This is a genomic window from Binatus soli (SeqCode) (assembly GCF_050015535.1).
Lineage (GTDB): Bacteria > Desulfobacterota > Binatia > Binatales > Binataceae > Binatus > Binatus soli.
In genome coordinates this window covers 113,145-166,349 of sequence record NZ_JBEKBF010000008.1, presented here as the reverse complement: position 1 = coordinate 166,349, position 53,205 = coordinate 113,145, and the positions used below count along the sequence as shown (strand labels likewise).

Sequence of the window (53,205 nt, the reverse complement as noted above, 5' to 3'; positions counted from 1 at the left end):
ACCTTCGAGACCTACCACGAGCTGCCCAGGAAGAGCCGCCAGCCCGAGGAGGTCATGCGCGAGTTGCGCAGCATCGCGCGCCAGGAAAACACGCGCTGGCAGACCGGCCAGATCTCGGGCACCTACTTCCATGGCGGGATGGAGCACTTTGCCTACCTCAACCGCGTGTTCGCGCTGTTCTCGCACGTCAACCTGCTGCACCGCGACATGTGCCCGAGCGGCACCAAATTCGAGGGCGAGATAATCTCGATGACCGCGCGGATGCTGGGCGCGGCGCTCGCGCGCGAGAGCGATCCGCAGGCCGACGTTTGCGGAGCGATCACTTCGGGCGGCACCGAGAGCGTCATGCTGCCGATGCTGGCGTATCGGGAGAAAGGGCGTGCCGAGCGCGCAATCACGGCGCCCGAGATGGTGGCGCCGGATACGATTCATCCGGCGTTTTCCAAGGGCGCGCACTTTTTCGGCATCAAGCTGATTCGCGTGCCGGTCGGAGCCGATTACCTGGCCGACGTGGACGCGATGCGGCGCGCCATCGGGCCCAACACCATCGCGATCGCGGGCTCGGCGGCGAATTTCCCGCACGGGCTGATCGATCCGATCGAGAAGTTGTCCGAGCTCGCGCTTGAAGCCGGCGTCGGTCTGCACGTCGATAGCTGCTTCGGCGGCTTCATTCTGCCGTGGATCGCAAAGCTCGGCTATGACGTTCCGGCGTTCGACTTCCGCCTGCCGGGCGTCACCTCGATGTCCTGCGACACGCACAAATGGGGCTATGGGCTGAAGGGCGCGTCGGTGGTGCTCTATCGCAATCGCGCGTTGCGACGGCACATGTACTTCGCGATGACCGACTGGCCGGGCGGCTTGTATGCGTCGCCCACGGTGGCGGGCACCCGCTCGGAGGGAATCAGCGCATCGACATGGGCGGCGATGGTCACGCTCGGCGAGGAGGGCTACCTGAAGGCGACCCGCCGCATCATGAAGGCGGCGGACACGATCAAGTCGGGAATCGCAAAAATCCCGGAGCTCAAGATTATCGGCAAGCCGACCTACTGCATCGGGATTACGTCGGACAAGGTGGACATCTACCACGTCAACGATTTTCTCGTGGGGCGTGGATGGCGGCTTAACGGGCTGCAGCGGCCGGCGGGCTTTCATATGTGCGTCACCTTGCTCCAGACACTTCCCGGAGTGGCGGCGCGTTTCGTCAAAGACATCGCGGCCGGCGTCGAATACGCGAAGAATCCGCCCGCGACGCCCGCGCGCAGCGGCGCGATGTACGGCGGCGGCGCGGCCTCGTTCGATCCATCGATGGTAAATGAACTGATACTGGCGTATCTCGACGCGAGCACCGACGTCCCGTAACCGGGCCGGCGCCGCTCTGGAAAGGCCGTGGAGCAAAACCTGGCTGAAGCCTTGCCGAGGGAGACCGTTTGGTCTACAAGGCGATTAGAAGCGAAGAGGAAAACGGAAATCCCGGATGAACTACCAATTCGATTAATCCCACAAACGTTGGGCTCTGTCGAAAGGAGCGTTTGATGAAAACGCTGAAGCGTCAAGGCTGGTCGTCGCTGCTCAGTTGCTGTCTCGTGGCGGTCTTATGCGCAAGCGGCCCTTCGCTCCCGGTGGCCTGGGCGCAAGCAGGTCCGGGAGAGGCGCCGGCTCCGCTTTCAAGTGACGAACTCGACCAGTTGGTAGCGCCGATTGCACTGTATCCGGACGCACTGGTCGCACAAATCCTGGCGGGCTCGACTTATCCAATCGAGGTCGTCCAAGCGGCCCGCTGGCAGAGCGCAAACGCCGGATTGAGCGGGGCCAGCCTGGCCGCGGCCGTTGACAGCCAGGATTGGGATCCCAGCATCAAGGCGCTGACCCAGTTTCCATCGGTATTGGCGAATATGAACACCAACCTGTCGTGGACCTCCGCGCTCGGCCAGGCCTACTACTCTCAGCCCCAGGATGTGCTCAACGCCGTTCAGGTGATGCGCCAAAGAGCGCTCGCCGCGGGGACCCTGGCGAACACACCTCAACAAACAGTCGTCAACCAAAATGGCATGGTCATGATCGAACCGGCCAATCCCGATTTGGTTTATGTTCCGACGTATAATCCTTTTGCGGTATATGGCGCGCCAGTCCCAGTATATCCCGGATACTCGATGGGAGAGCTGATTGGCGTCGGAGCATTGGGGTTCCTGGCCGGAGTGGCGGTCGGTCTGTTCGCAGACCAGCCTTGGGGATGGAATTACTGGAACACCGACTGGCACCACCATTATGTGATTTATCAAAATAATGTGTACGTCTCGAATACCAGCAGCTTTGGCTCTGTCGGCGGCTATGGGGGCGGGTATCGCGGAGGTAGAGGTAACTTCAATCGCGGGGCTGGAGGCTACACCGGCGCTCAGCGGGGAGGCGCCAAGGCAGGCTACGGAGGAGCCGGCACGTCGGCGAGTCGTCCGGCCAATGCGAATCGCGAGACGGTAAGCCGCGAGCCAGGCCAGATGGGCGCCGCCGCCGAAGCCCGTCCGGGGGCCGGCGCCAAACCATCATACAGGTCCAACGCGCCAGCTACGCGAAATATCTCCAGGCCGCAGGCCAATCCCTTGCGAGGCTTCGCCAAGGCTCCGGAAACCGGTCTCAACAGAAGCGCATTCGCCCGGATCGCACCAGGTCGCGAGGCTGTGGCCGCCAGCGCCCGCGGTCGGACCAGCTTCGGCCGGGCACCGGCCCGCGCGGCGCCATCGGCTCATTCCGCCGCGGGACGTGCAGCGCCTGCCGGTCATAAGCGTTGAGCGGAGAAGGCTTGGAGGATAGGCCACGCAAAGCGCCCTGTGGACACGAGGGCTTACCACCTAAGGAAAGAGCAATGCTTCAAGCAAGAGACGATAATCGAGGAAGCGGCATCAGCCGGCTAATCCTAAAGGTCTTACTCATCGGCTTGCTAGCTACCGGACTAGGTACCTCGCAACCGAGCTCCGCCCAGGAGCCAGGCCAGAAGGCCTTCAGTTCGCCCGCCGCCGCGGCCGATGCGCTGGCCGCGGCTACAGAGAAACACGATAAGCAGGGAATGTTGGCGATTTTCGGTCCCTCCGCCGAGGACCTGGTCTCCTCCGGCGACCGGGTTGCTGACAAGGAAAACAATGATCGCTTCGTCGAGAAATATCATGAGATGCATCGGTTCGTTGCCACCGGCTCGGGACGAGTATTGCTATACATAGGCGCGGAGAACTACCCGCTCGCGATCCCGCTGCAAAAAAAGGGCGGCCAATGGTATTTCGACACGGCTTACGGCGAGCAGGAGGTTCTATATCGCCGGATTGGCTTCAACGAACTGAATGTAATCAAGGTCTGTGGGGAAATAGTCAAAGCCGAGCAGGAATACCGCGCCGCTCTTCATGACGGCGACCCGGCGCATCAATACGCTCAGAAGTTCAGAAGCACCCCCGAGAAGCAGGACGGTCTGTACTGGGAGGTCAAGTCAGGCGAGCAGCCGGAAAGTCCCCTAGGTCCACTGGTAGCCGAAGCCGCCAGTGAAGGCTACGGACCTCGCCTTCATCGTGTCGCGGGCCAACCTCGTCCTTTCCACGGCTACATTTACCGGCTGTTGACCCGTCAAGGGGCCGCTGCGCAGGGCGGCGCCAAAGATTATATCGTCGATGGCAAGATGACGGGTGGGTTCGCGCTGGTCGCTTATCCGGTTCGCTATCGGGACTCGGGAGTGATGACCTTCGTGGTCAATCAAGACGGCCAGATCTATCAAAAGGACCTGGGTCCGCAGACCGCCCAGATCGCTTCCGAGATGGTAGAGTACAATCCGGACAAGACTTGGCAAGCGGTCGACGAAACCGGGAACACGAACATCTCTGAGCTCAAAGCTCCGACCACCATCAGAAAGCTATCGCTGAAGCGGTCTGCCAAAGCTTGACCTCGGGGCGCAACGTTACTCCAGCAAGTTATGGATTTGGTCCAAAGGTTAGTTGATAAGCGAAATATCCCTGAAGTTGGTTCGGTCCTCCGAAAGCGGGACCGGCCGAGAACATGATGTGCTGAGTGCCGCTAAGGTCCCACACCATCCCGAGATTAAACCCGGTCTCCTCCGGCTGACCTGTCTGTTGCGAGGTGCCGTGAAAGATCTCTATGCCCGGCGTGAGGTTTGGCAAAACCTCACGCTGTATGACCAACCCGGTGAACCACCAATTGCGGTTGTTCGCGCCGGGATTGATCCAATAACCGCCTCCTCCATAAGCGGTCCACTTGCCCATGCTCTTCTGGAGCCATATCGGCAAGAACGTCTGCAGGCGCCCGCTTCCAAGATTCCGAGCGTGAGAGCCGGTCGGCACTTCTAACAGCGGAAACGTTCCGACCTGCGGGACCCAGTCGCCTTCCTGAATGAAGCGAAACTTGACACCAAGCTCAGTATCGCCATAGCCATATCTGTTGCTCCCCTCACTGGGCGCATAGAAGACCAGCGGCGCGATCACGTGCAGCTGAATGTTTGGAAGCGGCCCGCAATTCACTTCCAGGTGGGGAGATGTGCTGGTCCAGGCACCCGGCTGTTTGGTGAATAGCGATGCCAAGTAAACCTCCCAGTGCTGATATTCGACGGGTTCGGGATCATCCGTGATATATGGAGGTCCTGCGAATGCAATCACTGGAAAGCTCAGGATAAAAACGACAACCGCTAACAGGCTGATCGTCGCTGCCCCACGGAGACCGGCCTTCATCCTCCGAACCATCGCGTTGCGGCAAAGCCAACGAGCCCGGCTGCGAAGATCAGCCAGGCGGAGTTCATCCGAGAGTAAATCAACAGCAGGGCGCTGATTGCGGCCACAACTGCGGTCGTAACGTCGACGAGCGCGGCTCGGCTGACCTGCAACGTGACAGCGGCCATCAAAGCGAGGGCGCCAACATTCACTCCGTCAAGCAACGGGCCTGCGATGGGCGAGCGCCGGATGCGCGGAATCAACGGACGGCTGGCAGCGACGAAAATAAACGACGGGACGAAAATCCCAATCGTTGCAACGATCGCTCCGGTCGTACCGCCCAGCAGGTAGCCGATGAACGTAGCGGTGGTGAATACCGGTCCCGGAGTGACTTGGCCGACTGCGACTGCGTCGAGTAATTGCGACTGGGTCATCCAGTGCAAGCGATCTACAAGGTCCGCCTGAAGGAAGGCGAGCAACACATAGCCGCTCCCATAAAGCACTGCGCCGACCTTGAGAAAGAAGAGAAAAAGTCCTACGAGGCTGAAGGGTGCGATCGCTGCCGTTGCACTTACGCTCTTGAGCACTGGCAGAATACCCGGCCATCTGATCGTTGGGATCGCGGCAAAGGGCTCCGTGAAGCGGCGTTGATTGATCCACGCCGCGCCCGCTGTGACAACACCGGCGCCGAAGAGAACGAGCAGCGTGTTGACGCCAAGCAGCGCACTCGCGGTAGCGATGAGGCCAATTATAGCGAGAAATCTGCTCTTAACTGCGCTGGGAGCGAGCCTCCACAACGCCTGCAGCACAATGGCAATGATGACGGGTTTGATCCCATACATGATTCCCTGAACCTGAGGCAGCGATCCGAACCGAACGTACGCCCACGCGATGGCCATCACGATGAGCACGGCGGGGACAATGAAACAGACCCCGCCTACGACCAGCCCTTTCCAGCCCGCTTTCTGATGGCCGATGTGAATCGCCATCTCCGTGGAGTTCGGCCCCGGAATCAGATTGGTCGCGCCGAGCATGTCGAGGAATTCTTCGTGCGAAAGCCATTCTCGCCGCCGGACGAATTCTTCTTCCATCATCGCGATGTGAGCCGCTGGTCCGCCGAAGGCGGTCGTGCCAAGCCGCAAGAACGAAACGGCGATTTCTTTCAGCATCCGTGGGTCGGTAACGATGTGCCGCGAAAGTGGTGGGCCGTCCTGCTTGGCAGTCTCACGGTGATCCCCGCTTCTTGGCGATGCTTGCTCATCCATCTTCGAAGAGTTCTGCGAAGAGCTCGTGGACTTTGGTCTTCGCCTTTTGCAATGCCTTGCGGCCCACGGGAGTCGCTCGGTAGAGACGCCGGCTATGTCGACCGTTTCTTTTCTCGAACGAGCGCAGATATCCTTCGCGTTCGAGGCCGTGAAGGAGCGGGTAGAGGGTTCCAGCGCTCAACCTGTAGCCGTGCCGCCCGAGTTCCTCGATGATTCCCAACCCGAAAATCGCCTCCTTCGACGCGTGGTGGAGAATGTGGAGGCGGATAAGTCCGGAATAGATTGCATTGGATGCGGCCATCAATTATCGTATCTCGATATCGAAGTTAGATAGCATCCGGGATAAGCGAGCGCAATCATTCAGCGGCGTGGCTTTCTAAATCTGATCAACCTGTTCACCTCCAAATGCGGGCACGGCCATTAGAGGAATTGAGATCAACAGACTTCTCGCTCCCGCCTGGAACGCGAGAAGCATTGTCTTCATTCGACTGGCCGTCGGCTTGATCTTCTTCACGCAGGGAATTCTCAAATACATCGACCCGTCCATGGGAATTCTCCGATTCGCGAAGATCGGATTCCCATACCCCGCTTTTACGGCGCATTTTGTAGGAACCTTCGAGATCGCCTGTGGCTTTCTGGTCTTGATCGGCCTTTTCGCCAGGTTCGCGAGCATACCGCTCTTGATCGTAATCCTGACCGCGATCTCGACCACCAAGATCCCCGAGTTGTTGCACCCGAATCAGGGCTTTTGGTTCATGATGAGCGACGCGAGGACTGATTTTGCGATGACGATGGCTTTGCTGTTCCTAATCAACGTCGGAGCCGGGGCATGGTCTTTCGACGCTTGGTTTTGGGATGGAAATCTGCGCGCGCAAGTTTGACCAACGACTTCGAACAAGCGCAGACCCCGTACGATTGATTGAATCACGACCCGGGAGTCATTGATGCTTTTGTCTCCGATGCCGAGTTCAGTCGATGCCATCATCACTCAAATGAGGATGTGCCTTCTAATGGTTACAGCAGGATTCCCTTCTTCAGCGCACGCTCCTTCATGATCGCGAAGAACACGTGCACTTCCCCTCGTCGGACAATTCCACTGGCCTGAGCGCCGTGAGGTTCGTTTCACCCAATCCGGAACTAGCTAAATCCTGCCGAAGTCGACCTGCAGACGTGGCGCTCGCATCCGGGACCAGCACGCGCGCAAGACCATCTTCCTGCTTCAGAGGGCAACCGTTCGCAATCTGAGTGCGTTGGCGATTATTGACACGGAGCTCAGGCTCATCGCGGCGCTCGCGATTATTGGACTCAGCAGCAGGCCGAATACGGGGTAGAGAACGCCGGCGGCGATCGGTATTCCGAGCACGTTGTAGAAAAACGCAAAGAATAGATTCTGCCGGATGTTGCTCATGGTCGCGCGGCTTAAGCGCCGCGCCTTCGCGATGCCGCGCAGATCGCCCTTGACCAGAGTGACGCCCGCGCTCTCCATCGCGACGTCGGTGCCGGTGCCCATCGCGATGCCGACCTGCGCCTGCGCCAGCGCGGGCGCGTCGTTGATACCGTCGCCCGCCATCGCGACGATGCGCCCTTCCGACTGCAATCGCTTCACCACCGTAGCTTTCTGATCGGGCAGCACCTCTGCCTCGACCTGATCGATGCCAAGCTTTTTCGCGACCGCCGCCGCGGTGATTCGATTGTCGCCGGTCAAAACGACGATCTTGACGCCGTCATCCTGCAGCATCTTGAGTGCTTCCGCGGTCGATGCCTTGATTGGATCGGCAACACCGATGAGTCCGGCAGGGCGGCCGTCGATCGCGAGGTACATCACGGTGTGGCCATCTTTCCGCTGAGCGTCGGCATCGGCGGAAACAGTTTCGATGGCAACGCCGAGCTCGCGGATCATGTGCTGATTTCCAAGCGCTACAGCGCGCCCTTCGATGCGGCCGGTCACGCCTTGGCCGGTCACCGACTTGAAGTCCTCGGAGGGCACGAGACTCAGCCCGCGCGCTTGAGCGCCTGCCACAATGGCCGCCGCCAGCGGATGTTCACTGCCACGCTCGAGGCTGGCGGCGAGCCGCAAAACGTCGGCGTCGGTGAAACCGTCGAGCGCAGTGACTGAGACCAGTCGCGGTTTTCCTTCGGTCAGAGTCCCGGTCTTGTCGACGACGAGTGTATTCACCTTCTCGAGAATCTCGAGCGCTTCGGCGTTCTTGATCAGCACGCCCGCGGTCGCGCCACGCCCGGTGCCAACCATGATCGACATGGGAGTTGCGAGGCCGAGCGCGCATGGACACGCGATGATCAGAACCGCGACCGCGTTCACGAGCGCATAGGCCATGCGCGGCTGCGGGCCGACAATCGCCCAGACGATGAAGGTGATCACGGCCGAAAGTATGACGGCCGGGACGAAATACGAAGCAACCACATCGACGAGCCGCTGAATCGGAGCGCGGCTGCGTTGGGCGTCACTCACCATGCGGACGATCTGCGCGAGCAGAGTATCGCTGCCAACTCGCTCGGCACGCATGATAAATCCACCGGTTCCATTGATGGTCGCGCCAATCAGGCGGTCACCCGGTTTCTTTTCAACGGGAATTGGCTCGCCGGTAACCATCGATTCGTCAACCGAGCTGGTCCCCTCCACTACGACGCCATCGACGGGGACTTTCTCGCCCGGCCGCACGCGCAACCGATCTCCCGGGACGACGCGGTCAAGCGCGATATCTTCCTCGCGGGCGTCGGGCCTGATCACGCGTGCCGTCTTCGGCGCCAATCCCAGCAGCGCTCTGATCGCGCTGCTGGTATTGCTTCGAGCCCGAAGCTCAAGGACCTGGCCGAGCAGCACCAGCGCCGTGATCGCGGCTGCGGCCTCGAAGTAAACCGGTACGGAACCATCGGCGCCCCGGAATGAGTCGGGAAATAAATTCGGGAACACGGCTGCGAACAGGCTGTAACCGTATGCGACGCCGACACCCATCCCGATCAAGGTGAACATGTTGAGGCTGCGGTTGACGATCGATTGCCAGCCGCGAACGAAAAGCGGCCAGCCCGCCCACAGCACGGCTGGAGTTGCGAGCGCCAATTCAATCCAGGTTCGGACCGACGCGGGCATCACGCGCTGAAAGGGCTGGCCCGGAAGCATGTCCGACATTTCGATCAAGATCAGGGGCAGTGCGAGCGCGACGCTTATCCAGAAGCGCCGCGTCATATCGGCCAGTTCCGGTGACGCCTCATCGCCGGCGCTTACGACGCGCGGCTCCAAGGTCATTCCGCAGATTGGACAATTGCCCGGCTCAGAACGGACGATCTGTGGATGCATCGGGCAGACGTATTCGGTTTTCGAAACCGGCTGGATTGGCGCGACAGATTCAAGCGCCATGCCGCATTTCGGACACGACCCCGGATGGTTCTGCCGAATCTCGGGATGCATCGGGCACGTGTACAAAGGAGCACCCGCCGCAACTGGCAAGGGGGCGCTGCCTTTCGCCGGTGCCATCTTCGGTGCCGCGCGAGTTACATAGGTGTCAGGAGCGCTTTTGAATTTCTCAAGGCAGCGGATGCCACAGAAATGGTACATCGCGCCCTTGTATTCAAACGATCCGGCGCTCTTGGCCGAATCAACCTGCATCCCGCACACCGGGTCGATGACTTGACTGCTCAACGTCTCTCCAGGTGGCTGGCGGCCGGGCTGGCCATCAAGCCGCTCGTTGTCTTGCCGATATCACGTTGTAGAGTGGCACCCAGATCAGCGTGAAGTACCACCCCCACGCGTAGCTTTCGACTATACCCAGGAAAAAGCTTCCCCAGCTAATCCATTCGAAGGCCGGCAACAAGCGCTGCCACGCCGTATGCATCTCGTGCGCCGGCATAACGAAGTCCCCCGCGACACAAAGGACGAAAGAGATCGCCAGGAACAGGCTGGTTGCATGACCGACGCCACTGAATGAGACACTCCGGTTCATACGATCCTCCTACGCGCGCGCGAATTGCTGAGGGTTGGTGTCGAACTGGTCCAGGCATTTGCGAGAACAGAACCGGTACTCGCGACTTTGGTATTTCTCCGAGTAGCCGGCATCCGGGGCAACCTCCATGCCGCATACCGGATCTTTAGACGATTTTCCGGCGCCGGGTCCTGTCCCTTGCGGCCCTTCGTGATGATGGCCATGAACCATGTGCGCGCCGCAGCCAAACCGCATTATGAAGTAGAAGAATGCCGCGAACAGGAGAAGTGAGATTATTCTATCCATCGTTGCTGCCTCCCATACCTTTGCTATTCGGTTAACCGGCACCCAACACTCGGAGTTCGATTGCGCTACTTTCGGGGCAGGGCGGCGGTTGCCGCCCCGCCCGTCGTGGACTTACTGTCGAGTCGGTGCGGCGGCCTTTTTGGCCATTTCGTGATGCTCCTTTGCGAGCTTTTCTGTGTCTGCCGCGATCTGGTCCCACATCGCTGCCACGTTGTCGCACATCTTGCCCATGCCAGGCATGCCGACTGGCCTCGAAAAAAGACCCGACTTTCGATAAGTCTCCGCCGAGCGCCGATGGAGGTCCGCTTTTTTCTTCGTGTCGGCAGCCTCTTGCTCGTAGAACGCAGCGATGGCCTCATGGTTGGCAGGGGTTTTCGCGTTAGCGATCGCCTGGTCGAGATTGTCGTCCGTCACAGCCGCTTGTTGAGCAATCGCTCGAGTGGCTGGCAGCGTGGCTGCAGACAACATCAAAAGCACCGTCGCGAGAAATATGCTTAGTCGCTTCATCGTCGTTTTCTCCTTCCTTTCGGATTTTTCGTAGTTTTCTACTTCTCTTGAATATTTCCCAAATATTGCACCAACGACTGGATACGCTTGTGAACGCTCCTCTCTGGCACGTAGAAGCGCAACCCCGATCGGCATTTCACGAGGCCCGTGAGCAGCAACTGCGTCGCGACTGTCGATAAGGTTGGCCACCTGCTCCTCAGTGCGGGCTCTTTTTCTTGATTTCCCGCTCCTTCATGATCGCGAAGAACACCGGCACCAGTATCAGGACGTGAATGGTCGACGTGATCATTCCGCCGACGATTGGCGCGGCGATGGGCTTCATCACGTCGGAGCCGATCCCGCTCTCCCATAGAATCGGCGCGAGACTGAGCATCACGACTGCAACGGTCATCAGCTTGGGTCGAAGCCGCTGGACTGCGCCCTCGATCACCGCCAACTCGATGTCCCCATACGCGAGATCGCCGGCGGCGACGCGACGATTGAGAGCTTCGTGAAGATAAATCACCATGACGACGCCGGTCTCGACAGCGATGCCGAACAACGCGATGTACCCGACCCACACGGCAACGCTGAAGTTGAAGCCCATCATGTACTGAAGCAGCAGCCCGCCCGTCATCGCGTACACGGTCGGAAGGATCAGCACGATCGCTTCAGTCGCTGACTGGAAGAGCATGTAAAGCAGGACGAAGATCAGACCGAAAACGATGGGCAGGATCACTGTGAGGCGCTTTCGCGCGCGCAACTGGAACTCATACTCTCCCGACCATTTCACAGTGTATCCGGCAGGCAGATGCAGCTGCCGATCGAGCACGCGCTGCGCGCTGTCAATGTAGCTGCCATAGTCGGACGTCGCGAGGTCAACATAGACGTAGCCGGTCAGCAGCCCGTCTTCATCCCGTATCATCGACGGTCCCGGGCCCAAGCTGATACGCGCGACTTCGCCGAGCGGGATCTGCGCTCCCGTCGGCGTCATGATCAATATTCGACGAAGCGCGTTCAGATCGCTGCGGTAATCCGCGAGATAGCGAACGTTGATCGAGTAGCGCTCGCGTCCCTGGACGGTGGTCGCGATATTCTCGCCGCCCATCCCGGAGCTGACCGCCCGCTGAACGTCTCCGACCGTCAGGCCATACCTCGCGGCGACGGCGCGATCGACATCAACGTTAATGTAGAATCCTTGAGAAACTCGTTCGGCGAAAATTCCCCGCGTGCCAGCGACGGGACCGAGTATTTCTTCGATCTGAGAACCTATCTGCTGAATCCGGTCGACGTCGGGACCCTGAATTTTGAGTCCGACCGGAGTTTTGATCCCGGTCAGTTCCATGTCGAGCCGGTTCTCGACCGGCATTGTCCAGGAGTTCGACAGGCCGGGAAAATGCAGCCGGTCGTCCATCTCGGCAACGAGCTGATCGTAGGTCATGCCCTTTCGCCATTGGTCGCGCGGCTTGAGCATGATCGTCGTGTCGTACATGTCCAGCGGTGCGTTGTCGGTCGCGCTATCGGATCGACCGACGGTGCCGAATACACTCTCGACCTCGGGAAACGCGCGGATGATCTGATCCTGCTTCTGCATCAGATTTACCGCCGACGTGATCGAAATCCCGGGCAGCGCGGTAGGCATGTAGAGACTTGACCCTTCATACAGCGGCGGCATGAACTGACTGCCGATCTTGAAAAGCAGCGGAATCGTGAGCAGCAGGAAAATAACGTTGGCGGCAATCGTCAGCGCGCGATGATGCAGGCACCATCGGATCACTGGCAGATAAATGGCCTGGAAGCAGCACGAGATGGGATTGTTCTCCTCGGGGCGCAGCCGTTTGCCGCGTATGAAGAAGACCATCAGCACCGGGACCACCGTGATCGCGAGAACTGAGGAGAACGCAATCGCGAAAGACTTGGTGTAGGCCAGCGGCCGGAACATCCGTCCCTCCTGCGATTCGAGCAGGAACACCGGCAGGAACGAGACGACGATGATGATCAGCGAGAAGAAAATCGGGCGGCCGACTTGCTTCGCAGCCGATAGCAGAATCCGCTGCCGTTCGGGTTCGGATACTGACTCGCCTTTCTGCGACGCCTCGTGCTGTGCCTCCGACAAGTGCCGGTACCCGTTTTCGACCATTACGATCGAAGCGTCGACGAGCACGCCTATAGCCAGCGCCAACCCGCCCAAGGACATGATGTTGGAGCTGATCTGCAGATAGTACATGGGGATAAACGTCGCGATGACCGCGATCGGCAGCGCGAGAATCGGGATCAGCGCCGAACGCAGATGAAAGAGAAAAACGATGATCACGAGGCTGACGATGATGGCTTCTTCGAGCAGATCGCGTTTCAGTGTGTTGATGGATTCCTGAATTAGTCCCGATCGGTCGTAGCCGGCGACGATTTCGACTCCCGCCGGCAGAGTCTTTCGAATCTGAGCAAGCTTTTGCTTGACCCCGCCGATGACGGTGAGGGCATTCTGCCCGTAGCGCATCACTACAATGCCGCCGACCGTCTCTCCGTCGCCGTTCCATTCAGCGGCGCCCTCGCGAAGATTGGGGCCCAGACTGACAACGCCCAGGTCCCTTATCAGCACCGGTGTGCCGTTGTTGGTCGCAACGGAAATTTCTTCCAGGTCTGCCACCGAATGAACGTAACCGAGGCCGCGGATCATGTAATCCGCTCCTGACATCTCGAGAACCCGTCCGCCGACTTCGCCGTTGCTGTCGCGGATTTTGTCGATCACCGTCTCCAGCGGGACCTTGAGCGCCAGCAACCGATTCGGATCGAGCTTGACCTGGTACTGCTTAACGAAGCCGCCGATAGTGGCGACTTCTGAAACCCCCGGCACGGTTTCGAGCGCGTAGCGCACGTTCCAATCCTGCAAACTGCGCAGCTCGGCGAGACTGTGAAGATGACTCTTATCGACCAGAGCGTATTCGTACACCCAGCCCGCGCCGGTTGCGTCGGGGCCGATCGCGGGATTCACGCCAGCCGGCAACTTGCCGGCTATCTGTTGGAGGTATTCCAGGACGCGACTGCGCGCCCAATAGATGTCGGTGCCGTCTTCGAACACGACGAACACGTACGAATCGCTGGGCATCGTCTGCGCCCGGACTGCTTTCACATGCGGCGCAGCAAGCATCGCGGTGACGATCGGATAGGTCACCTGATCCTCGATCAGATTGGGTGGCTGGCCCATCCATTCGGTGTGGATGATCACCTGAACATCGGAGATGTCCGGCAGCGCATCGAGCGGGATCCGATCGAGCGACCAAACGCCCGCGATTACCAGCGCCAGCACACCGGCGAACAGGATGAAGCGGTTCGCATTACACCAGTCGATAGTTCTCTCGATCATCGTTCTTCCCTCACATCGCCATGGAGCCGCTTGCTGATACGTCCATTTGCCTGGTCGCGATCGGATGGCCACCCTTCGACGCGACGATCGTCAGGCTCCAGGTGCCACCGCTAAGCAGTTCGATATTTGCGGCGTAGATGCCGTTGCCCTGATCATCTGCGATGGCTTGCGCGCGCATCGCGGCCATTCCCATCGCCGGCATTGCAGCCATGTAGAAAGACACCTCTACTTTCGCGCCCGACATTGGCGCGCCGCTGGAATCGTGGAGCGTCACGATCACCTTGTTGTGGCCGCGCACGAGAGGATTGGGGTCGCTCGTGAACGCAATGCTTGCCTGGGGAACAGGCTGTGCCGCTGGTGCAGCCGCATTCGCGCCTACGACCGGCGCAGCCGGCGCGAACGCGCCGGCGGCGGCCTGGAGCTGGCTTTCCGAGTCGATCAAAAAATTGGCGGAACTGACGATCTGCTGACCGGGCGAGAGTCCCTTGAGCACGATGAACTCATCGCCGACGTGCGCTCCCAGCTCGAGCTGGGCGGGAGTGAGATAACCGTCGCCGCGATCGATAAACGCGACATTGTGCGTGCCCGTGCGTAGAACCGCAGTGTCCGGAATGACAGTCTGCTCGCCCATCGGCAGATCCAGCGCAACCTGCGCGAACATCCCCGGAAGCAGCCGGCCGTTGGGGTTATTGAACTCGCATCGCACTTTGGCGGTGCGGGTGATCGGATCGATCTGCGGCCAGATGAAATCGACGCGCCCATCGAAGTTCGTACCCGGATAAGCGTCGACCGTAACGGTTGCGGGGTCGCCGGGACGGACCTTGCCGATCTCGTCCTGAAACACCGCCGCATAGATCCACACTTTCGACAGATCGGTGATCGTGAACAGGCGCGTGTCCGGTTGCACGTACATGTTGGGCAGCGCGTTGCGCTCGACGATGTACCCACTCATGGGCGAATCGATCTCGACGGCGCGGCGTACAGTGCGCTCGCGTTCCAACCGTGCGATCTCGCGCGGCGACACTCCCCACAGGCTTAGACGTTGCGCGGCGGAATCGACCAGCGATGCGGCGTCGGTGGTCACATCGGCGACCGAGCTGTCTTCGACGCGCTTGCGGGCATCGACGGCGAGCAGATATTCGTTCTCGGTACTGACCAGGTCCGGGCTGTAGATCGTGAACAAGGGCTGGCCTCGGCGGACGTACTGATAAGTCGAATTCGCGAACACCTGTTCGATCCATCCGGCGAAACGCGTTTGCACGTAGCCTTGCAGCCGTTCGTCAGTCTCTATGTTGCCGGTGGTCTCGAGGCGATCGCTTACGTCCTTTCGCACCACGGTCGCGAACTTGAGACCGATCAATTGCCGGCGCTCCGGCGCGATCCGGATTGGCGCCAGCGAAGAATCGGCTGCGTATGCGATTGGCGCCGCGAGGAAGAGAAGGGATCCCAGGATCAAAATGACTGTCCTGAGCCGTAATTGTAATGAGTTGTAATTCATCTCTGGTCACCGATTACCTGCTGGATTTTGGCGATCGCGATTTCGTGGTCGGCCAGGCTGCGGTAGTACTCCTGCCGGAGGTTCTGTAAATCGAGAACCGACGAGAGCAGCGTCTGGAAATCGACTTTGCCGACTCGATACGCAGCCATCGCCGAGGCCTCCGACGTTTGAGCCTGCGGAATCAGGCCGTCGCGATAGATCGACATCGTTCGCTCCGCGGTGCGCATCGCGACCAGGCTGCTTTCTGCAAAGGACGAAACCTGCAGTTGAGTTGCACGGGTCTGCGCGCGCGCCGACTCGGCTTCAAGCGCGGCTTGCTCGATCGCGGGCGTTTGCTTGCGCCAGAAATAGAGCGGAACCTTCGCGCCCAGATTCAGCATGTAGTAATCGCGAAATCCGGGGCCGGTTTTTTGGTACGAGTAGCCCACGGTGAAGTCCGGCCAGTACCCCTGATGCGCCAGCTTCAATGCTTCCGCGCTGCGCGTTTCCATCGCACGATCCGCTGCGAGGTCCGGGGAACCGCTATCGGCTAGCTGCGCAAGCTGCGATGGGTCGAGCTGCAGGTGCGTCGCTGCGACCCCGCCGATGTCGATATTCGGCGAGTCGGGATCGCGCCCGAGGATCTGCTTGAGCTCGAGCTGTGCCTGGTCCTCCTCCTGATGGTGCATCGCGTGCTCCTTAAGGAACTCGGTGGATTGGAGCTGCGCCTTGATCAGGTCCTGCTGCAGTCGCTGTCCCAGCCGATACCTGGTTTCTATGATCTGCTGAATCTGTCTCAGCTCCGCCTGATTGCGATTGAGAATCTCGAGCGTCTTCGCGTGATAGAAAAGCTCGAAGTAGGTCTCCTTGACCTTTTCCTCGACCTCACGCTCCGCAGCTTCATAGCGACGCCTGGCGTACTCGGCGTCTTTTTCGGCCTCGGATTTTTGCAAGCGAAGCTTGCCCGGACCCGGGATGTCCTGCGAGACACCGAAGCCGGTGTAGTAAAAGTCGCTGCTCTCGTAACCCGAGAATGGTTGGGGACTGCCGACCGTGAAATGCTGGAGCGACACCTGTGGATCGGGGATCGTCGCCGCCTGGATCGGAACCTTCGTTTGAGCCTGCCAGTGGCTCCGCGCCGCGAGCACGATCGGGCTACGGGAAAGGGCCTCGTCGATCAGCGACCGCAGTCGATCTGAACTGGTGGACGTCTCAGTGCCACCGCCAGGTTTAGCGACATCCTGCTGTGCCGCCGGAGCGGCGCTGTCCTGTGCGTGTCCTGAGGACGGAATGCCGATCAGAATTGTGATCGCGATCAGGGTTGCTAATAAATTTCGCGCCGCTATGCGGCGAATGCTTGCGTATAGCATTTCACAAAAATCCAACCTTCCAACCGCGATCAATCGCGGCGCTGCTGCGTATCCGCAGGTTTTTTTGAAAACCCGCGTCTTTATCTGCCGATCGTATCGGCAAATGTCTTTCCCAATTGTCGCGAGCGAGCAGCACGCGAGCGTCGGCGGCGGATGCGAAGCATCCGCGCTTCCAACTCACGCGCTTACGGAAGGCTCAGATCTGACGTGAACAGAGAAGTGCTAACGAAAGGAGACGACCGGGCGGCGAGCAGCCACGGGTGATGACGCTATTTTGAACGTATGAAATCGCGGTTATCACCGCGGTGGCAGGCAGACTCCCGACCGAGTCGAAATGATCCGCGGCTCGCGCCTGGCTGGTCGCTCTATCTGGTGCCGCCGGCGCCTTGCAGCAGTTCGGCTGATTCATAGGAGCGCTCTTCGAGCGATTCGCGCAACCCGTCATAGTGGGACACGCCATCGCAGACGGCACGCTCGGGCTGAGCGGAAGCAGCAGGACGATCAGGATTACAGCGAAGAAGCGCACGCGGTCACGTTACTCCTGCCCTCGAAAACAGGCAACGACTCTCGTGATCCATGATGGCACCCGGACGGCCAGGCGTGAATCGCGAGATTCGTGAGTTGATCCGGGCGATGCCTTTCCGTGGGACGAAGCCCGGACGCTGAACCGCGGGCGCCGGGTCCCAGTGCGGCGCAGCACCGCGATTTGGTGGCGCAAGGCCAGGATTTCGAAGCCCGGCTCGTTGCGCTCGCTGAGTCTGGCGCGTGCCCTGGAAGCCGCGAACTCGATTGCTGAATCGTGGCCAGATGTAGGGATCATTTGCGGGGGAAGGATTTGAACCTTCGACCTCCGGGTTATGAGCCCGGCGAGCTACCAGACTGCTCCACCCCGCCCCGGCAGTGTATCTGCCGGCTGGTCAGCCGGTCAACATCGAACGCTTTAAAATGCGCGCGGGCGTGCGGAAGCGACGATCCCGGCATCGAGCCGGCGATCGCGTCGGTGGACTCGAATCCGATCTAAAACTAGCCGCCGAGAATCCGGATGTTGCAGTTGCGATGCTTAATTCCGAACTCGATGATCTCTTTTTCGATCGGGGTCGCGCCCGGTTTTGCGTCGGTCAGCATCAACTGCTTCGCGACTGCGTTGTCGATTCCGTCGGCCTCGACGTCAAGGTTATGGTCGTCACAGATGATAAATGCCATTTCGTTAAAAGCACCTCGAACAAACAAAGCTATAAGATTTTTTCACCGATTTGAACCGCGCGGCGGCGGGCTCGCAAGACGCAATTTGTGGTAATCGTGATCGAGATGCGCGCACGCGCGAACTGGGAAACGCAAACGCGGGAGGTCGATGCGAATTGAGCCTTAAGGGAAAAGCAGCGGCGATTGGAATTGGCGAACTCAAACCGGTCAAGGAACCCGGCGACCTGACCGCGCTCGGCCTGATGGCGCGGGTGGCGGCCGAGGCGATCGCGGACGCGGGGCTGGAGAAGAAAGACATCGACGGCTTTCTGGTCGGCGTGCCGTTTTCGGACCCGGGGATGATTTACCCGGCGAGCGCGGCCGAGGTGCTGGGGCTGAACGTGCGGATGCTGAACCAGGTCGATATCGGAGGCGCGAGTCCGGCCGGGATGATCTGGCGCGCGGCGGCGGCGATCGACGCGGGAATGTGCAGCGCAGTGCTGTGCATCGTCGCGGATTTGAACAAGGTCGGCGACCAGCGCCCGCCGGTGATATCGGTGCAGCGCGAGTTCGAGGCGCCGTACGGAAATATCGGCGCCAATTGCGGCTACGCGATGATCGCGCATCGCCATATGCATGAATACGGCACCACGGCGCGGCAGATGGCGAAGGTCGCGGTCGATCAGCGGACCAGCGCGCTCAAGAATCCGCTGGCGACGTTCAATGACAAGGCGCTTACGATCGACGACGTGCTGAACTCGCGGATGATCGTAGATCCGCTTCATCTATATGAAATCGTAAGCCCGGTGAGCGGCGGCGCAGCGATAATTGTCGCGTCGCCCGAGGTGGCGAAACGCGCAAAGAATCCGCCGATATGGCTGCTGGGAGCGGGCGAGTACGCCAATCATTCGACGATCACTTATGCGCCGTCGATCACCGAATCGCCGATCAAGCCGGCCGCCGAGGCCGCGTTCAAGATGGCGGGTCTGCAACCCAAGGACATGGACTTGGCGTGTCCGTACGACTGCTACACGATCACCGTGATCGTCACGCTCGAGGACGCGGGCTTTTGCAAGAAGGGGGATGGCGGACCGTTCGTGATGGAGCACGACCTGACGTACGCGGGCGACTTTCCGTGCAACACGCACGGCGGGCAATTATCGTTCGGTCAGCCGGGGCTGGCGGGCGGCATGAGTCACGTGACGGAAGCGATAAGACAGTTGATGGGGCGCGGCGGCGAGCGCCAGGTCAAGGGCGCGGCGCTCGGCTACGTCAACGGCAACGGCGGAATCATGAGCGAGCAATCAAGTCTCGTGCTGGAGCGCAGATCATGAGCGAGTACTACAAACCGCTTCCGAAGCCATCGCCAACCAGCCGGCCGTTCTGGGAGGCGGCCCGGCGCCACGAGCTGACGCTTCAGCGCTGCGGCGCGTGCCGCGCGTTCATCTACTATCCGCGCGATCGATGCCCCAAATGCTTCTCGGACAATCTCGCCTGGGAACGCGTGAGCGGGCGCGGCAAGGTGTACAGCTTTACCGTCGTGCGGCGAGCGTCGAGCCGGGCGTTTTCCGACGCGCCGTATGTGTTGGCGATCGTCGAACTGGCCGAGGGACCGCGCATGACGAGCAATATCATCGCGGCGCCGGAGGATGTGCGCGTCGAGATGCCGGTCGAGGTCTGCTTCGACGACGTGACGCCGGATCACACGCTGGTGAAATTCAAACCGGCGTAACTTTCCGCGCTCATGCCAGCAGGACGGCGACGATTCCGGTCAGGAAGATCCCGTCGAAGGTGCCGGCGCCGCCGATCGTCGAGTCGGTGGCGTAGCGAACCGGCACTCTGTAGCGAATACCGAAACTGCGGACCACCGCAGCCGGACGCGGCCGGCCGGTGGCAACGCGCGTGATGGGAATATTGATGTAGCTGCCGACGAGACTCACGAGCAAAGCGGCGAACGCCAGCTCGGGTGGCAGGCCGATCGTCACGAGTGCGTAGTTGATAACGTGGATTTCGACCAGGATAAAAAAGAACGCGAGGACGAGGAAAAAGACGATCGCGTAGAAAGCGAGGAACGGTGCGAAAAACACGGCGCGATGATAGCAGGCATCGCGCGCAGAGCGAATGTCAGGAAATCACGGGTCGGGCCGCGATATTGCGGGGCTATTCTGGCCGGCGCCGCAAGCCAGGGAAAAAACGGCGGCGCGAGCCAAGCGCGTCGGCGTATCGCCCGCCCATCGCGCGTTCCTCGGCCGGAATTCGCACGGCGAGAATCAGAGCGTTGCCTATCGAGAACGCAATCGCCGTGAAGATCGCACCGCCGATCATCGGCACCGCTGCGATCTCGATGACCACCGCAAGATAGTTGGGATGGCGCATGAAGCGATAGGGTCCGTCGGTCGCAGGGGCGCGGTCGGGACTCACGATGATTCGCGTGTTCCATCGATCGCCGAGAGTCGAGACCGCCCAGTAGCGAAGCGCTTGCGCGGCGATTTCAGCGGACAGCGCGAGCCACGCGACCGCGGGCGCGAATGCGTGCGGAAAAAACGCCGCTTCGCCTGCGCATGACACGATGAACAGCGCGTGAAATGCGACCATCACGCGATAGTGCGCCTGGCCGACTTCGACAGCCCCGTGTTGGAGCGCACGGCGCGCATTGCGGCGCGCGCGATCGAGCTCGAAAACCCGCTCGACGACCAACAGCGCGAGGATGAGCAGATAGGTGCGAAGCGAGATCACCACTTCAGCAGGACCAGCTCGACCGAGAAACCGGGACCCATCCCGATGATCAGGCCGTAGTCGCCGGGAGCGGCGGCGTGGTCTTCGAGCAATTCGTCGAGGATGAACATCACGGACGCGGACGAGAGATTTCCGACCGATTGCAGCGAGCGCCACGAACGTGCCAGCGCGGCCTCGGGGAGAGCCAGCGCGCCCTCGAGAGTTTCGAGCACCTTGGGGCCGCCGGTGTGCGCGATCCAATGGCGGATATGCAAGCGGTCGATTTGCTGCGTCGCAAGGAATGAATCAACTTCGTCGAGGATATTGGCGCGGACGAGGTCGGTGAGCTTCGACGACAGAACGATTTTGAAGCCGCTGTCCACGATCTCCCAGCCGAGAATTTCTTCGGTGTTTGGAAAGACGAGCGAACGCGTCGCGATTACCTGCGGGCCGGTCGCCGCCCGGGCATTGCCGCCTATCAGCATCGCGGCGGCGCCGTCGCCGAACAGCCCGGACGCGATAATGTTGGCGATCGAAAGATCCTCGCGCTGCAGCGTGAGCGAGCACAACTCGACCGATAGCAGCATCGCGACTTCCGACGGATACGCGCGGATGTAGTCGGCAGCGCGCGCCGTGCCCGCCGCTCCCGCCACGCATCCGAGCCCGAAGATCGGAGTGCGCTTGATTTCCTTGCGCATACCGAGTGCGCTGATGACGCGAGTGTCGATGCTCGGAACGGCGATGCCGGTGACGGTGACGAAGAATAAATGATCGACCTCGCGAGGCTTCAGGCCGGCGCGTTCGAGCGCGAGTTCAGCCGCCACGGTTCCGATTTTGGGCGCAACGCGCAGCCACGCATCGTTGGTCTTGGCGAAGGTGTCGAGCGGGATGTATTCCTCGATGGGCAGGGCGAGATGGCGCCCGGTGATTCCGAGCGCGCCTTGGATTTTGTCGAAGCGGCGCAGATCCGAGTAGCGTTTCTCCCACAGCTCGCGCAGGCGCGAGGTCAGTTGTTCCTGACCGACGTAGTTGTCGGGTAATGCAGTGGCGGTTCCGATTATACGGGGTGCGGTTTCGCTAGTCACTTATGATCGCGCGCCGCTCGAATTGTGGAATTCGTTGCGGCATCGCTGCTTCTCCTTCGCTGCCTTGCTCGACAGTTCACCCGATTCTCGACCACAACGATACAGTGGTGGTCCGCCACCGGGCGCCTTGAAGCTATCGGCAGGGCAAAATCGCAGTATACCGCTCTTGTGCCCCCCGCTGCATCCGTTAAGATCACCCTTCAATTATGCGATCCGAAGAACGCCGCGAGCTGCTGGCGATGCTCGCCCGGGAGTCGTATTTCGAGCGCCAACTCACGCTCTCATCGGGGCGCGCGTCCGACTACTATGTCGATTGCAAACGCACGCTGTATGTTCCGCGTGGTGCGTACCTGGCCGGAGAACTGCTGCTGGAACTCGCGACCGCGGCGGGCGTCGAACAAATCGGCGGCATGGCGGCCGGCGCGTTGCCCGTGACTGACGCAGTGATGGCAGCGGCGCACCGCGGCGGCGTCAGTATTCGCGGTTTTTTCGTGCGCAAGGAAACCAAGCAGCACGGGCTGCAACAAATCATCGAGGGCGCGTTCAAGCCCGGCCTGAAGACCGCCGTGATCGACGATACGATCACTACCGGAGGATCGAGCCTGCAAGCGGTGGCTGCGATGCGCGAGGCGGGCGCAAACGTAATCGCGGCAATCGCGCTGGTGGAACGCGGCGAGGGCGCGGTCGAGGCGTTCGCGCGCGCGGAATTGAAGTATAGCTGGGTATTCACCGCGGAAGAGGTGCGCGCCGAGCGCGCCGCTCATCCCGTCTGATTTCACTTTTTACTGATGATCCGATCGAACGGATCTGGCCGGGCAGCCCATGAGGTCTTCAGCAATCAATGCCGACACCGCGATCGCGGCGATTTTTGGCGATCCCGTCGGACATTCCAAATCGCCTGCGATGCACAACGCCGCCTACGCGGCGCTCGGCATGAACCGAACGTACGCGGCGTTTCGAGTCACTTCCGAGAATCTTGCCGCGGCCCTTCGCGCGATTCATCCGCTCGGAATCATCGGCGTAAATCTGACCGTGCCGCACAAGGAAGCTGCAGCCCGGCTCATCAAGGACCTCAGTGGAGAGGCGCGCATGCTCGGCGCGGTCAATTGCGTTGTGAATCGGCGTGGCGCGCTCCGCGGCGACAACACCGATGCGCGCGGGCTGGAGCGCGACTTGCGCGATCTCGGATGCGAATTGCGCGGGCGGCTTGCGATCGTGATCGGCGCGGGCGGCGGTGCGGCGTCATCGGTCCTCGCGTGCTTCCGGCTGGGCGCGAATCGGGTCGTGATCGCCAATCGCACGCCCGCTCGCGCCGTGGCGCTCACCCGCCGCTTTTCGGCGAAGGGCGTGGTGCGCGCGGCGGGTGAGCCTCGCGGCCTGGACGCGCTCATGGACTCGAAGCTGCTCGCCGACGCGCGATTGATCGTCAATGCGACATCGATGGGTCTGACAGTGGGGCGATTCGCGCGTCTGGACTACAGTTCAACCCCCGACGATTGTCTGTTCTACGATCTGATCTATTCGCGGGAGCCGACCCCGTTCCTGAAGCCTGCAATTGCCGCCGGCCGGCGCGCGGCAGATGGCGCCGGGATGCTGGTGAACCAGGGTGAACTCGCGTTCAGGTTGTTCAATCGCGTCGCGCCGCCGGCCGGCGTGATGCGCGCGGCTTTGTTCAACGAGTTGGGCCGGACACAAAGTTAATTACACGGAGGTGTCGGCAAGGTCACCGATCCGCCAAAAGAGTACGACTATCTGCCCGGATACTATGCGGTGTTTTTCACCGATCCCGACGGTCTGAAGCTGGAACTGGTGCACGTCCCGCGCTGAGCAGCGCGTCGCGCGAATGAGTTGCTGGCGAGAGGCGGCCGGCTAGCCGAACATCTCCTTGAGCTTGTCCACGAAGCCCTTGGAGAGCGGATGATTGACCGCCTTGCCGTCGAGCTTGGCGAATTCCTCGAGTAGTTCACGCTGGCGCGGGGTCAGGCTGCGCGGCGTTTCGACGATTATCTTGATGAGCTGATCGCCGCGGCCGTAGCCATGAAGGTCGACGATGCCCTTGCCCTTGAGGCGCAGGATTTTTCCCGATTGCGTGGCGGGCGGAATCTTGAGCTTCACTTTGCCTTCGAGCGTCGGCACTTCGATCTCGGTGCCGACCGCCGCCTGCGGGAAGCTGATCGGCGCCTCGATTATCACGTCGTTGTCCTGGCGCACGAACATCGGGTGCTCTTTGACGTGAATGACGACGTAGAGATCGCCTTGCGGTCCGCCGCCGTAGCCGGCCTCGCCCTCGCCGCGCAGCTTGAGCCGCGAGCCGTTGTCCACGCCCGGCGGAATTTTCACCGCGAGCGATTCGTGCTTGCGGATTCGCCCCTGTCCCTGGCACTTGGGGCACGGGTCGGAGATGATCATGCCCTCGCCGCGGCATTGCCCGCAGGTGGTCGAGATGGAAAAGAATCCCTGCTGCGTGCGGACCTGGCCGCTGCCGCGGCAATTGGGGCACTGGCTTGCGCCGCTGGAGCCGCCGCGGGCGCGCGTGCCGTTGCAGGCTTCGCATTGAGTCAGGCGCTGGAACTTCACGACTTTTTCGATCCCGCGCGCGGCTTCTTCGAACTCGACTTCGAGATCGTAGCGCAGGTCGTCGCCGCGCCGGGTGCGCGAACGCGAGCGTCCGCGGCCGGTGCCGAAAAAATCGCCAAAGATGTCGGAGAAAACTTCCTCGAAGCCCTGGCTGAAGTCGAAACCGCCGAATCCGCCCGGACCCTGCGGACCTTGGAAGGCGGCGTGACCGAAGCGGTCATACTCCGCGCGCCGCTCGGGATCGGAAAGGACCTGGTAAGCCTCGTTGAGTTCCTTGAATCGCTCCTCGGCTTCTTTGTTGCCGGGATTGCGATCGGGATGAAACTGAATGGCGAGACGACGGTAGGCTTTTTTCAGTTCGTCTTCGCCGGCGCCGCGATTGACACCGAGGATTTCGTAATAGTCGCGTTTATGTGCTGGCGGCATCGCGCAAAGATTCTATGCGAACATCCGAGGCGACGCCATTGTCGGTTCCATACGAGCGGGGCCACTTGCGCGGCCCCGCCTGTCGCTACTGATCCTTGACTTCTTTATAGTCCGCATCGACTACGTCTTCTTTCGCGCCGCTTTCGCCATTTCCGCTCTGAGGGCCGGTTTTCCCGCTGGCGCCATCCTGTGGGCCGGCGCCGGCTTGCGCTCCAGCCCCTGCCTGGCGAGTCTTGCTGTACATCGCCTCCGCCAGTTTGTGCGACGCGTTGGCGAGCGCCTCGGCCGCGCGGTTAATCTCGTCGGCGTCCTTGGACTCGAGCTTGGTCCTGGCTTCCGCGAGCGCGTCCTCGACCTGCTTGCGTCCCGCCTCGTCAACCTCGGCGCCATGCTCTTTGAGCGTCTTCTCAGTCGTATAGATCAGGTTGTCGAGCTTATTGCGCGCCTCGGCCTGCTGACGGCGAGCATGGTCCTCGGCGGCATGGGCCTCGGCCTCGCGCACCATCTTCTTGATCTCTTCCTCGTTGAGTCCGGACGACGCGGTTATCTTGATCGACTGCTCCTTGTTGGTGCCGAGGTCCTTGGCATGCACGTTCACGATTCCGTTCGCATCGATGTCGAACGTGACCTCGACCTGCGGCAGCCCGCGCGGGGCAGGTGGGATTCCGATCAAGTCGAACTGGCCGAGCAGCTTGTTGTCCGACGCCATCTCGCGCTCGCCCTGGAAGACGCGAATCGTTACGGCGGTCTGATTGTCCTGCGCGGTCGAGAACACCTGGCTCTTGCGCGTGGGGATGGTCGTGTTCTTCTCGATAAGCTTGGTGAACACGCCGCCGAGTGTTTCGATTCCGAGTGACAGAGGAGTCACGTCGAGCAGCAGGACGTCTTTCACTTCGCCCTTGAGCACGCCCGCCTGAATTGCGGCGCCGATCGCGACCACCTCGTCGGGATTGACGCCCTTATGCCCTTCTTTGCCGAACAGGCGCTTCACGCGCTCCTGCACCGCGGGCATCCGGGTCATGCCGCCGACGAGCACGATCTCGTTGACTTCGCTCGCCTTGAGGCCGGCATCGCGAAGCGCGGTCACGCATGGCGCGTCGAGCCTGTCGAGCAGGTCTGCGCACAACGCCTCGAGCTTGGCGCGAGACAGCTTGATATTGAGATGCTTGGGTCCCGACTGATCCGCAGTGATAAAGGGCAGGTTGATGTCGGTCTCCGTCACGGTGGACAGCTCGGTCTTGGCTTTTTCGGCGGCTTCCTTGAGCCGCTGCAACGCCATCCGATCTTTGCGCAGATCGAATCCCTGGTCCTTGCGGAACTCGTCGGCCAGGTAGTCGATCACCCGCTGATCGAAATCTTCGCCGCCCAGGAAGGTGTCGCCGTTGGTCGCCTTGACCTCGAACACTCCTTCACCCAGTTCGAGAATTGAAACATCGAACGTGCCGCCGCCGAGATCGAACACGGCGATCTTTTCGTCCTTTTTCTTGTCGAGACCGTAGGCCAGCGACGCGGCCGTCGGCTCGTTGATAATCCGCAGCACGTTCAGGCCCGCGATGCGGCCCGCATCCTTGGTGGCCTGGCGCTGGCCGTCGTTGAAGTATGCGGGCACGGTGATAACGGCCTCGGTTACTTTCTCGCCAAGATAATCCTCGGCCGTCTGTTTCATCTTCTGCAGGACGAACGCCGAAATTTCCGACGGGCTATATTTCTTGCCACGGATTTCGACCCACGCCGCGCCATCCTCGTTCTTCACGACCTTGTATGGCAGCACCTTGAGCGCCTTCTGAACTTCGGCGTCATCGAAACGCCGGCCCATCAGGCGTTTGATCGCAGATACCGTATTGGTTGGATTGGTGATCGACTGGCGCTTGGCGATCTGGCCAACCAGCCGCTCGCCTGCTTCTGTAAATGCGACGACGGACGGCGTCGTACGACTGCCTTCGGAGTTGGCGATAACTACGGGGTCACCACCCTCCATGATCGCGACGCAGCTATTCGTCGTGCCCAGGTCGATACCTATTACTTTTGCCATTTTCCTAAAGATCCTCTGATATTGAGATAATCATGCTTCAGTCATTTTCAATGTCGGAGACATCGCTTTCGCCTCCGTTTCGCTTTCCAGAATCGGTCCCGGTCTCCTTCGCAACCGACACGCGGGCCGGACGCAAGGTTCGGTCACCGATCAGATAGCCGCGATGGAATTCATCGACGACGGTGTTCGGCGGATACACCTGCGATGCCACGTGATCGACCGCTTCATGCCGATTGGGATCGAACGCCTGGCCGACCGACTGCAGCGGTGTCACACCGTGCGCACGCAGGAAATCGATCAGCGCCCGCACCGTCATCTCGACGCCATCTACGATCGTCCTGGCGTCATTGCCATCGCGGGCGGCCGCGAGCGCGCGCTCGAGGTTGTCGATGATCGGCAGCAGGTCGCGGAGGATGGCCTCGCGCTGGATGCGGATCGACTCCTCGCTCTGCTGGCGGATTCGCTTGCGCCCATTTTCAGAATCGGCGAGCGTGCGAAGATATTTGTCCTTCAGCTCGGCTATTTCCTTGTCTTTTTCGGCGATCTGCGCACGTAAGGAATCCAGGTCGCTTTCGATCCCCGCCGGGGCGTGACTGCCCTCGCCGTGCACTGATTCGGCGCCGACCTCCGCCTGATCGAACCCCGCGTCCATGGCGGGATTTCCGTCCTGCGGTTGCTTGTGTCGCTTGTTCATTTGACCAAACCTAAACGTAAGCATGATTTACGCTCGTGCCAGTGCCGGCAAGTGCGGAATCGTTGGATTTTCGCCAATTTTTGGGTCGGCGCGGTCTCTACAAACTCAGAGGAATGAGGGGAGCGGGCGAAGAGGGGGAACTCAGTACTCCATCAAGCGCGACAATGCACGCGCAGTGTACTCGACCAGCGGTATCACCCGGTCGTAGTCCATTCGCACCGGACCTACGATCGCCAGGCTGCCCAGCGCGCTCGAACCACTGGCGTACGATGCCGCAACCACGCTCAACGACGACAGGCGCGGGTCGTAGTTCTCCGACCCGATCGACACCGTCAGCCCGGCGTGGGTCAGGCTGCGCTCGAGCAATTCGAGTAGCGCGGTTTTATCGTCGAGCGCGCGCAACAGCTCGCGCATCTTGTCGCGATCCGAGAACTCCGGCTGCTCCAGCGCCTGCAGGCTGCCCTCGACGTAAAGCTCCGGACGCCCGACGTAGTCCGCGATCGCCTCGCCGAGTGCGAGCGCGTCGTGCATGAAGCGATCGTAGCTGGCCCGCTCCTGGCGCAGTTGCGCCTCGATCCACCTGCGCGCCTCGTCGAGCGTGCGTCCTTCGAGCGACTCGTTGAGGTAGCGCGCCATGCGATCGAGTTCGTCCGGCGAATGGTCGCGCTCGGTATCGACAATCCGGTTCTGCATCGCGCCTTTGGCGGCGACGAAAACGGCCAGCACTTGTTTGTCGCGCAGGCGCACGAAGTTGACGCGCTCGAGAATCGAGGCCTCCAGCCGCGGCGCCATCGCCAGCGCCGCCTGTCCCGTCAGGATGGAGAGCAGCCGCGGTGTGTCGCGCAGGACTTCGCCCAAGTTGCGCACGGCGGTCGAATAATGGAGCTCAATCTGCGCGCGATCCTCGAAGCCGATTCTCGTCGCCGCGGCGAGATGATCGACGTAATAGCGAAACGCCTTCTCGGTCGGGACCCTGCCCGCCGACGTGTGCGGCTGACGCAGGTAACCGCCGTCTTCCAGCTCGGCCATCATATTGCGCACCATCGCGGCGCGCACGCCCAGCTGATGGTGCGCGACGATCTGCGCCGAACCGACAGGCTCGGCAGTCGAGATGAACTCCTGCACCGCCGCGAGGATCAACGCGTGCTGCCGGTTCGAGAGAGCGTTGTTTGAAGATTCCTGAGTCATCTCATTGGCGCTGGCGCGCGAAGCTCACTTTTTCACCGGGCCCTAGTATCCGCGGCGCAGCGCTTGTTTCAATTGTGTTACGCATCCAGCGATACATTCAAGCACCATCGTGACGCAATGGCAGCGATTTCAGCCGTGGCGAGCCGGTTTTCAGTGACGTAGGATCGATCCCGATGGCGCGCAAAGCCAAAATCATCCAGCCGCGACGCCGATATGTCCCGGTTGTGCCCACCAATGCGTCGTGGTTCGAGAGTGACAGCTACGACCGGCGCACGTGGAATGAAATCGTCGCCGACGCGCCCTCGATCGCCGATCTCGCTGAATCCGGCGAGCGGCTGGTTCCTCATTTCGGCGCACTGATGCAGGACCTCTTTTTCGCGTTGTTCAAGATGAATCCGGTCTTCCGCAAATCCGGCGACGTGCGCCACGCGGCCGCGCTCAACCGCACCATCCTCGAGCAAATCGTTCCGTCGGCGCCGTTCCAGGCGCTGCGATCGCGCACCGCACTCGAAGAAGACAAGGCCGCGATCGCCGCGATAGTGATGAGCGAGCATGCGCTGGAGATGATGAAATCCGAGAAGCTCGTCAATCGCGGCGAGATGCTCGATCTGTGGGATCTCGCGCGCCAGGAACAGGATCTCGAAGCGCGTGCCGAGGCGGTGAAGGCCGTCAGCGAAATCCAGGAATCGAAAGACAACGAAAACGAATCCGCTCCCGGCGAAGAAAAAAAAGAGCGGGCAACGAAAACCAAAAAGGAGCTCGCGGAGATGGCCGATGCGGCCGAACGCGCGGCCAAGGTTTCCGAGGCGCGTCTCAATCAGAAGTCGCGGCAGTTCGAAACTCAACTAAAAGGCGCGGACCAGAGCGCGCTCAAGCGCATGCAGCTCAAGACCGCCGAGCTGGCCCGAGAAATCGATCAAGCCGCCGAGGACAGTCACGACTTCAGCCGCGAATTCGGCCAAGGCGGACGCGTAGCGGCCGGTGCCCGCCTCGAGCTCGGGCGGCGTCTGGCGCGAAACAAGAAACTCGGCGAGCTGGCGCGGATGGTCGGGCGGTTCAAGCAGGACGCGCGCGCGCTGAAGCGCAAAACGCTCGAGCGCGGCGTCGCCGAAGCCTACGACATCGAGCTCGGCTCCGAGCTCGGACGCCTGATTCCCGCCGAGCTGCTCGCGATGCATCATCCTGTGCTCAAGCGCGATTTCCATCGCCGCGTACTCGAAGGCGCCGTCCTTCAGTACCGGCTGCGCGACGACGAGCAGAAGGGCAGGGGCCCGATGGTCGTGTGCATCGACGTGAGCTCCTCGATGGAGGGCGACAAGGAGATGTGGTCCAAGGCCGTAGCGCTGACGCTGATGGATATCGCGCGGCGCCAGCGCCGGCTGTTCCGCGCCGTCATGTTTTCCTCGGGCGACGTGAGCCTCAAGATCCTCGACCTGAATCGCGAGCGGCGCTACCAGCCCGATTTGGCCAAAATCGTCCAGATGGCCGAATACTTCCCCGGCGGCGGCACCGACTTCGAGGCTCCAATCGACGCGGCGGTCGAACTGCTCGGCGAAAGGAAACTCAAGCGCGGCGACATTGTGATTATCACCGACGGTGAATCGCAGGTCAGTCCGGATTGGCTGGCGCGGCTACGCGAGCGCAAGGACGAATTGGATTTTTCGATCTTTGCGGTGCTGGTTGACGTGGGATCGGCCGAGATTTCGTCGCTGGCGCAATTTGTGGATCGAATTACCTCCGTCAAGCGCATCAGCGACGAGCACGCCCGCGACATCTTCGTGCAAATGCAATCATGAAGCCGACCGATCTCGAAGTCGTTCTCGAGCCGGTCGATCGTCGCAATTACCGCAAGCTGTTCACGATGCAGCTTCGGCCCGAGCAGACCCGTTTCGTCACGCCCCCGCGATGGACGCTTGCGCGATGCTACGTGTCTCTGTTCGGCGACCGATTCGAGCATCTGCCGCATCTCATTGTGGCCGCAGGCGAGGTGGTCGGATACTCGACGACCGTATGCGACCCGGCCAGTGCCGACGATTATTGGATCGACGACATCATGATCGTTGCGGAGCATCAGGGTAAAGGCTACGGACGCGCGGCAGTGGCGGAGACGATCAGGATGATCGCCGCGCGCTATCCGCGATGCCGCGCCGTGCAACTAACCTGCTTTCGCGCCAATACCGACGCCGCGGCGCTGTACAAGAGCCTCGGCTTCGAGTTGACCGGCGGCATTGACGAGGAATTCGGCGAACCCAACTATTCGCTCTCCGGCCCGGCGCTGGCGAAGTTTCGCAAGTAGCGCATCAGCATCTCAGCAGGTTCAGAAAAAGAAGGGCCGGTCGAGGATGACCGGCCCTTCGTGATTGCGTTTGTGGCAGTTGCGACTATGCGGCCGACGCCATCTGCATCACGCCGAGCTGCTGATACCACGACTCGGTGCGATCGTTGATCAGATCGATTTGCCGCAGGCATGGGATGATCGTATCGACGAACAGGAACGAGTTGAACTGCTTTTCCATGTCGTTCTCCGCCGCCGCCCACACCGGATCGCGGTGCATCTCGTCCTCGATGTCCTTGATTGAGATGCCAACTTCCGCGAACACTTCCGCGCCCGACAGGAAGCCGTCCTTTGGTTTGCCGTCAACGACCTTGGTCACCATCATGTCGCAGGCGGTGAAGGCGAAGTCCTCGAGGTCCTTCTTGTCCTTGCCCTTGAGCTTGGTGACGGCGTCGCGCAGCGCGAGCATCCCGAAGCCGATGTGGCGCGCCTCGTCCTTCATGATGTACTCGAGCAGTTCCTTGAGCAGCTCGTCCTTGGTCTCGCGCTGCATGAAACGGAACGCCGCTATCGCCAGTCCCTCGGCGACGATTTGCATTCCGACGTACTTCGGCTCCCATCGATCGTGCTCCAGGACTGCGCGCAGCAGCCGCTCGAGGGTGGGATCGATCGGGTAGATGCGGTCGAGCTTGGTGATGTACTTGCGGAAGCCCTCCACGTGACGCGCTTCGTCGAAGACCTGAGCGGCCGCATTCATTTTGGCGTCGAGGTCCGGCACCGCGTCAACCAACTGTCCGCAGACCATCAGCGCGCCCTGCTCGCCGTGCAGGAATTGCGAGAGCCGCCACGCGGCGAACTTGCGGCCGAGCTGGTGCTTGTTCTCCTCGCTGAGCGATCGATAGAGCTCGGTCTGGAACATCGGCATCATGGTCATGTCCAGAACTTCCTTCTCGATCGGGCGGTCCCAGTTGATTGTCGTCGAGACGTTCCACTGATCGCGTTTGGCGTTCTCGTACAGCCGGTCCATCTGCGGGAACTTCACGCTGTAGTCCCAGTGGAAAATGCTTTCCAGTGGTGTGTTAATAACGGTGCGCTCTTGAGCCATTGTGAGAATCCTCCAGATTCAAGGGGCGCCGAGCCGTGCCGCGCGCTCGAGTCCGCCCAGGGCAAAATTTACGGTGACGTTTTTCAGTTCCGCGTGGGAAAGATCGCCGCTGGCGAGCAGCCATGAAATCGCCTGCGACAACATCCCGATCGTGAGATGCGCAATCGCATCGGCGCGCTCGCCGACCGCGGGAGCGAGGTCGTCGCGCAGGTCGTCGATGAATACCTCGTGGACGCGGACCATCAGATCCAGAAACGCAGGACCATGGCCGAACACTATCCGAAACAGTTCCGGCGCCTGGGCCGCTGCGTCGAGAATCGTATCGATCGTGATTTTGAGCTTCTCGGCCGGCGTATGGACGCCCGCCTTCGCCTCGGCGAGTTCGCGCCGCAATTCAGCCGCGCCATGCTCGATCAGCTCGATAAAGATTTCGTTCTTGGTCCTGAAGTGCAGGTAGAAGGTGCCCAGGCCGACGTCGGCTTCGGTCGCGATGTCGGCGATTCGCGTCTGATGGTACCCCTTGGTCGAGATGACGCGTTCGGCCGCCGCAATCAGATCGACACGCGTCTTCTCACGGCGCCGATCGAATCGATTCGGAGCATCGCTGAATTCTCGACTTGCTTGACCCACTAAGGCGACTTTTAGTCGAAAATGAATCGTGAGTCAATCACGATTATAGGTTCATTACTGAAGATAGATTCATATATGAAAAGGCCCTTGAAGCAAGAAACTAAGGCAATTCATTACAGAATAACGAAATCAGCGGGGAGTCTAATCAGGCGGCCGAGGTCCGAAAAAGTGCGATAAAGGGGTAGTGTCTCAGTTTGAAATCCGGATGCACATGCGCAGATTCACCCGGATGACGAACGCCTTTTCCAAAAAGTTTGAGAATCACTGCCACATGGTTGCGCTCTACGCGACGTGGTACAACTTCGTGCGCATTCACAAGACGTTGAAAGTTACGCCTGCGATGGAAGCTGGCGTCACCGACCGACTGTGGTCGCTCGAGGATATGGTTGGGGTCGTAGATGAGCGGGGAGCTAACCAAAAGGCAAAGCAAGAGACAGAACGGTGTAGTTAGGATCGACTAAGATGGTCACTGCACTCAAGCAGCTAACAGTCTTTCTTGCAGGCGGCATCGAGTTCGCTGCTGCAATCATTGTCGGCGTTGCAGCCATCCAAGCCACGTTACGGTCGTGTCCCCTGTTTATTCCGCGCAAAACCCCATTGGGTGACGAAGTAGAAATTATTCGACTGAGCCTCGGACGCTGGTTAACGCTGGCTATCGAATTTGAACTTGCCGCAGATATCTTGAGAACCGCCGTAACGCCCACCTGGAATGACATTGGCCAATTGGCGGCCATCGTCGTTCTCCGGACGGTGCTCAATTACTTTCTTCAGAGGGAAGTGAGCAGAGCTGAATCGCGGCGCCGCCCGACATCTCAACAATCGTAAGGTACGCCCTTCTCGCGGAAGCGCAACGCGTCAGTCATGTGAAAACATCAAACTGAGACACTACCGATAAAGGCGCTATGGCGTGCCGCTCGCAGAAGCACCAGATTGATCGGGAGATTCGCCGGACGGCGCGTTCTCGGTTCCGGTGTCTTGAGTCGTCTCGGGCAGAATCACCGGCTCGGGGAAATCCGACGTGACGTTGCAGCACAGCATGTAACTGCTGCCCGCCCGGGGTTGAGCGTTGTAGGCCTGAAGCGACCCATCGGCGAGCACCTTGACCGTCTGGTAACTGGTCGAGCCCGACTGACGCTCGATCTGAAAGACGTAGTAAGCGCCGCGATCGAGCGGCTCTGGCGGTCCTTCTTCGGGAATTATCTGCGTGAAGTGCGCGGGCATTTTCGCGTACTCGATACTCTTGAGCGTGTACTTGGCCGCGCCGACGCCGGTGATCGAACCAAATGTGCCTTCGTCGGCTTTGAACTCCCAGATCGGAACGCCGCCGTCGAATCGCACCACCGACTCGGTATGCGACGCGTCACGCTGATGGTTTGCGATCACTTCGGCGCCGAAGAACTTGATTACGGTCGCGCGTGCGAGCGCATCGCCGGGCCGCCGGTAGCTGATCGCGACATTGGCGACGGGAGGCGGCAGCGGTTCGCCTTCGTTGGCGTTGGCCGCATCGTCGAGGTCGGTGTCGTCGCCGGAACTCCATAGCGACTTGACGACCGAACATCCCTGCACCGCCAGCGCGAGCGTCAAAAGCAGTGCGACAGGCCACCGCAGCAGTCGGCGTCCACGCAGCGGTGCGCGATCGAGAATTCTCATCGCCACCTCGATCGTTGAGTCGGACCGGAAATCGCAATCGCTTTGTAAGTAGGCATATCTATCGGATAGTCTCTGCGGCCTGTGGCAAACCGGGATTTGAGCGAGAAGATTGGCCTTCGTCCCCTGTTAATCTACGCGCAGGCGCAGACCGGCCTCAACCTGTGCGCGACCCTGCTCGGGCTTCACCTTCTCTATTTCTATACCGATCGCAAGGGGCTCTCTCCATCGCTGGCCGGGCTTGCATTCTTCGTTGCGCTCGTGATCGACGCGCTGACCGACCCGTTGGTCGGCAATATTTCCGATCGTGCGCGTTTCAAGTCGGGACGGCGACGGCCGTTTTTTTTCGCGTCGATTCCAATGGCGGTCTGCTACTACCTGCTGCTGTCGCCGCCGCAGCTGGGCGCAGGCCTGTTCGCATGGTTTTTGGGCTTCTACTTCCTGATGCTCACGTCGAGGAAGTTTTACGAAACCGCGTTTGGCGCGCTGATGCCGGAACTCACGCTCGACTACGACGAGCGCACCAAGCTCTCCACCTTCCGCCAGCTGCTGGGCACGGTCGGCGACATCAGCGGAGCGCTGTTGCCATTTGCGGCTTCGTACCTGTTCGCGCGCGGCACCGATTTCAAAGTCACCGGCGCGGTCTGCGGTCTGGTGGTCGCCGGCGGCGCGATGCTCGCGTACGCGGGTCTTCGCGAACGCGCCGAATTTTCAACGCACGAGCGTTCCAGGCTGTTCGCGTCGCTCAAATCGGTCGCAGGCAATCGGCCGTTTGTCATTCTGCTGATCGCCACCACGCTGGCCGTGATGGCCATCAACATTCCGACCGTCCTGATGCGTTTTTTGGCCACGTACTGGTATCACGACGAGAACGCGGCGGCACGATGGCTGATGGCGTACTTCGTCGGATCGGCGGTCTCGTACCCGTTCTGGTTCAGGATCACGGTCAGGTTCGAAAAAAAGCCGGCTTTTGTGGTCGCGATGATCTGCAACGCGATCGGCTCGCTGCTGCTGATGCTGATGACCCGGCAAAACACCTGGGCGCTTTATTCTTTGATGGCGTTCAGCGGATTCTCGGCGATCGGGATTTGGGTCACGCAAATTTCGGCGTCGGCGGACGTGATCGAATGGGACCAGGAGCGTACCGGCCAGCGCCAGGAGGGCGCGTACGGCGGAATCACCTCGATGTCGATAAAGATGGCGCTTGCGGTTTCGCTGCTGCTGGTCGGCCCGGTTCTGAGCTGGGTCGGTTACAAGCCCGGTGTTGGCGGGATCACGGAGCAAGCGGGGGAGGATCTGCGCACGCTGTTTGCGCTCGGTCCCGCGTCGCTCTACTTGCTCAGTGCGCTGGTTTTCTCGCGCTATCCAATCACGCGCGAGAGCCATCGCGCGATGCGCGATCGGCTCGCCGCGCGCAACTCCTCCGCCGAAGAAGAAAAAGCAAGCTCCATCGCGTAGGCTCTCCGCCGGGCTCGGACTTCGCGCTTGACAGTTTGGTATCGGAGACACAAAAAAACAATTGAGCTTCGGGTTCGAGGTTTCCCATGAATGCACGATTCAAATCTCTCCTCGCCGCCATCGCGTTGATCGTGATCGCGTCCGTCTCGTACGCCCGCGCCCACGACATGGACAACATGGATTCGGGCACCGACAGCGGCGCCACCGGCGCGATGGGCCAGATGGGCGCGCACATGAAGATGAGCGACCACATGACGATGACGGAGTCGCGGCCGATGACTCCCGCGGACACGCAACGCGGCGAACAGATCATCGCGGCGATGCGTGCGAAGCTCTCGAAGTATGAGGATTACAAGGTCGCGATCGCCGACGGCTACCTGCCCTACATGGAGTCCGTGCCGCAGGATGTTTACCACTTCGCCAATCGCACGGCGACGCAGGCCGAGTACATGGGCGACATTGACCTGGCGCATCCCGGCTCTCTCCTCTACGAGAAGAAGACGTTCGGCGGATACCGGTTGGTCGGTGCGATGTACGACGCGCCCGCCGGCGACACTCCCGAGCAACTCGACGCGTTGATCCCGCTGAGCCTCTCCCACTGGCACGCGCACACCAACATCTGTCTCCCCAATGGCGTGACCGAGGCCGACGTGATGAACGGCAACGTTGCCGCCAGGATGCGGCCGGATATTTCGTCGTCGGTCGACCCTGACCGCGGGAGGGCTCGCGGCGCGGGCGATTCCGTGCGGATGCGCGTAGGGTACCTGGCCGATCCGCGTTTCGGCTTCACCGGCACGATTTCAAATCAGGCTGGCTGCGAGGCCGCGGGCGGCTCGTTTCACAAGCAGATTTTCGGCTGGATGATCCACGTCTATCCGTTTGCGAGCGAAGATCTCAAGGTTGCGTTCAGCCTCGAAGCGCCGTGAGCCGCCCCGAACCTCAGTCCGACGTCGTGAAAGAAAAAGGACCGCGGGCGATGAACCCGCGGCCCTCTACCGATCGATCCAGCTCGTCGCGATCAGCCCAACAGGGACTTCGCCACGGTCTCGCGATGCACCGGGGCGTTGCCGAAATTCGCTTCGCCGGCCAGTGCGCGCCGATGATACAGGTGCATGTCGTGCTCCCAGGTGAAGCCGATGCCGCCGTGCACCTGGATTGCCTCCGAGGTGACGTTCTTCGCCATGTCGGATGCGTACGCTTTCGCCATCGGCACCGCGCTCGCCGCCTCTGCGCCTTTGGTATCGACGGTCCAGCACGCGTAGTAGGTCAGGGAGCGCGCGTTCTCGACCGCGACCATCATGTCGACGCACTTATGCTTGACGGCCTGAAACGATCCGATCGGCTTGCCGAATTGCACGCGCGTCTTGGCGTATTCGACCGACATGTCGAGCGCCCGCTGCGCCGTCCCGACCATCTCGGCCGCCAGCCCCGCGGTTGCGATGTCGAGCGTGCGCCGCAGGATCGGCCATCCCTCGCCTTCCTTGCCTATAAGTTCGGAGGTTTTCACATTGTCGAACTTCACGTGGCATAGTCGGCGCGTCATATCGACCGTCTTGAGCTGAGTGATCGTGAGGCCTTTCGCAGTGGTGGGAACGGCCAGAATCGTGATTCCTTTTTCGCCACTGCCGCCGGTGCGGACCGCAACCGCTATCCCGTTGGCCACGTGCGCATCGGGCACAAAAAACTTCTCGCCGGTGATCGTGTATTCCTTGCCGCTCTTGGCCGCCTTGAGTTGGACTCCCTCGGCGTCGAAGCGGCCCGAGGCTTCGGCGATCGCGACGGTACCGATAAATTCGCCCTTCGCCATGCGCGGCAGGAGGTCTTTCTTCTGCTCGTCCGAGCCGCCTTCTATAAGCAGCGGCGCCGCTAGCATCGCGGAGGTGAATAAGGGTCCCGGCACCAGAACCTTGCCGGCTTCTTCGACAATCACCGTCATGTCGAGAAAACTGCCACCCTGGCCGCCATAACTCTCCGGTATGAGCAGCCCCGGCCATCCGAGTTCGACCAGCTTTTTCCAGAAGGCGGCGTCGTGCGCGGTGGGATCCGCCATCATCTGGCGGACAAACTTGGGCGGGCAGTTGTCGGCCAGAAAGCGCTTGGCCGCGTCCCGAAGCATCTCTTGTTCTTCAGAAAATCCGAAATCCACCTTGCGTTCCTCCGTTTTGTCAATGAGGAATCCCGCGGTTTGAAACCGCTCAGATCCATCTTTCAGGTACCATTAAGGCTTTCGGGCGTGCAAGCGCCGGAAATCCCGCGACGCGGCGGGCTACTCGCTTGATTCGCGCGCGGGGACCGCGACAAAAGGCAGATCGGAATCGACCGGCTGCCGGCGCGCGCTGCTTTAAGATTTTCTTCCCGATACCAGCGCGAGAACGCCTGAGTATTGGAGGATCGAGGGCTGCTCTCCGAGCGGGCCGATTTCGAAACCGGTGAAGAACCCTGCGATCGGAACGGGTCCAAGATAGCGCCTGATGTACGCGGAATCGTGACCCGGGATGTTGTAGAGCCCGGCGCCGCGCGAGACACAATCGAAGTACAGACCGAACGCGGGAGGCGAATCGAGGCGGTCGCCCAATTCTTCCAACTTGGCCTTCAAGTCCTGGCGCGACCGCTCGGCATCGCGCAACACGAAACCGACCGTGTCGCCCACCCTGGGCTGGAATGCGACCGCGATAACGCCGTGCTCCTCGCTGGCGCCGACGATATTGCGCACGAAGAATTGTCCGCGCTCGATCGTCTGTGCATTCTCGTACACGGGAACCGCAACGAAGACGTAAGTCAGCGCGCGGCGCAGATCGCCGGCCAGAGGGCCGGCGGCCTCGGCGAAGACTTCGTAAGCCGGCCGGCCGTCGAGTTCGATCAGTATGTTGTCGCGCGCGGCGGTCACGCGATGCGCCGTTCCGATCAGGCCGCATGCGATCGAGCTCGCCACCGTGGCCTCGAAGTCTCCCGCCAGCAGCATCCCGGAGACTGCGTTCGAGCTGACAGTATCGCCACAGAAAACAAACGTCTCGCCGATCGAGCCGTCCTCGCTCGCACCGCCGCCCGCAATCATCACGCCGGGCAGTTCAGTCCCGAGAGCTTCGAGCGTCGCCTCGGCTTCGAAGTTGTAAGTATCGGCAAAAAGAATCAGCAGGTTCGATTTGCCGAGCTGCGAGCGCACCGCGGACGCCACTTCTGCCGCCACGCCCGCGGCCCGGCCGCGAAGGGTGGGCACGAAGAATCGGGTTGCGTGAATCTCTTCGCCGCCGAACACCAGCACGGCCAGCGCGCCTCCCGATTCGATTTCGGTCTCGCCCGCGATGACGCCCATGCTCGAGCATCCCGCGACTTCGCGCGTATGCGCTTCGGAAGCCACCGTGCGCAGGATCATCGGATACGCGGCGCCGTAGGCAGGAGTTGCGAAACAGAGCGCGCCGTTGGCGCGGCTCAGTCCCGCCTGCGCGAGCGCGACGGCAGTGGCCTCGGCGGCGGCGATCCGCGGATTGAGCGCGGTCGAGAAACCGACGCCGGCTCGAATCATGCCAACACCTATCGCGAGCTCCCGAAAATCCGGAGCAACTCGACCATCCGTTGAATCCCGTCAGCGAGTTCCTTCACGCCGATTCGCTCGTTGATTCCGTGAACGCCTTTTGCTTCGGCGGGATTTACTTCGACCGGAATGAAACCGTAGGAGACGATCTTCTTATGGCGGAAGTAATGGCTGTCGGTGAATCCGATGATCATGGAGGGCACGACGGTGGCCCGGTCGTGGTCTTTGGCCAGCGTCGCAATCGCGGTCATCAGCGGCGAGCGCGACGGCGACGAGATCGGCTGAAAGTTAAGGATCACGTCGACCTTGATGGCGTCGTCGCCGATGACTTTTTTGATGTCGCTCATGACCGTCTTGGGATCGCTGCCCGGCAACAGCCGGCAATCGACTTCGGCATACGCCGTCTCGGAGATCACGTTGGTCTTATCGCTCGCAGACAGCACCGTAGGCGTGATGGTGTCGCGGACCCGCGCGTTCTGGCCGGGATCGGAAAGAAACGTCTTGAGATACTCGGGATCCTTCAGCGCAGCGGCGAGATCGAGAAGCTGCCTGGGGCCGCGATCGAGCTCGGCCATCGTGCGATAGTAATCATTGACCGGCCCGATGACGTGGACCGGCGTTTTGTACTCGGTCAATTTATCCAGCGCGCGCACCAGCCGCGTGACCGCGGTTTCCGCGGGTGGATCGGATGCGTGCCCGGCCGGGCCTGTGGCCGTAAGCTTGAGCCACAGCGGCGTTTTTTCGGTGACGGACACCACGTAAACCTTGCGCTTGTTGTCGGATAGCGCGCGAATCCCGCCGCCTTCGTTGATCAAATAGCCGGCGTCGGAGAAGACGTTGCTCTCGTGATCGACGAACCATCCCGCACCATTCTTACCGCCTTCTTCCTCGTCGCCGGTGGCGACGAACAGCACGTCGCGATCGAGCAGGATGCCCGCGCGCTTGATCGCGAGCATCGCCATCAGCTCGATCACGCCGGGGCCCTTGTCGTCGATCGAGCCGCGTCCCCAGATTTTTCCATCCTTGACGGCGCCCGAGAACGGCGCCACCTCCCATTCCTTGGGGTTGGCGGGCACCACGTCCATGTGGCTCAGCAGGATAATCGACTTCGTATGCTTGCCGATCCCGCGCAGGCGCGCCGCGACGATTCCGCGCCCATGCTGCGGCTCCCAGGTCGTGGCGGGAATTCCGTCGGTCAGAAATTTTTCCCTGAGCATCCGCGCCGCTTCGATCTCGTTGCCGGGCGGATTGGTGGTGTTGATCTGGATGTACCTGGAGAGCAGGTCGGTCGCTTCCTGGGTGACCTTGTCCCAATTGATCGGCTGGGGAGGCGGCGCCTTCGATACCCCCATCGATTCGGATGGCAGGATGTTGGGCGAGGCCGACGGGGCGGCCAAGGCGGAGCCGCAAAGAGCAACGCAGGCTATCATCCATACCGCGGCAATCGAGGCAGGTGCACGCCGGCGCAAAGCGGCTTTCGAGGATGCGCTCGTCATTTTGGGCCGTAGTTGAGAATTTCGCTCACGGTATGAAGGAACACCGTCGCGCGCGCGCCGTCAACTGCTCGGCAGGGCTGAGAGTGCGAAGCGTGGGGAAGGAGAAATCACTTTATTGAATGTGAAACCCACCGTGGGGTTCACACTTCCCTGGGCAGGGGTGACCCCTGCACCCGGTACTAAGAAGACGCGAAAATCTGCGCAGCGCATCTTTTCGCGACTACGCGATGGGCAGGGCTGAGCCCTGCACCCAGTACTACGGCCGCCCGCCGTTGGCGGGCGCGGCCCCTGCCGCGGGCACGCGGTTTCAGAAGCGCGCGGCGAGCGGGTCTCCGGGTTATTGCGTCCACGACAACGTCCGACTGGAAATCGCAAGTCGGAAGCGCATAATCTTAAAGCCAAGATACCTGATTTTAGATTTTGGAGGCGTGAATGGCACAATCTTTGGGAATCGTTGATCGCATTAAAGCCGCGGCACTTATCGAACTTGATAAGTGCAAGGAAGGTCTGCGCTTTTCGGAACTAGTTGCTAAGGTGAAGGCCACTGATCCCACATTCAATTCAAACACGATCAACGGTAGTATTTGGAACTTGGATACCGCGTATCCGGATCGTGTTTTCAAGCCGTCTAGAGGTCGATTTCTCTCGGTAAAATACAAAGACGAAGCGAATGATTTGCAGTCCAATGAGACAGCCGTTGGCAGTCCAACAAATGAGGAAGATTTCTATGAACCGTTTGCGGACTGGCTCAAGAATGAAATTGAAGACGTAACACATGCCATCCCACTTGGAGGCAATGTATTCAAAGATAAATGGAACACACCAGACGTTATAGGCAAACGCGAGTCACGACAGAGCGATATTATCAAAGGCACGACAGAAATTGTATCGGCCGAGATCAAAACAGATCCTGCCCAACTCATCACAGCATTCGGCCAAGCTTGTGCTTATAAGCTATTTAGCCATAAGGTTTATCTCGTTGTTCCGAGTCTATCAAACGAAGATGAAGTGTCGCGCCTTGATTCTCTGTGCCAGATTTTTGGCATTGGCCTTGTCACATTCGATGCAAAAAAACCAGACGCGCCGAAGTTTCAGATCCTTGTGCGCCCCACCAAGCATGAGCCAGATTTATTTTACACGAATAAGTACATAGCAAAAATCGAAGCACTGCTATTCCCATGAGCGAGTCGGTTGGCTGCCGAGGCGTCTGACGGCGAATCGCCGTTGTGTGACAATGGTTGGCACCGAGCGCTTGCAAACATCCGATCCGAGGAGCGTTTAGTAGAAAGTAAGCACTTCTAGGACTTTCGTTGGTGTATTGTAGAGTAGGGCGCACAGCTTACGAACGCCGCCGGGGAATTCCAGAATGATGTTAAACTTCAAGGTCTCGCCGTTAGTAGAACGTGCTAGGTTATAGATATAGTTCGCCGCAAATTTAGCGCGAATCTGTCGCACAATCTCGTCGGCGCTCAGTTCAACGAGACCGGCCTGCCGCAGCGATCCGGTCTTGTCTTTCTTTAGGTAGTCGAGCCTTCGCGCATCAAGAGCAACCTCGAAGTCCTGGAACTCAACCGGATTCGGTGTGATCGCATTGAGCGAGAACTTCGTGTCGCTTTCGCCTTCAAAGACCGGTCGCTCAATCTTGTACGAAAGGAATATTCCGTAAAGCATCAGCGGGACACTTCTCACCGATAGGGCAAGGCTGTCGAAGTCAAAGAGTGAAAGGTTTACGTTCTCGCTGTCGTCCCGATCATCTTCGTGCCCTCCGATGATGAGGCTTTTGTGCTTGATGAAAGCGCGAACCAGCATCAATGAAAGGCATGTCTTAACGGGCGATGCCAAGTCCAAATCGAGAAAGCCGAGGTACCACGGACTAGCAAGAAGTCGGCTATGCACACTCGATGTTGCCAAAGACGAGAGGTTGTTCAGGTAGACAAAGTATAAGGTGTCGCCACGCCCGCCACGCCGCGCCATCTCGGAATCCGGCGATGCAGAAGGCGAGGCGGATAACATTTCACCGAAATCTGCCTTGTCCAGCCAATCACCGCACAGGACGCTATGGGTCGAACGCGCGTCAAGAACCGGCAGAAGCTGATGAACAGCTTCTGGACCGTACAAGCCGGATGTCGCCTTGGACCAGTCGAACACGAATGCCCGTTCATGGCGATCCCCTGTGGGTGGGACCAGCGCGCCCTTTAGCTTCGAGTATTCTACGCCCTTGGAGGCCAGCAGAGTGCGAAGCCGTTGAAACTGACCTTGAATTTCATTGAACACCTGCTGGTCGCTCAGATTGAAGTGATCTGTCATCACCTCAAGGAGGATGTTGCTTCGTGCCTCCAGCGTGAAAATCGTGTCAAAGGTATACATGGAGATCTGAGAATGCGGGGGGCGTCATGCGGCGGAGTTGAAGAGTTCGAGCACGGTTTGGAGGAACTCGGCGGCGGGCGCCCCGTCAACCACTCGATGGTCGAACGTGAGGCTTAGCCAAAGCATCGCGCGCTTGGCGATCTCGCCGCGATAGACGGCAGGCTTCTCGACGATTCGCCCGACGCCGAGGATTCCGGTCTCGCCGGGATTCAGAATCGGGGTGAACGCGTCGATTCCGAACATGCCGAGGTTGGTTATCGTAAACGTGCCTCCGGTTACGTCTTCGAGTTTGAGATTACCGGAGCGCGCCTTTTCGCCGAGCGCGCGGCTTTCGACCGCGATCTCCCGAAGCGACTTGCTCTCGGCGCGATTCACGACCGGAACGATCAGCCCCTCATCGAGTGCGACGGCGATGCCGACGTTCGCACTTGCGCAAAGGGCAATCTCCTTGCCGTTTGCGTTGAGGCGCGCATTCATTCGCGGATGACGCATCAGGGCGCGCGCAACCGAATGAATCATCATATCGGTGTATGAAAAATCGAATTCGCGGGACAGGCGGGCGCGAAACTCGGTCGCCGGCGTCACATCGGCTTCGGCGGCGATGGTGATCTGCGCGCTGGAGTGAAGACTCTGATGCATCCGCTCGGCGATCACCTTGCGCACGCCACGAAACGCGACCCGATCGATGGACGGCGCCGATCCCGCCGGGGGCGCCGCCGCAGAGATGGCCGGCTGCAATGTCGCCGCGGATTTGGCGCCGCGCTCGACGTCTTCGCGAGTGATCCGTCCGCCGGGGCCGGTGCCTTGGATTTTATCGAGATCGACGCCGAGTTCAGACGCGATCTTGCGGGCGACCGGGCTTGCGGTATGTCGATCCCGCCCGCTCGGGGTGACCGCGGCGGTCTGACTCGGGTTGGCCGCGGCGGTCTGACTGGCGGGCGGCGGCGATGTCACCGGTGAATCGCGATGGGCAGGTTGCGACGCGGATTTGCTGTCGTTGTAACGAGCCGCGACTGTCGCGACATCCTCGCCTACCTCGGCGATCACGGCCACCGCCGTGCCGCATTCAACCGTTGCGCCCTCGTCGAACAGGGTGATCGCGAGCGTGCCCGACGCGGGCGCTTCGACCTGGTAGAGAACTTTCTCGGTCTCGACCTCGTAGAGCGGCTCGCCCGCGTTGACGCGCTCGCCGGGAGCCTTGAAGAAACGCTGAATCGTTCCTTCACGCATCGTCAGCCCGAACTTGGGCATCGTAACTTCAATTGCCACAGTCAGTTCCGCAATTGCCGGGCCCGGCTATCGTCCGACCACGGCGCGAATCGCGGCTTCGATGCGAGCCTCGTCCGCGATGGCCGCCTTTTCGAGCGGCGGACTGAACGGGATCGGCACGTCGAGCGACGTGACGCGGCGGACGGGTGCGTCGAGGAAGTCGAAGCCCTTGTCGGCGACGATCGCCGCGAGATCGGCGGCTGCGCCACCGCGCAGATGGCCTTCGTCGGCGATCACGATTCGATTGGTTTTCTCGACCGAAGCAAGGATCGCGTCTTCGTCGAGCGGAATCAGCGTGCGCGGATCGATTACTTCAACCGAGATTTTTTCCTTCTCGAGCTTTTCCGCGACGCTCATCGCCTTCGGCACCATCGCGCCGATCGCGACCACCGTCACGTTGTCGCCGGGCCGCTTCACGGCGGCCTTGCCGAGCGGGACCAGGTGCTCGCCGGCGGGGACATCCTCCCGGGACCAGCCGAGCGCGCCGTGCTCGAAGACAATCACGGGATTGTTGTCGCGGATGGCGCTCTTGAGCAGGCCCTTCATGTCGGACGGCCCCGAAGGGATGACCAGCTTGAGGCCGGGGACGCTCAGAAATTGCGCGTACACCGTTTCGGAATGCTGCGCGGCCGCGCCGCCCATCGCGCCGAACACTGCGCGAAACGTGATCGGCATGGTGGCCTGTCCGCCCGACATGTAGCGGAGCTTGGCGGCCTGGTTGCAGATCTGGTCGAAGGCGCAATAGAAGAAGCTGGCGAATTCGACTTCGCAAATCGGCCGCGTCCCCGCCATCGCGGCGCCGACCGCCGCGCCGACGAAGCCGGCCTCCGAAATCGGGGTGTTGCGCACGCGCTTGGCGCCGAACTTGTCGATAAGGCCCTTGGTCGCGCCGAACGCGCCGAGCACGACGTCCTCGCCCATCAGGAAGGTCAGCGGGTCGCGTTCCATTTCTTCGGCGATGGCCTGGTTGATCGCCTGGATAAAACTGATTTGTGGCATGACGATTTCTCCGATCGCGGGTGCTCAGGTGTTGTTGTAAACGTCGTCGGTGACTTCCGACGGTGCGGGCAGTTCGCTCGAGCGTGCGAATTCGACCGCGTCGGCGAGTTCCTTTTCGGTGTCGGCGATGATCTTTTTAAGTTCGGCCGAGCTTATCTTGCCGCTCTCTGCGCACCACTTCTCGAATCGAATCAGCGGGCATTTGCGCTTCCATTCCTCGACTTCGGATTTCTCGCGATAGGAGCCGTCGCCAAGAAAGGCCTGTTCGCCGACGACGTGCCCCTCCCATCGATAGGTCTTGCATTCGAGCAGGGTGGGACCTTCGCCCGCGCGGGCGCGTGCGACGGCCTCGCTGGTGAAGCGAAAGACTTCGAGCACGTCGTTGCCATCGACGATATGGCCGGGAATGTCGTAGGCCTTCGCGCGCACGGCGATGTCTTTGACCGAGGTCACGGTCGCCATCGGAGTGAACTCGCCGAAGCCGTTGTTCTCGCATACGAAGACGACCGGCAGCTTCCAGACTGCCGCGAGGTTCAGCGACTCGTGGAAGGTGCCCTCGTTGGAGGCGCCGTCGCCGAAGAACGCCACGGTGACATCGTCCTTGCCGGCGATCACGGCGCCCAGCGCGGAGCCGGTGGCGATAGGCAGTCCAGCGCCGACGATCCCGTTGGCGCCGAGGATGCCGAGCGAGTAATCGACGATATGCATCGAGCCGCCCTTGCCTTTGCAGTAGCCGGTGCGCTTGCCGAAAATCTCCGCCATCATGCGATCGAGGCGTCCGCCCTTGGCGATCAGATGTCCGTGGCCGCGATGGTTTGACGTGATGCGATCGGTCTTGCGCAGCGCGGCGCAGACGCCGGTGGCGGAAGCTTCTTCGCCAATCGAGACGTGGACGAAGCCGGGAATCTCGGCGGCCATCGCGAGGTCTCGCGCCTTGGACTCGAATAGCCGGATCTTCTGCATCGTGCGATACATCTCGAGTAACTTGTCCTTGCTGATGTCCATGAAGGGTTTTTTGCCTCCGTGAGAATTGCGGGGGATGCGCGATGAATGTCCCCGGCGAGCGGAAACTATCCCCAACCGCAGCAATCGTCAAATGAGCGGGCGGGCGGCCGCAGTCGAATTCATTGCGACGTTCGACTGGAGTGGTAGGCTCAGCCGATGACACAGAAAATCGGATTCGTCGGACTGGGCGCGATGGGTCTGCCGATGGCGGCGAATTTGCTCGCCGCGGGATACCATCTGACGGTTTACAACCGCACCGCGTCGAAGGCTGAGCCGCTCATTGCCAAGGGCGCGCATCGCGCGGAGCGCGCCGGCGACGTCGCGCATCCGGGAGGTATCGTCGTCTCGATGCTCGCGGATGACGCCTCGGTCAAGGCGCTCGTGACGGGCGAGGACGCGCTCGCCGAGCGAATTGCGCCGGATGGAATTCATGTCTCGATGAGTACGGTGTCGCCGGCGACCACGCGGGAACTTGCCGCATATCACGCGACGCGCGGGAGCGTGATGGTTGCGGCACCGGTGTTCGGACGGCCGATCCAAGCACAGGCGAAGCAGTTGCGGGTCTGCGTTTCGGGGCCGGCCGGCGCCAAGGCCAAGGTGAGACCGATCATCGAGGCGATGGGGCAGGAGGTATTCGACTTTGGTGACAATCCCGGCGCGGCGAATGTGGTGAAGCTCGCGGGTAACTTCATGATCGCGGCGGCACTCGAGGCGATGGGTGAGGCAGTCGCGATGATGCGCAAGAGCGGCGTCGATCCGGCGGCGGCGCTCGAGATGCTGACGAAAACGATCTTTGCGGCGCCGGTGTACCAGGGTTACGGCCCCGTCATAGCTCATGGGGTGTTCACGCCGGCGGGTTTTCGGCTGCCGCTTGGACTCAAGGACATCGACCTGGTGCTGCAGACCGCGGGCGCGGCGAACGCGCCGATGCCGACGGCGAGCCTGCTGCGCGATCGATTTATCTCGGCGATAGCCAAGGGGCGCGCCGACCTGGACTGGTCCGCGATCGCTCTGGGAGCGGCCGACGACGCCGGACTCAAGGAATCGCGCTAAGGAATTTTCTTGCGAGACGCGCGTGACGAAGTACGTCGCCCATATTTTCGCGCTCTCTCTATGCATGGCCGCGATGCTCGCGGCCGCGCCTCCATCGCACGCGATCGACTTCTATGAAATCGAGGTCTACGACACGGATACCGCGCCGGCCGGTCATCTGGCGCTCGAATTGCATTCAAACACGACCTCGACGGCGACCGGGGATTTGGCGAAGAGCCAGATGGACGTGTACCAGGTACACGAGACGCTCGAGGGCTCGTACGGAGTCTTGCGTTGGCTCGAAGTCGGGCAGTATTTCGCCACCGCGAAGCTCTCCAACGGCGATTACGAATACTCGGGCTCGCGCACGAAGGTCCATTTCGCCGTCCCGCAGACCTTCGAGTGGCCGGTGCAGCTCGGCGGCAATATCGAGCTTGATTACATGCGGCGCGCAGCCGAGGAAAATCCGCTGTCGCTCGAGCTGCGGCCGATCGCCGGCGCGAACTACAAGGGCTTTCGGCTGGTGGGGAACTTCGCGTTTGAAAAGCCGTTCAGCGGTCCCGAGACGCATCGCGGGCTTCAATTCGATCCGTCGGGCGAGCTGGTTTATGAGCTCAACCGCTGGGTTTCCCCGGCGCTGGAATACTACGGCGACATGGGATCGATTCAGCCGCTGGCGAAGGTGCAGAAGCAGCAGCATTTCGTCGTGCCGGCGCTCAACTTTGATTTCATTCCGCAGCTCGAGCTCAATCTCGGCGTGGGAATCGGAGTGACTCGCGCTAGTCACGGGGTATTTCTGAAATCGATTATTGGCTGGACGTTTTAGGCGCCGCCGGGACAGGAAGCAGTGGGGGCGGAGATTCATCGTTGCGTGATTAGCCGGGCTAAACTATCCTCGATTCACGCGCTTGGCGCCTTCGATGTCGTTTCCCTCACAAGACAGGCGAGCTGATGAGAAACTCGGGCAAATCCTGGGCCGGGTAGGTTCCGTCCGCACGCGACTCAACTCGCTGGCGTTGCAGCATGCGATTTTCTACACGCTCGCGATCGCGATCGCGGGTGGCGCCGCAGTTTTTGCCGGTGCATACCTGCTGTCGCCGCTCGCTTTCCTGGTTGGCGCTTCGGCGCTGGTGATTATTGGCTGCGCCGGTATCGCGAGCGCAGTCGGCGCCGGGTGGCGGATGCGCGCCAGCGCGGTGCGCGCCGCCGCGATTGCCGATGATCGGGCCGAGCTGAAAGGGCGTCTCTCGACGATCGTCGCACTCGCCAATCACCAGACCCGCGGCTCGCTGTGGTCGTACCTGGTTGAAGATACGATCGGCTATCAGGACCAATTCGCGGCCGCGCGGATCGAGCGGCGCCGCGTGTCGCGCGCGATCTATCCGCTGGCCGCAGCCTTCGTGCTGGCGGCGCTCGCGATCCCGATTTCAAAAATCAATCACGCGCCACAGGTTACTCCGGGCAGCGGGCAGGACGACCTGACGGTCGATCTGGAGGATCTGCATCTGCGACCGGCTGATCCGGGCGATGAATCGGGGATGCAGGTCACGGCAGACGCCGCGACCATGCGCCGGCTTGAGGACAAATTGGCCCGGGAGAGCGCGGCGAACGGCGAGGCAGGCGGCAATTCGCTGAACCAGCTGGTGAATCGCGCGCGCGACATGGCCGGGCATTTACAGAGCAGGCTGACCGGACAGAAGATGGCCTCGGAGCAGCGCCTCAACCTGCGGCTGGCCGACGCCGGCGGCGATCAGGATCAAAATGAAATTCATCGCGCTCCTGAGACGCAGAAGAATCGGCGCAGCGACATCGCAGGACAGTTCAAACAGGACCAGCCAAAATCCAGCCGCGAGATCGATCTGCCGAGGGAGGACGATTTGCGCCATCCGAATTCCGAGCCTTCGCCCGGCGCCAATGGCGAGTCGGGCGCGGAAGCCAACTCCGGCAAGGATAACCCCGGCAATCGGGATAACAGCGCGACCGATCGCAGGATCCAGCAAAGCGGCGAGAATGGCGGCAACGGGGGCGCGGCGCACGGAATCGGCGCCGATCCCGACAGCCTGTTCGGCGCACCTGCGGCGCCGAAGCTCGGCACCGAGGGTTTCGAGATCGCAATCGAAGCGCGGCCCGTCGATCACGGTGCGAAGGGCGCCGGTCACGCCTACGTTGCGCCCAAAGTGCGCGCGCCGCTCAGCCTGAACCAGGAGCCGGACGAGCCGGTGGCGCGCGCCGCGGTGCCGGCCGAAGATCGAACTACTATCAAACGGGTATTCGACAGATGAGCGAGGTGCAGGCGGAAACGCCAACGGTGGCGGATTTCGCCCGGACGTTTCGGCGTATCCAGGCCGAGATCCACAAGCTGATCATCGGACACGAGCAGGCCGTCGAGGAGTTGCTGTCGGCGCTGTTCGCCGGCGGCCACGTGCTGATCGAAGGCGTTCCCGGCACGGGCAAAACGACGCTGGTCAAAACGCTGGGGCTGGCGCTCAATCTGAGCTTCAACCGAATTCAATTCACAGTCGATCTGATGCCGGCCGATATAACAGGCACGCGCGTGATTTTGTCGGGGGAGGACGGACGGCGCGAGTTCAGCTTTCAGCCGGGGCCCGTGTTTTGCCATATCCTGCTGGGCGACGAAATCAATCGCGCGACGCCCAAGACGCAGTCGGCGCTGCTCGAGGCGATGGCCGAGCTGCAGGTGACGGTATCGGGCACGACCTACCGCCTCAAACCGCCGTACTTCGTGATGGCGACGCTGAATCCGATCGAGATGGAGGGCACCTATCCGCTGCCGGAGGCGCAACTCGATCGCTTCCTGTTCAAAGTCCGTTTGAACTATCCCGACGAAGGCGAACTGACTCGAATCATCTCGTCGACGACCGGGCCCGAAGAAGCGGGGATCGAGGCGGTGTTCCACGCCACCGAAGCGCCCGAGCGAATCGAGGCGCTCAAGCGGCTGGTGCGCGAAGTGATGGCGGCGCCCGCGATGGAGATATACGCGGCGCGACTGGTGCGAGCCACGCAGCCGCAGAACTCGCGCTTCGTGACCGACGAAGCCAGGGCCGTGCATGACGAGATGGTCAATCGCTACGTGATGTTTGGCTCGAGCCCGCGCGGTGCGCAGGCGCTCATTTTGGGCGCCAAAGTGCGTGCGCTGCTCGACGGGCGCGCCAATATCGCGCGTGAAGATATCGAGCACGTGGCGGTCGCCGCACTCGCCCATCGCATCATGCTCAACTACGCCGCGCTATCCGACGGAATCGACGCCGCGCACATTGTCGAGCGCGTCATCAAGTCGGTTCGCGCCGCGAAGCTATAGGCGGCCGACGATGCTCGAAGCACGCGCTTTCGAGCCGGAATTTTTGCGCAAGCTCGACCGCCTGGTGCTGGGCATCAAGCGCGCCCGCACCGTGCGCGCGGGCCAGCGCGCGTTGGGCAGAATCCAGGGGCTCGGAATCGAACCGGAAAATTTCAAGGCGTACGCGCCCGGCGACGATTTGCGCTTCCTCGATTGGAACGCGTTCGCGCGGTTTGACGAATTGATGCTGCGAACTTACCGCGCCGATCGCCAGGTCGAGGTTACCGCGCTGGTGGATGCGAGCGCGTCGATGGGATTGCCCGAGCACGACGACAAGCTGGGGCTCGCGTTGGCGATCGGCGCGTCGCTCGCGTACATCGGGATGGCGGACAACGACGCCGTTCGAATCGGCGCATTCTCGATGCACCGTGGGGCGATGAAGCTCGACGCAACGCCGTTTCATCGCCGCCGCGAGTCGTATGTCAATTTCAGGCCGTTCGTGATGTCGGTGAAAGCGGGCGGCGAGACCCGCCTGGGCGCGGCCGTCGATCAATTGCTGCTGCAGCGCCGGCCGGCAGGGATGGTCGTCGTCATCTCGGATTTTCTCGTGAACGAAAGCGACGCCGCAGACGCGCTCAAGCGGCTGGTGGCGGCGCGCCACGATGTAAAAGTTGTCCACGTGATGGGCGAACAGGAGAGCACCGCTTCGTATCCATCAGGACTGTTCCGCGTGCGCGACTCAGAGACCGGCGAAGTCCGCGAGACCGTGCTGGGCCCGGCGACCGCCGCCGCGATCCGGCGCAACGTCGAAAAGATAGCCATGCGCATGCGCGAGATCTGCACGACGCATGCGATTACTTATGCGCAGGCGTTCGGAGCGGGCAATCTTGAAAGCATTATGGAGCGCGAACTCCCGCGGCTCGGAATTGTGAGATAATCGTGGGTCTCCTGAATCCGCAGAACTTCATTTATGGACTCAGCCTCGCGCTGTTGGTGCTGATCTATCTGCGCTCGCGCTCGCGTCCGACCATCGAAGTGTCGAGCCTGATGCTTTTCGACGAAGCGCCCGCGCCGGTTGCGAGCGTCCGTCACGTGCGGATCGATCCGCTGTTCTGGCTCGAGACGGCGACGCTGACGGCGCTGACGCTGGCGATCGCGGGATTGTACGTGATGAGGCCCCGCACGCCCGGTCACGGCCGCATCCATGCGCTGGTGTTCGATCTCGGCGCCGGGATGAGCGCGCGCGAAGGCTCCGGCGCCAGACTGGACCAGGCCCGCCGGGAGGCGATGGAAATAATCAATCAAGCGCCGGCCGGAGACGAGTTCAGCGTAATCGCATACGCACTGGAAGCGCAGGCGCGCCATCCGCAGACCGCGAACCTGGCTGACCTGCGCAAGGCGCTCGGCGATTTGATCCCCATGGCGGTGCCCGCACGCACGGCGGCTCTGCGAGCGGCGCTGATTCGCGCGCGCGGCGCCTCGGAAATCGATCTGTTCGCCGATCGGCCGCCCGCGGCTGCGATTCTTGCCGACGCCGCCTCGACGGCGCGCGTGAATTTCCACCTGGTCGGTTCCGGCGACTCCAATCTGGCGATCGTGTCGCTGGATCCCGGCATCCCGCGCTCGACGCGCGGCCGCGCCGTGATTCGCAATTTCTCCGCGCGGCCTCATTCCTGCGAACTGGCGATCGATCTCGGCAACAGCGAGGAGTTTCATCAGACCCTGATGCTCGCGCCGCGTGAACAGGTCGTCGTCCCGTTCGGACCGATCCGGACGGGAGGTGTGCTGCACGCGCGAATCCTGACCCCCGATGCGATCGACGCAGACAACGACCGCTACGCTTACGCGCCATCCGATCGTCCGGCGCAGGTCCTGGTCCTGTCGCCTGACGCCGCGGTGCGCGACGATATCGCGCGCGTGGTGCTCGCGGTCAACGCGAATTTCCAGATCGAGACCGCCGATCCTGCCAGGTATCTTGCGGATGCGAACGCATCCCGTCCGAGCGCGAAGCCGCTCGAACTGGCTGTCATGCACGATTGCTATGTGCCCGCGGCCGGGGCGGCGTCCACGCTGCTCATATATCCGCCGCAACTTGCGAAGAACTTGCCGTACGCGGCCGCAATCGGAATCTCGGTCAATGGAACGCTGGCGAGCGCGGACATTAGCAGCTACGCGATGGGCGAAGCGCCCGGGATCGAATCCCTGACGCTGGGCGCGACGCGAATTGTCGCGATCCCCGAATGGATGGATTTGATTGCGACCGCGACCGGCCCCGCTCATTCGTCGATCCCCC

The 53,205-nt window shown here is 61.1% G+C and carries 48 protein-coding genes, 1 tRNA gene and 2 pseudogenes (1 of these 51 cut by a window edge); 22 read left to right on the top strand and 29 right to left on the bottom strand.

The window, feature by feature from the left end; all coding sequences use genetic code 11:
• The 3 genes from ABR989_RS08340 to ABR989_RS08330 all read left to right on the top strand — a co-directional run.
• A partial coding sequence (locus ABR989_RS08340; RefSeq protein WP_428127489.1) for a pyridoxal phosphate-dependent decarboxylase family protein occupies nt 1-1,359 on the top strand: 1,359 nt, incomplete at its 5' end.
• 173 nt (nt 1,360-1,532) lie between these two features.
• Entirely contained in the window at nt 1,533-2,783 is a 1,251-nt protein-coding gene (locus tag ABR989_RS08335) for a DUF3300 domain-containing protein (RefSeq protein ID WP_428127487.1), read from the top strand.
• 74 nt (nt 2,784-2,857) lie between these two features.
• Nucleotides 2,858-3,916, top strand: coding sequence for a DUF2950 domain-containing protein (locus ABR989_RS08330; protein WP_428127486.1), 1,059 nt, complete (start codon nt 2,858-2,860; stop codon nt 3,914-3,916).
• A 28-nt stretch (nt 3,917-3,944) separates the two neighbouring features.
• Here the strand turns inward: ABR989_RS08330 and ABR989_RS08325 are convergent, their stop codons facing one another.
• The 3 genes from ABR989_RS08325 to ABR989_RS08315 form a co-directional block, all read right to left on the bottom strand.
• Nucleotides 3,945-4,715 (bottom strand): hypothetical protein, encoded by a 771-nt coding sequence (locus ABR989_RS08325; protein WP_428127484.1) that lies wholly within the window; start codon nt 4,713-4,715, stop codon nt 3,945-3,947.
• A complete protein-coding gene (chrA, locus tag ABR989_RS08320; protein WP_428127482.1) occupies nt 4,712-5,863 on the bottom strand; it encodes a chromate efflux transporter in 1,152 nt (383 codons plus the stop codon). The genes ABR989_RS08325 and chrA overlap by 4 nt, the downstream gene beginning before the upstream one ends.
• A gap of 88 nt (nt 5,864-5,951) precedes the next feature.
• Nucleotides 5,952-6,260, bottom strand: coding sequence for a PadR family transcriptional regulator (locus ABR989_RS08315; protein WP_428127480.1), 309 nt, complete (start codon nt 6,258-6,260; stop codon nt 5,952-5,954).
• A gap of 199 nt (nt 6,261-6,459) precedes the next feature.
• Here ABR989_RS08315 and ABR989_RS08310 point away from each other — a divergent pair, with 199 nt between their 5' ends.
• Nucleotides 6,460-6,840: a DoxX family protein gene (locus tag ABR989_RS08310; protein WP_428127478.1), complete on the top strand. Its 381-nt coding sequence runs from the start codon at nt 6,460-6,462 to the stop codon at nt 6,838-6,840.
• Between the two features lie 338 nt (nt 6,841-7,178).
• On the opposite strand, the gene ABR989_RS08305 is transcribed toward ABR989_RS08310, so the two are convergent.
• The 9 genes from ABR989_RS08305 to ABR989_RS08265 all read right to left on the bottom strand — a co-directional run bounded on the left by ABR989_RS08305 (nt 7,179) and on the right by ABR989_RS08265 (nt 18,103).
• Nucleotides 7,179-9,617 carry a heavy metal translocating P-type ATPase gene (locus tag ABR989_RS08305; RefSeq protein ID WP_428127476.1) on the bottom strand — a complete coding sequence of 813 codons (2,439 nt, stop codon included), beginning with the start codon at nt 9,615-9,617 and terminating at the stop codon, nt 7,179-7,181.
• A 34-nt stretch (nt 9,618-9,651) separates the two neighbouring features.
• Nucleotides 9,652-9,918: a DUF5676 family membrane protein gene (locus ABR989_RS08300; RefSeq protein WP_428127474.1), complete on the bottom strand. Its 267-nt coding sequence runs from the start codon at nt 9,916-9,918 to the stop codon at nt 9,652-9,654.
• A 9-nt stretch (nt 9,919-9,927) separates the two neighbouring features.
• Nucleotides 9,928-10,203 carry a YHS domain-containing protein gene (locus ABR989_RS08295; protein WP_428127472.1) on the bottom strand — a complete coding sequence of 92 codons (276 nt, stop codon included), beginning with the start codon at nt 10,201-10,203 and terminating at the stop codon, nt 9,928-9,930.
• A 111-nt stretch (nt 10,204-10,314) separates the two neighbouring features.
• A complete protein-coding gene (locus ABR989_RS08290; protein ID WP_428127470.1) occupies nt 10,315-10,899 on the bottom strand; it encodes a hypothetical protein in 585 nt (194 codons plus the stop codon).
• A 7-nt stretch (nt 10,900-10,906) separates the two neighbouring features.
• A complete protein-coding gene (locus ABR989_RS08285) occupies nt 10,907-14,053 on the bottom strand; it encodes an efflux RND transporter permease subunit (RefSeq protein WP_428127468.1) in 3,147 nt (1,048 codons plus the stop codon).
• Between the two features lie 10 nt (nt 14,054-14,063).
• On the bottom strand, nt 14,064-15,509 hold the full coding sequence (locus ABR989_RS08280; RefSeq protein ID WP_428127466.1) for an efflux RND transporter periplasmic adaptor subunit: 1,446 nt from the start codon (nt 15,507-15,509) through the stop codon (nt 14,064-14,066).
• Nucleotides 15,510-15,547: 38 nt separating this feature from the next.
• The gene (locus tag ABR989_RS08275; protein ID WP_428127465.1) at nt 15,548-16,900 is read right to left on the bottom strand and encodes a TolC family protein; all 1,353 of its coding nucleotides are present in this window, start codon (nt 16,898-16,900) and stop codon (nt 15,548-15,550) included.
• Nucleotides 16,901-17,720: 820 nt separating this feature from the next.
• Nucleotides 17,721-17,794 (bottom strand) — tRNA-Met (locus ABR989_RS08270).
• A gap of 129 nt (nt 17,795-17,923) precedes the next feature.
• Nucleotides 17,924-18,103, bottom strand: coding sequence for a hypothetical protein (locus ABR989_RS08265; protein ID WP_428127464.1), 180 nt, complete (start codon nt 18,101-18,103; stop codon nt 17,924-17,926).
• Between the two features lie 155 nt (nt 18,104-18,258).
• Here ABR989_RS08265 and ABR989_RS08260 point away from each other — a divergent pair, with 155 nt between their 5' ends.
• Together ABR989_RS08260 and ABR989_RS08255 are read left to right on the top strand one after the other, a co-directional pair.
• Complete coding sequence (locus ABR989_RS08260) at nt 18,259-19,416, top strand: thiolase family protein (protein ID WP_428127462.1); 1,158 nt, start codon at nt 18,259-18,261, stop codon at nt 19,414-19,416.
• Nucleotides 19,413-19,814 (top strand): Zn-ribbon domain-containing OB-fold protein, encoded by a 402-nt coding sequence (locus ABR989_RS08255; RefSeq protein WP_428127460.1) that lies wholly within the window; start codon nt 19,413-19,415, stop codon nt 19,812-19,814. Before ABR989_RS08260 ends, ABR989_RS08255 begins: the two co-directional genes overlap by 4 nt.
• A 10-nt stretch (nt 19,815-19,824) precedes the next feature.
• Here ABR989_RS08255 and ABR989_RS08250 read toward each other — a convergent pair whose 3' ends face one another.
• The 3 genes from ABR989_RS08250 to ABR989_RS08240 all read right to left on the bottom strand — a co-directional run bounded on the left by ABR989_RS08250 (nt 19,825) and on the right by ABR989_RS08240 (nt 21,882).
• On the bottom strand, nt 19,825-20,169 hold the full coding sequence (locus ABR989_RS08250) for a DUF1614 domain-containing protein (RefSeq protein ID WP_428127458.1): 345 nt from the start codon (nt 20,167-20,169) through the stop codon (nt 19,825-19,827).
• Between the two features lie 73 nt (nt 20,170-20,242).
• Complete coding sequence (locus tag ABR989_RS08245) at nt 20,243-20,821, bottom strand: isoprenylcysteine carboxyl methyltransferase family protein (protein WP_428127457.1); 579 nt, start codon at nt 20,819-20,821, stop codon at nt 20,243-20,245.
• Entirely contained in the window at nt 20,815-21,882 is a 1,068-nt protein-coding gene (locus ABR989_RS08240; protein ID WP_428127456.1) for a type III polyketide synthase, read from the bottom strand. Before ABR989_RS08240 ends, ABR989_RS08245 begins: the two co-directional genes overlap by 7 nt.
• A 206-nt stretch (nt 21,883-22,088) precedes the next feature.
• Here ABR989_RS08240 and pyrE point away from each other — a divergent pair, with 206 nt between their 5' ends.
• The 3 genes and pseudogenes from pyrE to ABR989_RS08225 form a co-directional block, all read left to right on the top strand.
• Nucleotides 22,089-22,655, top strand: coding sequence for an orotate phosphoribosyltransferase (gene pyrE, locus ABR989_RS08235; RefSeq protein ID WP_428127454.1), 567 nt, complete (start codon nt 22,089-22,091; stop codon nt 22,653-22,655).
• A gap of 49 nt (nt 22,656-22,704) precedes the next feature.
• On the top strand, nt 22,705-23,583 hold the full coding sequence (gene aroE, locus ABR989_RS08230) for a shikimate dehydrogenase (RefSeq protein ID WP_428127452.1): 879 nt from the start codon (nt 22,705-22,707) through the stop codon (nt 23,581-23,583).
• Nucleotides 23,584-23,604: 21 nt separating this feature from the next.
• Nucleotides 23,605-23,709: pseudogene (locus ABR989_RS08225) on the top strand (VOC family protein); the annotation flags it as partial.
• 42 nt (nt 23,710-23,751) lie between these two features.
• Here the strand turns inward: ABR989_RS08225 and dnaJ are convergent.
• From dnaJ to hrcA, 4 genes are all read right to left on the bottom strand, one after another.
• Nucleotides 23,752-24,885 carry a molecular chaperone DnaJ gene (dnaJ, locus tag ABR989_RS08220; RefSeq protein ID WP_428127450.1) on the bottom strand — a complete coding sequence of 378 codons (1,134 nt, stop codon included), beginning with the start codon at nt 24,883-24,885 and terminating at the stop codon, nt 23,752-23,754.
• Nucleotides 24,886-24,970: 85 nt separating this feature from the next.
• Entirely contained in the window at nt 24,971-26,917 is a 1,947-nt protein-coding gene (gene dnaK / locus ABR989_RS08215; RefSeq protein WP_428127448.1) for a molecular chaperone DnaK, read from the bottom strand.
• 37 nt (nt 26,918-26,954) lie between these two features.
• Nucleotides 26,955-27,611, bottom strand: coding sequence for a nucleotide exchange factor GrpE (grpE, locus tag ABR989_RS08210; RefSeq protein ID WP_428127446.1), 657 nt, complete (start codon nt 27,609-27,611; stop codon nt 26,955-26,957).
• A gap of 141 nt (nt 27,612-27,752) precedes the next feature.
• The gene (gene hrcA / locus ABR989_RS08205) at nt 27,753-28,799 is read right to left on the bottom strand and encodes a heat-inducible transcriptional repressor HrcA (protein WP_428127445.1); all 1,047 of its coding nucleotides are present in this window, start codon (nt 28,797-28,799) and stop codon (nt 27,753-27,755) included.
• Nucleotides 28,800-28,972: 173 nt separating this feature from the next.
• Here hrcA and ABR989_RS08200 point away from each other — a divergent pair, with 173 nt between their 5' ends.
• Both ABR989_RS08200 and ABR989_RS08195 read left to right on the top strand, forming a co-directional pair.
• Nucleotides 28,973-30,595 carry a vWA domain-containing protein gene (locus ABR989_RS08200; RefSeq protein ID WP_428127443.1) on the top strand — a complete coding sequence of 541 codons (1,623 nt, stop codon included), beginning with the start codon at nt 28,973-28,975 and terminating at the stop codon, nt 30,593-30,595.
• A complete protein-coding gene (locus ABR989_RS08195; RefSeq protein ID WP_428127441.1) occupies nt 30,592-31,095 on the top strand; it encodes a GNAT family N-acetyltransferase in 504 nt (167 codons plus the stop codon). Before ABR989_RS08200 ends, ABR989_RS08195 begins: the two co-directional genes overlap by 4 nt.
• An 85-nt stretch (nt 31,096-31,180) precedes the next feature.
• On the opposite strand, the gene ABR989_RS08190 is transcribed toward ABR989_RS08195, so the two are convergent.
• Complete coding sequence (locus tag ABR989_RS08190) at nt 31,181-32,179, bottom strand: ferritin-like domain-containing protein (RefSeq protein WP_428127439.1); 999 nt, start codon at nt 32,177-32,179, stop codon at nt 31,181-31,183.
• A gap of 18 nt (nt 32,180-32,197) precedes the next feature.
• The gene (locus tag ABR989_RS08185) at nt 32,198-32,809 is read right to left on the bottom strand and encodes a TetR/AcrR family transcriptional regulator (protein ID WP_428127437.1); all 612 of its coding nucleotides are present in this window, start codon (nt 32,807-32,809) and stop codon (nt 32,198-32,200) included.
• A gap of 199 nt (nt 32,810-33,008) precedes the next feature.
• On the opposite strand from ABR989_RS08185, the pseudogene ABR989_RS08180 reads away from it, so the two are divergent.
• Together ABR989_RS08180 and ABR989_RS08175 are read left to right on the top strand one after the other, a co-directional pair.
• Nucleotides 33,009-33,260, top strand: a pseudogene (locus ABR989_RS08180) (IS1 family transposase); the annotation flags it as partial.
• 11 nt (nt 33,261-33,271) lie between these two features.
• Nucleotides 33,272-33,634: a DUF1622 domain-containing protein gene (locus ABR989_RS08175; protein WP_428127435.1), complete on the top strand. Its 363-nt coding sequence runs from the start codon at nt 33,272-33,274 to the stop codon at nt 33,632-33,634.
• A 75-nt stretch (nt 33,635-33,709) separates the two neighbouring features.
• Here the strand turns inward: ABR989_RS08175 and ABR989_RS08170 are convergent, their stop codons facing one another.
• Nucleotides 33,710-34,459: a hypothetical protein gene (locus tag ABR989_RS08170; protein ID WP_428127434.1), complete on the bottom strand. Its 750-nt coding sequence runs from the start codon at nt 34,457-34,459 to the stop codon at nt 33,710-33,712.
• An 81-nt stretch (nt 34,460-34,540) separates the two neighbouring features.
• Here ABR989_RS08170 and ABR989_RS08165 point away from each other — a divergent pair, with 81 nt between their 5' ends.
• Together ABR989_RS08165 and ABR989_RS08160 are read left to right on the top strand one after the other, a co-directional pair.
• On the top strand, nt 34,541-35,914 hold the full coding sequence (locus ABR989_RS08165) for an MFS transporter (protein ID WP_428127432.1): 1,374 nt from the start codon (nt 34,541-34,543) through the stop codon (nt 35,912-35,914).
• Nucleotides 35,915-36,000: 86 nt separating this feature from the next.
• Nucleotides 36,001-36,840 (top strand): hypothetical protein, encoded by an 840-nt coding sequence (locus ABR989_RS08160; protein ID WP_428127430.1) that lies wholly within the window; start codon nt 36,001-36,003, stop codon nt 36,838-36,840.
• Nucleotides 36,841-36,932: 92 nt separating this feature from the next.
• On the opposite strand, the gene ABR989_RS08155 is transcribed toward ABR989_RS08160, so the two are convergent.
• From ABR989_RS08155 to ABR989_RS08145, 3 genes are all read right to left on the bottom strand, one after another.
• Nucleotides 36,933-38,060 (bottom strand): acyl-CoA dehydrogenase family protein, encoded by a 1,128-nt coding sequence (locus ABR989_RS08155; protein ID WP_428127428.1) that lies wholly within the window; start codon nt 38,058-38,060, stop codon nt 36,933-36,935.
• 195 nt (nt 38,061-38,255) lie between these two features.
• Nucleotides 38,256-39,437, bottom strand: a complete 1,182-nt coding sequence (locus ABR989_RS08150) for an FIST N-terminal domain-containing protein (RefSeq protein ID WP_428127427.1) — start codon at nt 39,435-39,437, stop codon at nt 38,256-38,258.
• Nucleotides 39,438-39,445: 8 nt separating this feature from the next.
• Complete coding sequence (locus tag ABR989_RS08145; protein ID WP_428127425.1) at nt 39,446-40,843, bottom strand: M20/M25/M40 family metallo-hydrolase; 1,398 nt, start codon at nt 40,841-40,843, stop codon at nt 39,446-39,448.
• 531 nt (nt 40,844-41,374) lie between these two features.
• Here ABR989_RS08145 and ABR989_RS08140 point away from each other — a divergent pair.
• Nucleotides 41,375-42,124 (top strand): hypothetical protein, encoded by a 750-nt coding sequence (locus ABR989_RS08140; protein ID WP_428127423.1) that lies wholly within the window; start codon nt 41,375-41,377, stop codon nt 42,122-42,124.
• A 96-nt stretch (nt 42,125-42,220) separates the two neighbouring features.
• On the opposite strand, the gene ABR989_RS08135 is transcribed toward ABR989_RS08140, so the two are convergent.
• From ABR989_RS08135 to ABR989_RS08120, 4 genes are read right to left on the bottom strand one after another with little or no spacing between them, the layout of a single operon-like run.
• A complete protein-coding gene (locus ABR989_RS08135; RefSeq protein WP_428127421.1) occupies nt 42,221-43,309 on the bottom strand; it encodes a hypothetical protein in 1,089 nt (362 codons plus the stop codon).
• 24 nt (nt 43,310-43,333) lie between these two features.
• Complete coding sequence (locus tag ABR989_RS08130; RefSeq protein ID WP_428127419.1) at nt 43,334-44,578, bottom strand: dihydrolipoamide acetyltransferase family protein; 1,245 nt, start codon at nt 44,576-44,578, stop codon at nt 43,334-43,336.
• A gap of 27 nt (nt 44,579-44,605) precedes the next feature.
• Nucleotides 44,606-45,577, bottom strand: coding sequence for an alpha-ketoacid dehydrogenase subunit beta (locus ABR989_RS08125; protein ID WP_428127417.1), 972 nt, complete (start codon nt 45,575-45,577; stop codon nt 44,606-44,608).
• A 24-nt stretch (nt 45,578-45,601) separates the two neighbouring features.
• A complete protein-coding gene (locus ABR989_RS08120) occupies nt 45,602-46,582 on the bottom strand; it encodes a thiamine pyrophosphate-dependent dehydrogenase E1 component subunit alpha (RefSeq protein ID WP_428127415.1) in 981 nt (326 codons plus the stop codon).
• Between the two features lie 156 nt (nt 46,583-46,738).
• On the opposite strand from ABR989_RS08120, the gene ABR989_RS08115 reads away from it, so the two are divergent.
• The 6 genes from ABR989_RS08115 to ABR989_RS08090 all read left to right on the top strand — a co-directional run.
• On the top strand, nt 46,739-47,635 hold the full coding sequence (locus tag ABR989_RS08115; protein WP_428127413.1) for an NAD(P)-dependent oxidoreductase: 897 nt from the start codon (nt 46,739-46,741) through the stop codon (nt 47,633-47,635).
• A 22-nt stretch (nt 47,636-47,657) separates the two neighbouring features.
• Nucleotides 47,658-48,440 (top strand): hypothetical protein, encoded by a 783-nt coding sequence (locus ABR989_RS08110; protein ID WP_428127412.1) that lies wholly within the window; start codon nt 47,658-47,660, stop codon nt 48,438-48,440.
• Nucleotides 48,441-48,534: 94 nt separating this feature from the next.
• Nucleotides 48,535-49,896, top strand: a complete 1,362-nt coding sequence (locus ABR989_RS08105) for a hypothetical protein (protein ID WP_428127410.1) — start codon at nt 48,535-48,537, stop codon at nt 49,894-49,896.
• Nucleotides 49,893-50,933: an AAA family ATPase gene (locus ABR989_RS08100; protein ID WP_428127408.1), complete on the top strand. Its 1,041-nt coding sequence runs from the start codon at nt 49,893-49,895 to the stop codon at nt 50,931-50,933. Before ABR989_RS08105 ends, ABR989_RS08100 begins: the two co-directional genes overlap by 4 nt.
• 10 nt (nt 50,934-50,943) lie before the next feature.
• Entirely contained in the window at nt 50,944-51,849 is a 906-nt protein-coding gene (locus tag ABR989_RS08095) for a DUF58 domain-containing protein (protein WP_428127406.1), read from the top strand.
• A gap of 2 nt (nt 51,850-51,851) precedes the next feature.
• A protein-coding gene (locus ABR989_RS08090) for a BatA domain-containing protein (RefSeq protein WP_428127404.1) crosses the window boundary here: on the top strand, nt 51,852-53,205 show its 5' portion. The gene runs 542 nt beyond the window's last position; the window shows 1,354 of its 1,896 coding nt (coding positions 1-1,354); it begins with the start codon at nt 51,852-51,854; the stop codon falls past the right edge of the window.

Coding starts and splice junctions, on each gene's coding strand:
- ABR989_RS08135 (WP_428127421.1), bottom strand. CDS start 43,309: ATGTATACCTTTGACACGATTTTCACGCTGGAGGCACGAAGCAACATC.
- grpE (WP_428127446.1), bottom strand. CDS start 27,611: ATGAACAAGCGACACAAGCAACCGCAGGACGGAAATCCCGCCATGGAC.
- ABR989_RS08275 (WP_428127465.1), bottom strand. CDS start 16,900: ATGCTATACGCAAGCATTCGCCGCATAGCGGCGCGAAATTTATTAGCA.
- ABR989_RS08200 (WP_428127443.1), top strand. CDS start 28,973: ATGGCGCGCAAAGCCAAAATCATCCAGCCGCGACGCCGATATGTCCCG.
- ABR989_RS08315 (WP_428127480.1), bottom strand. CDS start 6,260: ATGGCCGCATCCAATGCAATCTATTCCGGACTTATCCGCCTCCACATT.
- ABR989_RS08100 (WP_428127408.1), top strand. CDS start 49,893: ATGAGCGAGGTGCAGGCGGAAACGCCAACGGTGGCGGATTTCGCCCGG.
- ABR989_RS08300 (WP_428127474.1), bottom strand. CDS start 9,918: ATGAACCGGAGTGTCTCATTCAGTGGCGTCGGTCATGCAACCAGCCTG.
- ABR989_RS08095 (WP_428127406.1), top strand. CDS start 50,944: ATGCTCGAAGCACGCGCTTTCGAGCCGGAATTTTTGCGCAAGCTCGAC.
- hrcA (WP_428127445.1), bottom strand. CDS start 28,799: ATGACTCAGGAATCTTCAAACAACGCTCTCTCGAACCGGCAGCACGCG.
- ABR989_RS08325 (WP_428127484.1), bottom strand. CDS start 4,715: ATGAAGGCCGGTCTCCGTGGGGCAGCGACGATCAGCCTGTTAGCGGTT.
- ABR989_RS08160 (WP_428127430.1), top strand. CDS start 36,001: ATGAATGCACGATTCAAATCTCTCCTCGCCGCCATCGCGTTGATCGTG.
- ABR989_RS08255 (WP_428127460.1), top strand. CDS start 19,413: ATGAGCGAGTACTACAAACCGCTTCCGAAGCCATCGCCAACCAGCCGG.
- ABR989_RS08295 (WP_428127472.1), bottom strand. CDS start 10,203: ATGGATAGAATAATCTCACTTCTCCTGTTCGCGGCATTCTTCTACTTC.
- dnaJ (WP_428127450.1), bottom strand. CDS start 24,885: ATGCCGCCAGCACATAAACGCGACTATTACGAAATCCTCGGTGTCAAT.
- dnaK (WP_428127448.1), bottom strand. CDS start 26,917: ATGGCAAAAGTAATAGGTATCGACCTGGGCACGACGAATAGCTGCGTC.
- ABR989_RS08285 (WP_428127468.1), bottom strand. CDS start 14,053: ATGATCGAGAGAACTATCGACTGGTGTAATGCGAACCGCTTCATCCTG.
- ABR989_RS08335 (WP_428127487.1), top strand. CDS start 1,533: ATGAAAACGCTGAAGCGTCAAGGCTGGTCGTCGCTGCTCAGTTGCTGT.
- ABR989_RS08125 (WP_428127417.1), bottom strand. CDS start 45,577: ATGCCACAAATCAGTTTTATCCAGGCGATCAACCAGGCCATCGCCGAA.
- ABR989_RS08105 (WP_428127410.1), top strand. CDS start 48,535: ATGTCGTTTCCCTCACAAGACAGGCGAGCTGATGAGAAACTCGGGCAA.
- ABR989_RS08150 (WP_428127427.1), bottom strand. CDS start 39,437: ATGATTCGAGCCGGCGTCGGTTTCTCGACCGCGCTCAATCCGCGGATC.
- pyrE (WP_428127454.1), top strand. CDS start 22,089: ATGCGATCCGAAGAACGCCGCGAGCTGCTGGCGATGCTCGCCCGGGAG.
- aroE (WP_428127452.1), top strand. CDS start 22,705: ATGAGGTCTTCAGCAATCAATGCCGACACCGCGATCGCGGCGATTTTT.
- ABR989_RS08265 (WP_428127464.1), bottom strand. CDS start 18,103: ATGGCATTTATCATCTGTGACGACCATAACCTTGACGTCGAGGCCGAC.
- ABR989_RS08330 (WP_428127486.1), top strand. CDS start 2,858: ATGCTTCAAGCAAGAGACGATAATCGAGGAAGCGGCATCAGCCGGCTA.
- ABR989_RS08190 (WP_428127439.1), bottom strand. CDS start 32,179: ATGGCTCAAGAGCGCACCGTTATTAACACACCACTGGAAAGCATTTTC.
- ABR989_RS08120 (WP_428127415.1), bottom strand. CDS start 46,582: ATGGACATCAGCAAGGACAAGTTACTCGAGATGTATCGCACGATGCAG.
- ABR989_RS08170 (WP_428127434.1), bottom strand. CDS start 34,459: ATGAGAATTCTCGATCGCGCACCGCTGCGTGGACGCCGACTGCTGCGG.
- ABR989_RS08115 (WP_428127413.1), top strand. CDS start 46,739: ATGACACAGAAAATCGGATTCGTCGGACTGGGCGCGATGGGTCTGCCG.
- ABR989_RS08175 (WP_428127435.1), top strand. CDS start 33,272: ATGGTCACTGCACTCAAGCAGCTAACAGTCTTTCTTGCAGGCGGCATC.
- chrA (WP_428127482.1), bottom strand. CDS start 5,863: ATGCTGAAAGAAATCGCCGTTTCGTTCTTGCGGCTTGGCACGACCGCC.
- ABR989_RS08140 (WP_428127423.1), top strand. CDS start 41,375: ATGGCACAATCTTTGGGAATCGTTGATCGCATTAAAGCCGCGGCACTT.
- ABR989_RS08195 (WP_428127441.1), top strand. CDS start 30,592: ATGAAGCCGACCGATCTCGAAGTCGTTCTCGAGCCGGTCGATCGTCGC.